43 protein-coding genes, 3 tRNA genes and 1 pseudogene (2 of these 47 only partly in view) are annotated in these 57,671 nt (G+C 67.1%); 23 read left to right on the plus strand and 24 right to left on the minus strand.

Features of this window, described 5'->3' with window-relative positions:
• The 4 genes from ASG64_RS09155 to ASG64_RS09170 all read left to right on the plus strand — a co-directional run.
• A protein-coding gene (locus tag ASG64_RS09155) for an SDR family NAD(P)-dependent oxidoreductase (protein WP_056073011.1) crosses the window boundary here: on the plus strand, positions 1 to 555 show its 3' portion. Its footprint begins 237 nt before the window's first position; 555 of the gene's 792 nt are visible here — the last part of the coding sequence; its start codon lies beyond the left edge, outside the window; the stop codon is at positions 553 to 555.
• A 79-nt stretch (positions 556 to 634) separates the two neighbouring features.
• Positions 635 to 1,267, plus strand: a complete 633-nt coding sequence (locus ASG64_RS09160) for a dihydrofolate reductase family protein (RefSeq protein WP_056072258.1) — start codon at positions 635 to 637, stop codon at positions 1,265 to 1,267.
• A 41-nt stretch (positions 1,268 to 1,308) separates the two neighbouring features.
• The gene (locus ASG64_RS09165; protein ID WP_056072261.1) at positions 1,309 to 1,962 is read left to right on the plus strand and encodes a TetR/AcrR family transcriptional regulator; all 654 of its coding nucleotides are present in this window, start codon (positions 1,309 to 1,311) and stop codon (positions 1,960 to 1,962) included.
• Entirely contained in the window at positions 1,959 to 2,615 is a 657-nt protein-coding gene (locus ASG64_RS09170) for an enoyl-CoA hydratase/isomerase family protein (protein WP_056072264.1), read from the plus strand. The genes ASG64_RS09165 and ASG64_RS09170 overlap by 4 nt, the downstream gene beginning before the upstream one ends.
• 12 nt (positions 2,616 to 2,627) lie before the next feature.
• On the opposite strand, the gene ASG64_RS09175 is transcribed toward ASG64_RS09170, so the two are convergent.
• The 5 genes from ASG64_RS09175 to ASG64_RS09195 all read right to left on the minus strand — a co-directional run bounded on the left by ASG64_RS09175 (position 2,628) and on the right by ASG64_RS09195 (position 4,933).
• On the minus strand, positions 2,628 to 2,966 hold the full coding sequence (locus ASG64_RS09175) for a DUF2834 domain-containing protein (RefSeq protein ID WP_056073014.1): 339 nt from the start codon (positions 2,964 to 2,966) through the stop codon (positions 2,628 to 2,630).
• A gap of 31 nt (positions 2,967 to 2,997) precedes the next feature.
• The gene (locus tag ASG64_RS09180; RefSeq protein ID WP_042575072.1) at positions 2,998 to 3,786 is read right to left on the minus strand and encodes a crotonase/enoyl-CoA hydratase family protein; all 789 of its coding nucleotides are present in this window, start codon (positions 3,784 to 3,786) and stop codon (positions 2,998 to 3,000) included.
• A 121-nt stretch (positions 3,787 to 3,907) separates the two neighbouring features.
• Positions 3,908 to 3,983 (minus strand) — tRNA-Arg (locus ASG64_RS09185).
• A 43-nt stretch (positions 3,984 to 4,026) separates the two neighbouring features.
• Positions 4,027 to 4,116 (minus strand) — tRNA-Ser (locus ASG64_RS09190).
• Between the two features lie 94 nt (positions 4,117 to 4,210).
• Complete coding sequence (locus ASG64_RS09195; protein WP_056072267.1) at positions 4,211 to 4,933, minus strand: dienelactone hydrolase family protein; 723 nt, start codon at positions 4,931 to 4,933, stop codon at positions 4,211 to 4,213.
• Positions 4,934 to 5,025: 92 nt separating this feature from the next.
• Here ASG64_RS09195 and hisC point away from each other — a divergent pair, with 92 nt between their 5' ends.
• Positions 5,026 to 6,093, plus strand: coding sequence for a histidinol-phosphate transaminase (gene hisC, locus ASG64_RS09200; protein WP_056072270.1), 1,068 nt, complete (start codon positions 5,026 to 5,028; stop codon positions 6,091 to 6,093).
• Positions 6,094 to 6,389: 296 nt separating this feature from the next.
• Here the strand turns inward: hisC and ASG64_RS09205 are convergent, their stop codons facing one another.
• The gene (locus ASG64_RS09205; protein ID WP_056072273.1) at positions 6,390 to 7,418 is read right to left on the minus strand and encodes an alpha/beta hydrolase; all 1,029 of its coding nucleotides are present in this window, start codon (positions 7,416 to 7,418) and stop codon (positions 6,390 to 6,392) included.
• Between the two features lie 541 nt (positions 7,419 to 7,959).
• Between ASG64_RS09205 and ASG64_RS09210 the strand changes: the two genes are divergently transcribed.
• Entirely contained in the window at positions 7,960 to 9,213 is a 1,254-nt protein-coding gene (locus ASG64_RS09210; protein WP_042575117.1) for a PucR family transcriptional regulator, read from the plus strand.
• 58 nt (positions 9,214 to 9,271) lie between these two features.
• On the opposite strand, the gene ASG64_RS09215 is transcribed toward ASG64_RS09210, so the two are convergent.
• Positions 9,272 to 9,361: transfer RNA gene (locus ASG64_RS09215), tRNA-Ser, on the minus strand.
• A gap of 64 nt (positions 9,362 to 9,425) precedes the next feature.
• Positions 9,426 to 10,601 carry an alpha-hydroxy-acid oxidizing protein gene (locus ASG64_RS09220; protein ID WP_042575076.1) on the minus strand — a complete coding sequence of 392 codons (1,176 nt, stop codon included), beginning with the start codon at positions 10,599 to 10,601 and terminating at the stop codon, positions 9,426 to 9,428.
• Between the two features lie 79 nt (positions 10,602 to 10,680).
• On the opposite strand from ASG64_RS09220, the gene mgrA reads away from it, so the two are divergent.
• From mgrA to ASG64_RS09235, 3 genes and pseudogenes are all read left to right on the plus strand, one after another.
• Positions 10,681 to 11,712, plus strand: a complete 1,032-nt coding sequence (gene mgrA / locus ASG64_RS09225; RefSeq protein WP_056072277.1) for an L-glyceraldehyde 3-phosphate reductase — start codon at positions 10,681 to 10,683, stop codon at positions 11,710 to 11,712.
• A gap of 117 nt (positions 11,713 to 11,829) precedes the next feature.
• Positions 11,830 to 12,744 (plus strand): annotated as a pseudogene (locus ASG64_RS09230) (ATP-binding cassette domain-containing protein); the annotation flags it as partial.
• A complete protein-coding gene (locus ASG64_RS09235; RefSeq protein WP_056072280.1) occupies positions 12,741 to 13,568 on the plus strand; it encodes an ABC transporter permease in 828 nt (275 codons plus the stop codon). The pseudogene ASG64_RS09230 and the gene ASG64_RS09235, both read left to right, overlap by 4 nt.
• Here ASG64_RS09235 and ASG64_RS09240 read toward each other — a convergent pair.
• Positions 13,550 to 16,798: a BTAD domain-containing putative transcriptional regulator gene (locus tag ASG64_RS09240; protein WP_162245381.1), complete on the minus strand. Its 3,249-nt coding sequence runs from the start codon at positions 16,796 to 16,798 to the stop codon at positions 13,550 to 13,552. The two genes, ASG64_RS09235 and ASG64_RS09240, sit on opposite strands and share 19 nt — an antisense overlap.
• A 57-nt stretch (positions 16,799 to 16,855) precedes the next feature.
• Here ASG64_RS09240 and ASG64_RS09245 point away from each other — a divergent pair, with 57 nt between their 5' ends.
• The gene (locus tag ASG64_RS09245) at positions 16,856 to 17,845 is read left to right on the plus strand and encodes an NAD(P)H-quinone oxidoreductase (RefSeq protein WP_056072285.1); all 990 of its coding nucleotides are present in this window, start codon (positions 16,856 to 16,858) and stop codon (positions 17,843 to 17,845) included.
• Position 17,846: 1 nt separating this feature from the next.
• Here ASG64_RS09245 and ASG64_RS09250 read toward each other — a convergent pair whose 3' ends face one another.
• The gene (locus ASG64_RS09250; RefSeq protein WP_056073018.1) at positions 17,847 to 19,049 is read right to left on the minus strand and encodes a cysteine desulfurase-like protein; all 1,203 of its coding nucleotides are present in this window, start codon (positions 19,047 to 19,049) and stop codon (positions 17,847 to 17,849) included.
• Between the two features lie 94 nt (positions 19,050 to 19,143).
• Between ASG64_RS09250 and ASG64_RS09255 the strand changes: the two genes are divergently transcribed.
• From ASG64_RS09255 to ASG64_RS09275, 5 genes are read left to right on the plus strand one after another with little or no spacing between them, the layout of a single operon-like run.
• Positions 19,144 to 19,737, plus strand: coding sequence for a bacterial proteasome activator family protein (locus tag ASG64_RS09255; protein WP_056073020.1), 594 nt, complete (start codon positions 19,144 to 19,146; stop codon positions 19,735 to 19,737).
• A gap of 27 nt (positions 19,738 to 19,764) precedes the next feature.
• Positions 19,765 to 20,640, plus strand: coding sequence for a galactan export ABC transporter permease subunit Wzm/RfbD (gene wzm / locus ASG64_RS09260; protein ID WP_056072288.1), 876 nt, complete (start codon positions 19,765 to 19,767; stop codon positions 20,638 to 20,640).
• Positions 20,641 to 20,655: 15 nt separating this feature from the next.
• Complete coding sequence (wzt, locus tag ASG64_RS09265; protein WP_042575082.1) at positions 20,656 to 21,465, plus strand: galactan export ABC transporter ATP-binding subunit Wzt/RfbE; 810 nt, start codon at positions 20,656 to 20,658, stop codon at positions 21,463 to 21,465.
• The gene (gene glfT1, locus ASG64_RS09270) at positions 21,458 to 22,345 is read left to right on the plus strand and encodes a galactofuranosyltransferase GlfT1 (RefSeq protein ID WP_056073023.1); all 888 of its coding nucleotides are present in this window, start codon (positions 21,458 to 21,460) and stop codon (positions 22,343 to 22,345) included. The genes wzt and glfT1 overlap by 8 nt, the downstream gene beginning before the upstream one ends.
• A gap of 39 nt (positions 22,346 to 22,384) precedes the next feature.
• On the plus strand, positions 22,385 to 23,191 hold the full coding sequence (locus ASG64_RS09275; protein ID WP_056072291.1) for a class I SAM-dependent methyltransferase: 807 nt from the start codon (positions 22,385 to 22,387) through the stop codon (positions 23,189 to 23,191).
• On the opposite strand, the gene ASG64_RS09280 is transcribed toward ASG64_RS09275, so the two are convergent.
• From ASG64_RS09280 to rfbB, 5 genes are all read right to left on the minus strand, one after another.
• The gene (locus tag ASG64_RS09280) at positions 23,184 to 25,082 is read right to left on the minus strand and encodes a glycosyltransferase (protein WP_056072294.1); all 1,899 of its coding nucleotides are present in this window, start codon (positions 25,080 to 25,082) and stop codon (positions 23,184 to 23,186) included. The two genes, ASG64_RS09275 and ASG64_RS09280, sit on opposite strands and share 8 nt — an antisense overlap.
• Positions 25,083 to 25,154: 72 nt before the next feature.
• Entirely contained in the window at positions 25,155 to 27,419 is a 2,265-nt protein-coding gene (locus ASG64_RS09285) for a hypothetical protein (protein ID WP_056072297.1), read from the minus strand.
• Entirely contained in the window at positions 27,416 to 27,862 is a 447-nt protein-coding gene (locus tag ASG64_RS09290; RefSeq protein WP_235579530.1) for a GtrA family protein, read from the minus strand. Before ASG64_RS09290 ends, ASG64_RS09285 begins: the two co-directional genes overlap by 4 nt.
• Complete coding sequence (locus ASG64_RS09295) at positions 27,859 to 28,845, minus strand: glycosyltransferase family 2 protein (protein WP_042575086.1); 987 nt, start codon at positions 28,843 to 28,845, stop codon at positions 27,859 to 27,861. Before ASG64_RS09295 ends, ASG64_RS09290 begins: the two co-directional genes overlap by 4 nt.
• A 113-nt stretch (positions 28,846 to 28,958) precedes the next feature.
• Positions 28,959 to 29,963, minus strand: coding sequence for a dTDP-glucose 4,6-dehydratase (gene rfbB, locus ASG64_RS09300; RefSeq protein WP_056072300.1), 1,005 nt, complete (start codon positions 29,961 to 29,963; stop codon positions 28,959 to 28,961).
• Between the two features lie 57 nt (positions 29,964 to 30,020).
• Here rfbB and rfbA point away from each other — a divergent pair, with 57 nt between their 5' ends.
• On the plus strand, positions 30,021 to 30,896 hold the full coding sequence (gene rfbA / locus ASG64_RS09305) for a glucose-1-phosphate thymidylyltransferase RfbA (protein WP_056072303.1): 876 nt from the start codon (positions 30,021 to 30,023) through the stop codon (positions 30,894 to 30,896).
• Positions 30,893 to 31,462, plus strand: a complete 570-nt coding sequence (locus tag ASG64_RS09310) for a dTDP-4-dehydrorhamnose 3,5-epimerase family protein (protein WP_056072305.1) — start codon at positions 30,893 to 30,895, stop codon at positions 31,460 to 31,462. The genes rfbA and ASG64_RS09310 overlap by 4 nt, the downstream gene beginning before the upstream one ends.
• On the opposite strand, the gene ASG64_RS09315 is transcribed toward ASG64_RS09310, so the two are convergent.
• On the minus strand, positions 31,449 to 31,910 hold the full coding sequence (locus tag ASG64_RS09315) for a GtrA family protein (protein ID WP_082043104.1): 462 nt from the start codon (positions 31,908 to 31,910) through the stop codon (positions 31,449 to 31,451). The two genes, ASG64_RS09310 and ASG64_RS09315, sit on opposite strands and share 14 nt — an antisense overlap.
• A 47-nt stretch (positions 31,911 to 31,957) precedes the next feature.
• Between ASG64_RS09315 and ASG64_RS09320 the strand changes: the two genes are divergently transcribed.
• The 6 genes from ASG64_RS09320 (at position 31,958) to ASG64_RS09345 (ending at position 44,440) form a co-directional block, all read left to right on the plus strand.
• Entirely contained in the window at positions 31,958 to 33,364 is a 1,407-nt protein-coding gene (locus tag ASG64_RS09320) for an FAD-binding oxidoreductase (RefSeq protein ID WP_156388307.1), read from the plus strand.
• A complete protein-coding gene (locus tag ASG64_RS09325) occupies positions 33,361 to 34,125 on the plus strand; it encodes a decaprenylphospho-beta-D-erythro-pentofuranosid-2-ulose 2-reductase (RefSeq protein WP_056072309.1) in 765 nt (254 codons plus the stop codon). The genes ASG64_RS09320 and ASG64_RS09325 overlap by 4 nt, the downstream gene beginning before the upstream one ends.
• 7 nt (positions 34,126 to 34,132) lie before the next feature.
• A complete protein-coding gene (locus ASG64_RS09330) occupies positions 34,133 to 36,025 on the plus strand; it encodes a galactan 5-O-arabinofuranosyltransferase (RefSeq protein WP_056072312.1) in 1,893 nt (630 codons plus the stop codon).
• The gene (locus ASG64_RS09335) at positions 36,022 to 37,773 is read left to right on the plus strand and encodes a 6-pyruvoyl-tetrahydropterin synthase-related protein (RefSeq protein ID WP_056072314.1); all 1,752 of its coding nucleotides are present in this window, start codon (positions 36,022 to 36,024) and stop codon (positions 37,771 to 37,773) included. The genes ASG64_RS09330 and ASG64_RS09335 overlap by 4 nt, the downstream gene beginning before the upstream one ends.
• 68 nt (positions 37,774 to 37,841) lie before the next feature.
• Positions 37,842 to 41,078: an arabinosyltransferase domain-containing protein gene (locus tag ASG64_RS09340; RefSeq protein ID WP_442971123.1), complete on the plus strand. Its 3,237-nt coding sequence runs from the start codon at positions 37,842 to 37,844 to the stop codon at positions 41,076 to 41,078.
• 50 nt (positions 41,079 to 41,128) lie between these two features.
• Positions 41,129 to 44,440 carry an arabinosyltransferase domain-containing protein gene (locus tag ASG64_RS09345; protein WP_056072318.1) on the plus strand — a complete coding sequence of 1,104 codons (3,312 nt, stop codon included), beginning with the start codon at positions 41,129 to 41,131 and terminating at the stop codon, positions 44,438 to 44,440.
• Here ASG64_RS09345 and ASG64_RS09350 read toward each other — a convergent pair.
• The 8 genes from ASG64_RS09350 to ASG64_RS09385 form a co-directional block, all read right to left on the minus strand.
• Positions 44,434 to 45,693, minus strand: a complete 1,260-nt coding sequence (locus ASG64_RS09350) for a lipase family protein (protein ID WP_056072321.1) — start codon at positions 45,691 to 45,693, stop codon at positions 44,434 to 44,436. The two genes, ASG64_RS09345 and ASG64_RS09350, sit on opposite strands and share 7 nt — an antisense overlap.
• Before the next feature lie 53 nt (positions 45,694 to 45,746).
• Complete coding sequence (locus ASG64_RS09355; protein WP_042575094.1) at positions 45,747 to 47,291, minus strand: acyl-CoA carboxylase subunit beta; 1,545 nt, start codon at positions 47,289 to 47,291, stop codon at positions 45,747 to 45,749.
• On the minus strand, positions 47,288 to 52,318 hold the full coding sequence (gene pks13 / locus ASG64_RS09360; RefSeq protein ID WP_056073035.1) for a polyketide synthase Pks13: 5,031 nt from the start codon (positions 52,316 to 52,318) through the stop codon (positions 47,288 to 47,290). The genes ASG64_RS09355 and pks13 overlap by 4 nt, the downstream gene beginning before the upstream one ends.
• Positions 52,319 to 52,438: 120 nt before the next feature.
• A complete protein-coding gene (gene fadD32 / locus ASG64_RS09365) occupies positions 52,439 to 54,334 on the minus strand; it encodes a long-chain-fatty-acid--AMP ligase FadD32 (protein ID WP_056073037.1) in 1,896 nt (631 codons plus the stop codon).
• Between the two features lie 186 nt (positions 54,335 to 54,520).
• Complete coding sequence (locus tag ASG64_RS09370; protein ID WP_042575127.1) at positions 54,521 to 55,525, minus strand: LLM class F420-dependent oxidoreductase; 1,005 nt, start codon at positions 55,523 to 55,525, stop codon at positions 54,521 to 54,523.
• A gap of 137 nt (positions 55,526 to 55,662) precedes the next feature.
• Positions 55,663 to 56,637, minus strand: a complete 975-nt coding sequence (locus ASG64_RS09375) for a cutinase family protein (RefSeq protein WP_056072323.1) — start codon at positions 56,635 to 56,637, stop codon at positions 55,663 to 55,665.
• Between the two features lie 12 nt (positions 56,638 to 56,649).
• Positions 56,650 to 57,201, minus strand: a complete 552-nt coding sequence (locus ASG64_RS09380; protein ID WP_082518255.1) for a DUF732 domain-containing protein — start codon at positions 57,199 to 57,201, stop codon at positions 56,650 to 56,652.
• A 142-nt stretch (positions 57,202 to 57,343) separates the two neighbouring features.
• A protein-coding gene (locus tag ASG64_RS09385; protein WP_156388308.1) for an alpha/beta hydrolase-fold protein crosses the window boundary here: on the minus strand, positions 57,344 to 57,671 show its 3' portion. The gene runs 1,541 nt beyond the window's last position; only the last 328 of its 1,869 coding nucleotides appear in the window; its start codon lies beyond the right edge, outside the window; the stop codon is at positions 57,344 to 57,346.

Consider the following 57,671-nt stretch of genomic DNA (forward strand, 5'->3'; position numbering starts at 1 on the left):
GTCGACGCCGCCGCACACTCCGTCGGACCGCCCACGATCCTGCACAACAACGTCGGGTCGGTGACCACCGGACAGGTCACCGACCTGAGCCTCGACCGGTGGAACGCCGCGCTGTCGCTCAATCTCACCGGGGTGTTCCTCACCTGCAAGTACACGATTCCGTGGATGCTCTCGGTGGGGCGCGGGGCGATTGTGAACGTCTCCTCGCTGGCGAGCATCCGGTACACCGGGTACTCCTATCCCGCCTATGCCGCCGGAAAGGCCGGAGTGAATCAGCTGACCGTGGCGCTGGCGCTGGAATACGCCGCGTTCGGTATCCGGGTGAACGCGATCCTGCCGGGGCTGATCGACACACCCCTGGTCTCGCACACCCTGGTGGACGACGCGTCTCGCGAGACCGCACTCGCCGCCCGCCACGCCTCCAGTCCGACCGGACGGATGGGCACGCCACAGGACGTGGCCAATGCGGCTGTCTTTCTCGCCTCGGACGATGCGGCGTACATCAACGGGGTCTGCCTTCCCGTCGACGGTGGCCTGGCGGCGAGGAGCGTGTGAACCTCGACAGCGTCCAGCGATGACTTCCTGACCGTGCGGTGGTCCATACCGTCACACACGTGACGCGAGGAGACACACCATGGGAACGATCACGATCGAGATGTTCGCGACGCTCGATCTCGTCGGACAGGCGCCGGGCGGGCCCGACGAGGACCCCGAAGGGTTCCCGTTCGGCGGCTGGCAGGCGCCCCTGATCGACGACGTCACCGGAGCACAGGTCGACGCGGCCTACCGAGGCACCGATGCGCTGCTGCTCGGGAGACGGACCTATGACATCTTCGCTGCGTACTGGCCTCACCAACAGGGCGGGCCGGACGACGGTATAGCGAAACTCTTCAACAGGATTCCCAAGTACGTCGCCTCGCGCGACCGGCGCACGCTCGACTGGGCCGGATCCTCGATACTGGGCCCTGATCTGCCGACCGCCGTGCGCGAGATCCGAGAGCGGCATCAGGACATCAAGGTCGTGGGAAGTCTCGATCTGGTGCAGACGCTGTTGCGGGAGCGGTTGTTCGACCGTCTCGATCTCTGGGTTCATCCGATCCTGCTGGGTGTCGGCAAGAAGGTGTTCGACGCGGGCACCGTGCCGTCGAATCTGACACTGACGGCGCCTCCGCAGGCGAGCCCCGGCGGCACTGTCCTGCTGCAGTACGCACTCACGGACGGTGCTCCGACCACCGGCAATATGAGCGCACCGCAGCGGGGGCTGTAGCTGAATCTCTACTAGAGCAAGCGCTCTGTTATGGTGACGACATGCCTCGTCCTCGCCAGCATGACCTCGACGCGGTGATGGATGCGGCCGAAGTACTGGCCGTCGAGTCCGGCGCCGCGTCCGTCACCGTTCGCGCGGTCTCCGAGAGGACCGCGATCTCCAACGGCGCTTTCTATCACGCCTTCGGCTCGCGGGCGGGGCTGCTCGGACGGGTGTGGGTGCGCGACGCTCGCAGGATGCTCGCCCTGCAACGTGCGGCTGTCGACGCGGCTCTGGACCGCACTCCCGGATACGACGCCGCGGTCGACGCAGTGGTCGCGGCAGCGGATGCCCCCGCCGTCTTCCTGCTCGACGCGCCGATGGCGGGCCGCTTCCTGTTGGCCGTCTCCCGCCGCGAGCTCCTGGGTAGCGACGACATCCCGGCGGACACGGCCGATGATCTCCGCACACTCGACGCCACCCTCCTCGACCTCTTCCTGCGATTGTCCGATGCGCTGTGGGAACGGGCCGACCGCGAGGCGGTCGCCGTGATCAAGGATTGCGTCGTAGAGCTCCCCACCGCACTCCTGTTGCGCGGCAACAGAACTCCGGACACAGCCGTTCGCGCGCGGCTCGCTGCCGCCGTTCGCGGCGTCCTGACTCTTCCACCACCTGCGGCCGACACCGGTCTCTCACGAGGAAAGGCTTCACCATGACCGCCACCCTGGACATTCGCGACGACATCGCCGTTCTCACTCTCGGCAACGACGAGAACCGCTTCTCGCCGGAGTGGCTCGACACCGTCGGCACCCACCTCGACCGCGTGGAGGCCGATGCCCGCGGGCTCGTCACCGTGGGAACGGGAAAGTTCTACTCCAACGGGCTCGACCTGGACTGGCTGATGGCCAACGGGACGCGCGCCGACTGGTACGTCGGACGAGTGCAGGATCTGTTCGCACGGATCCTGACGTTCCCGCTGCCCACCGTCGCCGCCGTCAACGGTCACACCTTCGGCGCCGGCGCGATGTTCGCTCTGGCCCACGACTTCCGCGTCATGCGCGAGGACCGGGGCTTCTACTGCTTCCCGGAGGTGGATATCAATATCCCCTTCACACCCGGCATGGCCGCGTTGATCCAGGCCAAGTTGTCTCCGCAGGATGCCATGGTGGCGATGACGACGGGCCGTCGCTACGGCGGCGCCGACGCCCTGTCCGCCCGACTCGTCGACGCCACCGCACCGGACGGCGAGGTGGTGTCGGACGCGATAGCTCGGATCGTTCCGATCGCCGGCAAGGATCGCGGCACTCTCGGCGCGATCAAGACCACCATGTTCGCGTCGGTCACCGCGGCACTGCAGGAGCGCGCGTAGTGCGCTGAGACGTCAGCCCGCGAGCCGGACCGTCCGAGCGCGTACGGCGAGGAAGAACGGGATGGCGGAGCCGATGCCCACCCCGAAGGTCAGGACCACGGTGAGCAGCCACCATCGGACGATGCCGAGTCGCCGCGCCTCCGGCAGCGCCCAGACGTGGAAAGCGATGACCACCAGGATCAGGTCGACCATCGCGAACCGTCCGGGCACGGTGGACCAGATCTTCCCGACGAAGAAGTCGGCGGCCGATCGTGTCCCGTGCTTCCGGACGTAGGGCAGGGCGATCGCGTTCTGCGCGATACCGGCCACTGCCGCGAGGGCCATGAGTCTGCGTTCGTCCGACATCGTCATCGGGGCTCCGTTCGTAGTGTGTGCGTGCATGTCAGCTGCCGGTGAAGGTCGCCCGCCGACGCTCGACGAACGATGCCATCCCTTCGGCCGCGTCGGACGTCGAGAACAGTGTGCGGATGCCCGGAAGCAGGTGCGCGGCCGCCGCGGCATCCCCTTCGATCAGGCTGCGGTGAGCGGACTCGAGCGTCGCCCGCACACCGAGTGGCGCGGCAGTCTCCGCGATGCGGTGTGCGAGCTCGATCGCGCGATCGATCGCCGCCGCGGGATCCGCGCAGACCTCCTGCACGAGCCCGATGCGACGGGCCTCCTCCGCGTCGAACTCGTCGCCGGTGAGCATCCACCGCATGGCATTTCCCCAGCCGGTCTCGCGAGGAAATCGTAGCGTCGCACCGCCGAACGGATAGATGCCACGCTGAACTTCCATCTGTGAGAAGCGGGTCCCCGCTGCAGCCACTCGGATATCCGACGCCAGCAGCAGTTCGATGCCCAGGGTCATGCACCACCCGTGCACCGCCGTCACCACCGGAGTGGTCCACGTCCCGTCGAGACGCCACGGATCCCGCCCACCCTCGGCTACCGGCAGACTGTTCCCCGTCAGATGCTGGGCGACGTCCACGAGATCGAGACCAGCGGTGAAATGGTCACCGTGGGCGAAGAGCACTCCGGCACGGAGGTCGTCGTCCCTCTCCAGAAGTCCGTAGGCCGTCGACAATTCTCGGATCATGTCGGTGGTGAAGGAGTTCCGCTTCGACGGCCTGTTCAGGCCGATGTGCAGGACGTGCTCGCGCTGCTCGACGGTGATGGTCCGGAAATCGGTCACGACGCACTCCCCACTGACGCGGGGCGGATCCCCGCTCTATGTTCTATCGCATAGTACATGGAACAGGTGGAGCCACACATGCAGAAAGCCGGCACCAGGTGATCCTGGTACCGGCTTTCTGTGGTGCGCCCGAAGGGATTCGAACCCCTAACCTCCTGATCCGTAGTCAGGTGCTCTATCCGTTGAGCTACGGGCGCATGCTGTAGAACTGTTCAGTTGTCTTCCGACCGAAGTCGAAAGTGGCGGAGGCGAGAGGATTTGAACCTCCGGACCCGGTGAAGGGTCAAGTCATTAGCAGTGACTCCCATTCGGCCGCTCTGGCACGCCTCCTGGACCTCTTTCGAGGGCACCGGTCCTTGCGAACCGCCGAGAAGGAAGATTACACACGCCCCGGTGTAGACGCAAAACAGCTGGTGGGGCGGCCTTATCGGAGGTGACTGTCGAACCAGTCGAAGATCCGTCGCTGAGCGTCGTCGATCGCGTCGTCACCCACTGAATTCCCTGAGCCGTCGTACGGCGCCGACTCCTCGTCTGCCCGGTGCTCGACGCCCGCATAGCTGACGACGAGTGTCGCCACCGAAGCCTTCCCTACAGCATCCTGGAGCCTCACGACATGGTCGACGGGTGTGCGGGCGTCGTCGCGGCCGTACAGAGCCAGCCACGGCGCCTTGAGAGAGGGAGCGGCGTCGATGAGGGCACGCGCATCCGCGGTCAACGGCTCCACGATTCCGGGGGCCGCGACGCTCACCGCGGCGCCCACCGTCCGGTCGGTGGCGACAAGAGCAGCTGCGGTGCCCGCATCGTCGAAACCGATGACCCCGATGCAGTCCGCGGGCACCTCACGCGCGAGCAGCCACGTGACGGTCGCATCGAAGTCCTCGAACAGCGGCGTGCCGAACACGTCGTCGTCCCCCGCCGCACGATGGAACAGGTGTGGTGCCGCCACGAGCCAACCGTCGGCGGCCAGGGCCTTCATGAACTCGACGAGCGCCGGCGGGAAGGTGCGGGCCTCGTGCAGGACGACGATGCCGCCTCGGGCCCTGGTGTCCGGCTCGAACGCGGTGAGCGGCACGCGATCGAGCGTCGTGGTGTCCGCCCCCTCGTCGCGCGAGCGGATGGGCGCAGTGTCCTCGATGAGACCCGACATGCGTAGAGGGTAATGGCAGACAATGGCTAAAGCGAGGGCCTTGCCGATGCCGACACCACACTGTGTCCGACCCCGGCGCATAATCGACTGTTGTGACCGCACGCACCCGCCTTGACCTCGACGCCATCCCCGGTTACATCCCCGGGCGCTCCTTTCCCGGCGCGATCAAACTGGCCAGCAACGAGACCACCGCGGGTCCCCTCCCGAGCGTGGTCGCCGCCATCGCGGAGGCCGCTGCCGGTGTGAACCGCTATCCCGACAACCAGTCGACTCAGCTGGTCGAGGCGCTCGCGGACTTCCTCGGTGTCGCGTCGACCTCGGTGGCTGCCGGATGCGGATCCGTAGCCCTGTGCCAGGAGCTGGTCCAGATCACCTGCAACGCCGGCGACGAAGTCGTGTTCGGATGGCGCTCCTTCGAGGCCTACCCCATCGTCACGCTCGTCGCGGGTGCGACCGCCGTCCGCGTGCCGTTGACAGACGATGACGTCCACGACCTCGACGCGATGGCTGCCGCCGTCACCGACCGCACGCGGTTGATGTTCGTCTGCAATCCCAACAACCCGACCGGCACCGTCGTCGATGCGGCCGCACTGGACCGATTCCTCGATGCCGTTCCGGACCACATTCTGGTCGTGCTGGACGAGGCGTACTTCGAGTACACCGACCGCACGATCGACGGGGTCGAGATCGGTCGAACCCGACCCAACGTCGTAGTGCTGCGGACGTTCTCGAAGGCCTATGGCCTCGCCGGACTACGGGTGGGGTATGCCGTCGGAGCACCGTCGATCATCACGTCGATGAAGAAGGTGCACACGGCCTTCAGTGTCAGCAGTGTCGCGCAAAGTGCTGCCATAGCCTCCCTGGCAGCATCGGACGAGTTGCTGGCGCGTACGGCAACGGTGACGTCCGAGCGTTCTCGACTGCGAGACACGCTGCGCGGGTTCGGGTTCCACGTTCCCGACTCGTCCGCGAACTTCGTATGGATACCGCTCGGCGCATCCTCCGGCGACTTCTCGGCTGCCTCGACCGAAGCCGGCGTCATCGTGCGCGCCTACGGTGACGACGGCGTGCGCATCACCGTCGGCGACCCGCACGAGAACGACGCGTTCCTCGAGTTCGCCTCGGCGGCCGCTGAGCAGTTCGCTCCGGTCACGTCGTAGCGCTGGGGTTCGCGGCTGCTGCTGGGGGTGTACACACCTCTAGTGGTGGGTTCACACCCTCAACGGCCGGCGGGTAAGGGTGTGCGGTCACCGGAAGGGGTGCACACACCCCGTACCGCACGGTCGGGTGCACCCAAACGGCCTGCCGACGTGGCACCTGCAACCGGTGTGCACACCCCCAGCGTTGGGCGCACACCCTCTACGGCCGGCGGGGAGAAGTGTGCGGCCACCAGAAGGGGTGCACACCCAGTGCCGCACGCTCGATGCGCCGCACACACCCCCAGCAGCGCGAGGAGCTAGAGCCCCAGGGCCCTGGAGACGACGGGCCAGGAGTTGTGCATCTCGTCCTGCCAGTATCTCCACGAGTGCGTGCCGTACGGCTTGAAAACGATGGTGGCGGGGACGCCTGCGGTGCGCAGCGTGTCCGCGAAGCCGGTGGTGCAGATGTTTGCTGCAGCTTCGAGCGGTCCGCCGACGGTGAGCGCTTCGATGACGCTCTCGCCGAACCCACCGGCCGCCTCGTAGGGGCCGGGGAACCCGTTACCCGTCGACAGGTAGATCTGCTTGCCGCGCAAGGCTTCGACATGGTTGCTGGGGTCGTTGTCCGCCCACGCGGGGTCGGAGTTGGGGCCCCACATATTGGTGGCGTCACCGCCGGTGGACCCCACGGTCGCTCGTACGGCGTTCTTGGTCTCGTTGGAGCGATTGTCGTAGCACCCGCTGAAGCCGGCTATTCCGGTGTACAGATCCGGATGCTTGGTCAGCAGGTTCATCGCACCCTGGGCGCCCATGGACAAGCCCATCAGCGAGTTGATGCCGTTGCCGTCGAAACGTGCATCGAGGAGAGGAGGGAGCTCGGACGTCAGGAACGTCTCCCACTTGTTGAGTCCCAGAATCGGATCGGACTGCTGCCAGTCCGCGTAGTAGCTGCCTCGGCCGCCGACGGGCAGGACCACGTTGACAGCCTTGTCGGCGAAGAAGGAGACGACGTCGGTCTTCTGCGTCCACGTGCTCTCGGTGTAGTTCGACTCCTCGCCGGCACTGACGCCGTCGAGCATGTACAGCGTCGGGCGGGGTGCGGACCGGTCCGCGGGCAGCAGCACCTGAACCTGGATCTCGCGACTCATCGCCGGGGAGAACACGGACAGGACGGCGCGACGATCGGTCTCCATCGTGACCGAGACGATGCGCGGTGCGGACGACGCTGCCGGCTGGCTCGGGAAGGACGACCCCGGAACGCTCGGCTCGGCGGTCGCGGTGGGTGCGGCACCCAGGACAGCCATCGCCGTGAGACAACCGGCGGCGAGCAGAGCGGGACGTCGCATCGACCGAACCTTTCGGGAAAGAACGTGGCCGAGGGCCACACGTGCTGAATATCGGTGCGTCGGACCGACCGTCCATGGAACGCAGCCCGTACCAACCTACTGGCTGGTAGGCAGAGCCGACTCCACGTCCAATCGACTGCTTGCGGTCTTGTCAGCGGTCACAACGCACGTGCAGCCGCTGCGTTCGGTCCGCAAGAACCCCTGAACCATACCGCGAGACTGTTTACAGCGCCGAAACACACTTCATTGATCGAAACCGGTGTTGTGATATTTCATGAATCAGTCGGTACTCAATTGTGTGGAAGCAAGACAATTGCGGACGAATCGGCAGGTGCGTTTGTCTCAACATCCATCATGCGCCGATGTCAGCGCAGGTCACGGTCGGTGCGCACGAGGTGGGCAACCTCACCGAACAATGTGCCGACTCATACCGGCACTCTCGGTTCGGTATCTCGAAACAATCTCGAATCCCGTTAATGATTGTTACGGTACCCCGAGAACATGCACGACTGACATGAACTACACAGTCATGGGGGGATCGATGACCACACCGAAGACAGCTCCGAGTCCGCTTCCGGGCCACGTGGAGGCCGGCCTGATCGCCGGTACCAAGGGCAACACGCTCGCGCTGAACGATCTCCGGGGAGTGGCTCGTCACCTGGTCGATCACTTCGCGGCCAACACCCCCTGCGGGACATTGCCGGGCGAACTGCTCCACGGCGACGTCACCGAGGTGACGGTCAAGTGCCTCGGACTGGCGGTGCGCATGCTCGAGTCGGGCAAGACTCCGTCCGACAAGGACCTGGCGAACGTCCACGACGCTGCAGCGCGCTGGGCTCGCGAGGGAGTGCCGCTCCGGTCGATCCTCCGCGCGTACCACGACGGTTTCCGATTCGGACTCACTCTTGTCAGCCGCGACGCCAAGACCCACAACTCGGAGAACCTGACCGAGAACTCCCTCGTGCTGGTGACCCTCCTGGAAGCCGTCACGACCGAGGTCTCGATCGCCTACGTCGAGGAGTACCGGTCGGTCGCCTCCGAACATCACACGGCGACACATACTTTGGTCACCACGCTGCTCAGCGGTGGTCAGAACGCCACGTCCACCGCGCAGCAGTGCGGGATCGACCTCGCCGACGAGTACCTGGTCATCGCCTTGCACTTCCCCCAGCATCCCGACGAGTCGAATCCCGTCGTCGACCGCACGGTCTCTGCGCGCCGCAAGCTCCGACGCATCCAGGCGGAGCTGGCCACCACATGCGGCAAGTCCCCGCTGGCTCTGCTCAGCACCGAGGGCGGCACGGTACTTCTGCCCGCGCCCCGTGAGCGGGAGTGGATCGACACCCTGATCGAGCGGCTCTCTCGCGCCGGCGAAATCCCCATCACCGCCACCGTGACGACGGCGGAGCGCGAGGACATCCCCGGCGCGGCGGAGCACGTCTACGAACTGCTTTCTCTCACACGGCAGTTGGGTCGGCCGTCCGGTATGTACCGGACCGAGGACCTTGTGCTGGAGTACCAGCTGACACGGCCCGGTCGTGGCAGGGAGCAACTGCTGCGCGCCCTCGGACCGTTGGACGACGCACCGGAACTGCTGGACACGCTCACCTCCTACATCGGCCACGAACTGAACAGGCAGCGCACCGCGCGTCACCTGTTCGTCCACGCCAACACCGTCGACTACCGCCTCAAGCGCATCGGGCAGCTCACCGGCATCGATCCGAGCGTCCCGTCGGGACTGCGGTATCTCCAGGCAGCCATCGTGGCGCGCGGACTCGCCGCGAAGCAGAAGTAGCAGTACCGGCAACACGTACGACTCGAGCCCCCCACCTGCAGGTGGGGGGCTCGTTCGTTGGCGGAAGCGGAGGGATTTGAACCCACGGACGCTTTTACACGTCTCTCGCTTTCAAGGCGAGTGCATTAGGCCGCTCTGCCACGCTTCCGCATCACATACTAATGGGCCGCCCGCTGCGGTCGACGTCGGCCGTCACGATCACGGGCCCGGCGTCAGGCGCGATGCAGGATGGACCGGTCGACGTCGGCGACGGACGCCAACCCGGCGAGACCCATCGTGATGTCCAGGTCGCCGAGGAGGCACCGCAGCGCGTGCACGACGCCGTCGCGGCCGGCCAGACCGAGGCCGTAGACCCAGGGCCTGCCGTAGAGAACGGCGTCGGCACCGAGCGCCAGGGCGACCAGAACATCGGCGCCCGATCGGATGCCCGAGTCCAGCAGCACCGTCGCCCTGTCCCCCACGGCGGCGGCGACGGGTTCGAGCGCGTCCAGTGCGGCGATCGAGTTGTCCACCTGTCGTCCACCGTGATTGGAGACGAGTACGCCGTCGGCACCGGAGTCGACGGCAGCGCGGGCGTCATCGGGGTGCAGCACTCCCTTGACGACGACGGGAAGATGCGTCCATTCCTTGACTCGCGCGATGTCCGCGAAGCGCAGAGTGTGATTGCCGAACATGCCGACCCACGTGAGGACGGCGATCTGCAGAGCTTCCGCACTCTCCTCGGGTGGGGCCGCCAGACGAGAGCGGAACACCGGATCGGACAGATAGTTTGCGATGCCCTCGGCGCGCAGGAACGGGAGGTGGCCCAGCGTCAGATCCCTAGGACGCCATCCGATTCCGGGGGTGTCCGCGGTGACGACGATGACCTTCGCTCCGGATGCCGTCGCCCGGCGGACCAGCGATTCGGCCACGCCCTCGTCGGACGGCCAGTACAGCTGGTACCACCAGTTGTCGCCGGACTCGGCCGCGACGTCCTCCATCGGTGTCGACGACGCTGTCGACAGGACCGACCCGATACCGAGTTCGGCTGCGGCAGAACCGACTGCAGGTTCCGCCGCTGGATGCACCATGCCGAGCACACCTACCGGTGCGGTGAGGATCGGCGCCGCCAGGGGGGTACCGAGCACCGTGACCGACAGGTCCCGGGCGTCGGGAGCGCTGGCTCCGCGCCACATCCGGGGAACGATCCTGTGCGCGGCGAACGCGTCGACATTGGCCCGAGCGGTGCGTTCGGTGGACGCACTTCCGGCGATGTAGGCGAAGGACGCCGCGGACAACGTCTCGCGGGCACGGTCCTCGAGACCGTCGGCCGTCATGGGGAGATCGGGCGAGAGGCCACCGAGCCCGGTCAGGTAGATCTCGTTCTGGAAGTTGCCGAAAGTGCTCACACGCAAACGCTAGCGAACGTGCACGCCCGGCTGCACGGTTTCGCGTTGGTGACCGTCACGCATCCGGCAGGATGGGGCGATGCCGGATCCCTATGTCGCCTCCGCTCATCGTTACGACACCATGCCGTACCGCCTCACCGGTGCGAGCGGGCTGAAGCTTCCCGCCATCTCACTCGGGCTCTGGCACAACTTCGGAGACGACGTGCCCCTGGCCACTCAGCGCGCCGTCCTGCGCCGCGCATTCGACCTGGGCATCACCCACTTCGACCTGGCCAACAACTACGGCCCGCCGTACGGCAGCGCAGAGATCAACTTCGGCCGCATCCTGCGGGAAGACTTCGGTCCGTACCGAGACGAACTGGTGATCTCCACCAAGGCGGGCTGGGACATGTGGCCCGGCCCGTACGGCTTCGGCGGGTCGCGGAAGTACCTGCTGAGTTCACTCGACCGTTCACTCGAACGGATGGGGCTCGACAGCGTCGACATCTTCTACAGTCACCGTCCCGACAAGGAGACTCCGGTCGAGGAGACCGCGGGCGCGCTGATCAGCGCCGTGCAGCAGGGCAAGGCCCGATACGTCGGCATCAGCTCGTATTCGGCCGCACGCACTCGTCAGATGGCCGCCCTGCTGTCCGACGCCGGGGTCCCGTTGCTCATCCATCAGCCCAGCTACTCCATGCTGAACCGCTGGATCGAGTCGGATCTGCTGCCCGCGGTCGACGAGTTGGGGGTCGGCATCATCGCGTTCTCGCCTCTCGCCCAGGGCATGTTGACGAGCAAGTACCTTGGAGGCATCCCCGACGAATCCCGAGCGGCGCAGGGCAAATCGCTCGACCCCGACTGGTTGACCGAGGACATGCGCGGACATCTGAACGCGCTGAACGACATCGCCTCGGCACGCGGACAGTCGCTGGCGCAGATGGCGCTGGCCTGGGCACTTCGAGACACACGCGTCACGACGGTGCTGATCGGCGCCTCGTCCGTCGAGCAGCTCGACGACAACGTCGGGGCGCTGGACACCCTGAGTTTCGACGACGATGAATTGGCCCGGATCGACGAGCACGCCAAGGAGTCCGGCATCAACCTGTGGGAAGAGCCGTCACGGATCTGATCCGACACCGGCACGACACCGGCACGACAGTGCCGTGACAGCGGGGCGGTGCACGCTGAGCGCATGCAACCAGCCATCGAAGCAGACAACCTCGTCAAGAATTTCGGCCGACAGCGCGCGGTGGACGGCGTCAGCCTGACAGTTCCCCGCGGCGCGGTCTACGGAGTTCTCGGACCCAACGGAGCGGGAAAGACCACCACGGTCCGCATGCTCGCCACCCTGCTGCGCCCGGACGGCGGCAGCGCACGGGTGTTCGGCCACGACGTCGTCGCGGAGCCCACGGCCGTGCGTTCCCTGGTGGGCGTGACGGGCCAGTACGCGTCGGTCGACGAAGACCTCACCGCGACGGAGAACCTCGTCGTGTTCTCCCGACTGCTCGGCCTCGGCCGTGCCGAGAGCCGACGACGTGCAAACGACCTTCTCGAGGAGTTCGCCCTCACCGAGGCCGCATCGAAGCCGTTGAAGAATTTCTCCGGAGGAATGCGGCGGCGACTCGACCTGGCCGCGAGCCTCATCTCGACACCTCCGCTGCTGTTCCTGGACGAACCCACCACCGGCCTCGACCCCCGCACGCGCGTACAGATGTGGGACACCATCCGCCGACTCGTGTCGGAGGGCACGACGGTCCTGCTGACCACCCAGTACCTCGACGAGGCCGATCAGCTGTGCGACCGCATCGCCGTCATCGACCGGGGACGCGTCATCGCCGACGGCACCGCCGACAGTTTGAAGGCGTCGGTGGGAACGTCCACGATGACTCTGGTGATCGCCGACCCCGGACGGACCGAGGAGGCACGTGTCCTGGTCAGCACCCGCCTCGGTCTCGACGCGTCCGCGGCCACCGGATCGGGCCGCGTCACGGCGCCCATGAAAGATGCGTCGGCGACACCGGACATTCTGATCTCGTTGCGAGACATCGGGATCGACGTCGCCGAGATCACCGTCGCCAAACCCAGTCTCGACGAGGTCTTCATGTCCATCACCGGTCGGCCCGACTCCGCGGCCGCCACATCCGAGGAGAACGCCGCATGACCACCACCCTGACCAGCCCCACCTCGGCGCCCAGCTTCGTCGACGCCCCGGTCGAGCGGATCTCCGTCTCGATGTCCGCTCGCCACACCGTCACGATGGCGTATCGAGGTCTGCTCAAGCTGAAGCACAACCCGGAGCAGCTGTTCGACGTCGTCTTCGTTCCGGTCGTCTTCACCTTGATGTTCACCTACATCTTCGGCGGCGCCATCTCCGGCGACATCGCGAGCTACCTGCCGGTCATCATCCCCGGAATCCTGGTCCAGACGGTCATCACCACGTCGATCGTCACCGGCACGCAACTTCGTGAGGACATGGACAAGGGCGTCTTCGACCGATTCAAAGCCCTTCCGATCGCACGTATCTCACCGCTGGCGGGCGCCTTGCTCGCCGACGTCGTCCGGTACGTCATCGCCACCGTCATCACGTTCTCCACAGGTTTCGCCATGGGCTACCGACCCGAGGGCGGTGCGGTAGGAGTTGCGCTCGCCGGCGGCCTGGTGATCGTGTGCGCATGGTCGATCAGCTGGATCTTCGCCTTGATGGGTGTCCTGATGAGCAAGGCGTCCGCCGTGCAGGGCGTGTCGATGTTGATCCTCTTCCCGTTGACCTTCCTGTCGAACGCCTTCGTCCCGGTGGACACCATGCCCGGATGGCTTCAGGCCTTCGTGAACGTGAACCCGGTTTCCCAGGTGGTCACCGCGGTGCGCGAACTCGCCGGAACCGGCCACGCCGGAATCCATGTGGTGTGGTCGCTGCTGGGCGCGGCGGTCATCGTTCTGGTCGTCGCTCCACTCACCGTGCGCACCTACATGCGTAAGGCCTGATCCGTCAGCGCGGCCAGGATCGACTCCGCTGCGGCGGCCCGGGTGCGGGGCCGCCGCAGCAGGGCCGTCTCCACCGCGTCGATGCCGAGCACTCCGCGCGCCAGACCCAGATGCAGGTCGATCGTCATCGACGGAAAGTCCTGTCGCGCCGCGACGGACGTCGCAGCGGCCAGAAGGATCGGTCCTTCGGGCGATCGCCCGCGGGCGATCAGATACGACCCCACGGCGCAGGCCACAGCACCGAGCTGAGGAAGATCCCCTCGCGCCAGAGCACTGCGGGGAGCACAGACGCGGGTGCGGATCCACCGAACGAGATCCTCCACCCTGTCGTGATCGCCGTGCAGCACATGCGCATCCACGCAGGCGCAGGCCAACATCACGGCGTACGGATCTCCGATGTCGTCCCACCCCGACCGGCACTGCTCGGCGGCGTCCCGATACAGCGCCAGACCGGTGGACACATCTCCTCCACGCAGCATCGCCTCGGCCCGAGCTCCGAGAACCGTGGCTCGCGTCTGATGCCTCATCGCCTCGTCGGACGCGACCACAGCAAGCCCCGTGGTGATGCGATCGCCGTGCCCGAACTCCGACAGCAGAGCCAACCCGTCACCGACACGGTCCGCGGCGACGAGAGACGCAGCGGCGAAGGTCCGCGTCTGGACACTCTCCTCGTACGCGTGGAGGCGCCAGAGCAACTGCGCCCCGTGGAGATAGAACTCGGCGGCCTGCTCGTGCCTCCCGGTCTGTCCGTGGATACTTCCCAGTGACTGAGCAGCCTGAGCCATGCCCCACAGATCGTCGGAATCGTGCGAGATGGACGCCGCGGCGCGAAGATCGCGTTCCGCGCCGTACAGGTCGCCGCGGTTCTCGCGCAGCGATCCGCGCAACATCAGCGCGGTACCTCGAATCTCCGGGTCGGCAGACCTCACCGCCTCCGCGAGCACCCTCGCCAGCCCCTTGCCGTCGGCCCGGTGCAGGAGCAAAACCGCCGGGAACCGCAGGGCCGGAGACGTTCCCGGCCTGGCCCGCAGAACGCGTCGCAACGCGGTGCGCGCGCGAGCCGCCTGTCGGGGCGAGCCTCCGTATCCCAGGTGCGACGCCATGAAGACGTAGGCGAACACGACGATGTCGTCGGGGACACCGCGGGGATCGACATCGGTCGCACCGAGAAGGCGCACCGACCAATTGACGACTTCCGAATGCGCACCCCGCACAGACCACAGGTAGGCGAGTGCGGGGAAGATCGTGAAGACGTCGGACCAGCGTTGTTCCACCGCCGCGACACGAAGCACTGCCAGCAGGTTGTCGTGCTCGGCGTCGATCGCCGGAACGACCGCGTTACGGTTGCCGTTCCGATGCAGTTCGAGCGCCTGTAATGCGACGGACGACGCCCACGCGACCATCGAGTCGGTGACCGCGTCACGCTCTGCGGGGTCGCGTGCCAGGTGCTCCTCGCCGAATTCACGGACGGTCTCGAGCATGTGGAACCTCAGCCCGTCCGACTCGTCCACCGTGAGCAACGAGTGCTCCACCAAACCGTCCACCGCATCGTCGATGCGGTCGCCCGGCTCGAATTCGGCCACCGCCCGCGCGGCATGCGAGGTGAAGCCGGCAGGAAAGCGGCACAACCGTCGGAGCGCACGACGCTGACCGTCGTCGAGCAGTTGCCAACTCCAGTCGATGACGGCATGCAGGGTCCGATGCCGCTCCGGTCGAGTCCGATCCTTGCTGCGCAACAACGAGAATCGATCGGCCAACGCGTTGTCGATCTCCTCGATGCTCATCGACCGAGCACGCGCCGCGGCCAATTCGATGGCCAACGGAAGACCGTCGAGACGGGTGCACAACCGTGCGATCCTGTCCGGGTCGATCACCACGGTCGGTCGTACCGCCCGCGCACGGGCGATGAACAGATCGGTGGCCGGTGACCCGCCCGCATCGACATTCAGCGGCGGAAGAGGATAGATCGACTCGGCAGCGACACCCAGCGGCGTTCGAGATGTGGTCAGGATGCGCACCAGATCGCTCGCGGCGATCAATTCGTCCACCACGCCGGCAACATCGGTCGACACGTGTTCGCAGTTGTCCAGGATCATCAGAAGAGGACGCGATGTCAGCGTGTCGCGAAGCCGGTCACGCGCGGAATGGACAGGACCGATGGGCAAGGACCCCATCACGACGTCCGCCTCGTTCAGTCCCAGGGTTCCACTGATGGCGGCGACCACGTCGTCTCCACTCCGCAGAGGTGCCAACTCGACGACGACAACCGGAACCCGTTGTGTCGCACGACGACCGATCTCGTGAGCCAGGCGCGTCTTGCCACTGCCGCCGGGACCGGTGACGGTCACCAGTCGCGCCCGGGACAGCAGGCTCTCCACCGCCGCGATGTCGTCCGTCCGGCCCACGAGCTCGGTGGAGGCGTGACGGACTCCCACCACCGGGTAGCCCGACAGCGCGACCGGCTCGACCGGAACTGTCGCGCCGAGCAGATCGGCATGCAGTGCCGCGACGACCGGCGACGGATCTATGCCCCACCGATCTGCCAGCAGCTCACGGAGTTCGGCGAACACGGCGATCGCATCGGCCGTGCGACCCGCGGCGTGCAGCGCGCTCATCATCGACGACGCCGCGGTCTCGTCGGCACGGTCGCGGTGCCAGCGTCGGCGTGCGATCTCGATCGCGGACGCGTGGTCACCGACATCCGACGACGCAGCCACAGCGATCGAGTCCAGCGTGTCGCGGATGTCTGCCGCAGCCTTCGCGACGTCGGCCGCCACGGTGCTGTCGCCCAGATCACCTCCGGGGTCGCCTCGCCACAGCGCGACCGCGTCGGCGACCGTGTCGAGTGCTTCCGCAGGTTCCAGGGACGATGCCGACGCGGCGAGCAGCTGGGCTCGCCACAGGTCGACGTCGTTCGGATCGAGTGAGAGGCGGTACCCGGCCGGTCCTGTCTCGATCATCGGTGCCACCGACCGCAGACGCGAGACCTGGGTCTGCACGGCGGACTTCGGCGACTCCGGTCCGCCGTCGGGCCAGAGTTCGTCGATGATCGTCGACACCGAGACGAACTTGCCGGGAGTCATCGCGAGAAGCGCCAGCAGTGTCCGCGCTCGCAGACCCGGCACACCCGAGAACTGCGTACCGACGCGGATGCGGACGTCACCCAGCAGGCCCACCACCGGTTGTCCGATGCCGGGCCGCACATCGTTCGCATCGTCTCGTCCGGTCACCGAGTCGAATGGTATGACCTCGTCGCAACTCACGCCCCGCGGCATACCATCGATCCTGTGCATGCGATCACACTGACCGAATACGGCGACCCCGATGTCATGGTCTGGAGCGAGGTACCCGATCCCGTACCGGGACCGGGAGAAGTCCTGATCTCCGTCGCGGCGTCCGCCGTCAACCGAGCGGACCTGCAGCAGCGGCAGGGCAACTATCCGCCGCCGCCCGGCGCCACCGACATCCTCGGGCTCGAATGCTCGGGTGTGATCGCGGAGGTCGGCGACGACGTCACCGCGTGGAAGGTCGGCGACCGGGTGTGTGCGCTGCTCGCGGGCGGTGGCTACGCCGAGCAGGTCGTGGTGCCGGCCGGACAGGTCATGCCGGTTCCGGAGGGTCTCGATCTGCACGTCGCCGCGTCGCTCCCCGAAGTCGCGTGCACGGTGTGGTCGAACGTCGTCATGTACGCCGGGCTGTCCGCCGGCGACACGCTGCTGATCCACGGCGGCGGCAGCGGCATCGGCACCCACGCGATCCAGGTGGCCAAGGCGCTCGGCGCACGCGTTGCCGTGACGGCAGGCTCGGCCGAGAAGCTCGAGACGTGCCGGTCCTTCGGCGCGGACATCCTCATCGACTACAAGACGACGGACTTCACCGAGGAGTTGCGGTCCGCGACGGACGGACACGGTGCCGACGTCATTCTCGACAACATGGGCGCGAAGTACTTGTCTCCCAACATCTCTGCACTCGCCATGGACGGCCGACTGGTCACGATCGGCATGCAGGGCGGACGGGTCGCGGAGTTCGACTTCTCGGCGCTGATGAAGGTTCGTGGAAGCGTGCACTGCGCCGGACTGCGCGCACGACCGCTGACCGGACCCGGCGGGAAGGCCGACATCGTCCGACAGGTGCGCGAGCGCGTGTGGCCGATGATCACCGACGGCTCGGTCGTTCCTGTCGTCCATGCCGAGGTACCGATCGCGGATGCCGCGAAGGCTCACCGCATGCTCGACGACCATTCCACCGTCGGCAAGGTCATCCTGCGGGTCAGGTGAGTCAGGTCAGGGTCTCGAGAACCGAGATCAGCTGATCGATCTCGTGCCGTGTCGTGTACGGCGCGAGACCGATGCTGACGGCGCCGCCGGCGTCCGCCACGCCCAACGACTCGAGCAACCGGCTACCGCCGTGCATTCCGCTGATGACGTCGATGCGGTTGTCGGCGAGACGTGCCGAGACCTTGTCCGAATCGACGCCGTCGACGCTGATGCTCAGGCACGGGATGCGACTCGACGACTGCCCGATGGCCATGACGTGATCGAGAGGCGCCAAGCGGGTCTGCAGGTAGTCGAACAGCCCGTCCTGGTAGTTCTGCAGCGACCCGATGGACAACTCGAGACGCTGTCGCCTCGTTCCGTGCGCGGTCTCGTCGAGGCCGGCCAGGTACTCGACGGAGGCGGTCAACCCGGCCAGCATCGCGTAGTGCAGCCCGCCGACCTCCAGGCGCGCGGCACCCTTCGCGTCGGTGTCCAACGATTGCGACGGCAGCCTGTCCAGCAACTCCGGGTCGCGGAAGACCAGGGCACCGACACGCGGACCGCCCCACGCGGACGCGTTGACCGCCACCACGTCGGCGCGCAGTTCCTCGATGTCGAGGACTGCGTACGGCGCGGCACCCACGGCGTCGACGACGAGGAGTCCGCCTGCCTCGTGCACCAGATCCGCGGCGACGCGGACGTCGGGCGCCGACCCGACGACGGTCGATGCGGCCGTCATGGCGACCAGGCGGGTGTTGGCCGCGATGAGCTCACCGAACTGCCAACTGGGCAGCTCGCAGGTCTCGATGTCCACCTCCGCCCACTGCACCTGGGCGCCGTATCGGTTGGCGATGCGCAACCACGGGGCGACATTGGCCTCGTCGTCCAGACGGGACAGCACGATGCCCGTCCCCAGCCCGAGACGGGTGCTCAGAGATTCTGCGAGTGCGGTGAGGAGGATGCCGTGGTCCGGACCGAGGACGACGCCCTCCGGTGAACCACCGACCAGATCTGCGACGGCCTGCCGGGCGTCGTCGGCCACCTGCGCGCTGCGGAGCGCGTACGGGTGCCGACCTCTGTGTGTCGACGCGGTCCCGCGGAACGTGGTGGACACCGCGGTGGCCACCCGGTCGGGGATCTGCATACCCAGCTGCGGATCGAGATGGATCCAGCCGTCGCCGAGCGAGGGAAAGAGCCCTCGTACGCGGGCGACGTCGTAGCTCATGCCGCACACTCTAGGCGCCGCCGCGGACATGGAGGTCATGCACGTGAACTCCCCTCGCTACGACCCGGTCGCCGTCCCGGGTGAAGATGGAGACATGACGTCTTCCTACGAAGCGAACTCGGACGACAACACCGCCGATCACGTCGTCGTCGTCGGACCCGACGGCCGACCCATCGCGATGAGCCCCAGCGAGGCCGCTGCGGCCGCAGCCAGAGCCGACGTGACGGGCGCGAACGACCGCGACGGTGACGAGGAGACTCTGGCCGACATGGTCGAGCAACCCGCGAAGGTCATGCGGATCGGCACCATGATCAAGCAGCTGCTCGAGGAAGTGCGCGCCGCGCCGCTCGACGACGCGAGCCGCACGCGGCTCAAGGAGATCCACACGTCGTCGATCCGCGAACTCGAGCAGGGGCTCGCGCCGGAGCTGCGCGAGGAGTTGCAGCGCCTCGCCCTCCCGTTCGGTGAGGACGCCATCCCGTCCGACGCGGAACTGCGCATCGCACAGGCCCAGCTCGTCGGGTGGCTCGAGGGCTTGTTCCACGGAATCCAGACGGCACTGTTCGCGCAACAGATGGCGGCGCGCGCCCAGCTCGAGCAGATGCGCCAGGGCGCTCTGCCGCCCGGCGTGTCCATCGGCGGCGGGCCGCCGAGTCAGCACGGCCAGGGCACCGGCCAGTACCTCTGACGGAGTCCGACGGTAGGGTCGTCGGTCGTGGCAGCACCAGCGATCGACTCGGACACCGGGGATTCGAACTCCGGGCAGGCTCCCGCGTCCGATTCGCAGACGTTCGGCCGAGCCGTGCGCGATCTCCGGCAGGGATACGCCCAGCGTGAGCTGTGGCTGAGTCTCGGCTGGCAGGACATCAAGCAGCGCTATCGCCGGTCGGTCATCGGCCCCTTCTGGATCACCATCGCCACCGGCGTCCAGGCCGTCGCCATGGGTTTGCTCTACTCGGTCCTTCTCGACATCGACCTGAAGTCGTTCCTCCCGCACGTCACCGTCGGGCTCATCATCTGGAACCTCATCAGCGCCTCGATCCTCGAGGGCGCGGACGTGTTCGTCGCGAACGAGGGCCTGATCAAACAGCTGCCGTCCGCGCTCAGCGTGCACATCTACCGGCTGGTGTGGCGGCAGGTGCTGCTGCTGGGTCACAACATGCTGATCTACCTGATCATGCTGGCTGTCTTCCGACCGGAACTGCACTGGACCATCGTCATGGCGATACCGGCGTTCTTCCTGATCGTCGTCAACATGGTGTGGGTGTCGTTGCTCTTCGGCATCATCGCCACGCGCTACCGCGACCTGGCGCCGATCCTCGGCAGTGTCGTCACCTTGCTGTTCTTCATGACGCCCATCGTGTGGACCACGGCGAACCTGCAGAAGATGGGCGGAGCCGCAGCCGAACGCGCCCGGCTGGTCGAGATCAACCCTCTGTTCCACTACCTCGACATTCTCCGCGCCCCGCTGATCGGCGAGGACCAGCAGGCGTACCACTGGTACATCGTGCTGGCGTTCACCGTGGTCGGCTTGGCCGTCACCATGGTGGCGATGCGTACGTTCCGGGCCCGCGTGCCCTACTGGGTCTGATCGGACGAGACACACATGACAGTCAGCATCGAGACGCACGGCGCGTGCGTCGACTTCCCGATCTTCGACGCCAAGACGCGGTCGCTGAAGAAGGCATTCCTGGGCAAGGCCGGCGGCACGATCGGGCGTAACGGCAGCGACGTCGTCGTGGTGGAAGCACTGCGGGACATCACGCTGTCGCTGAAGGAAGGCGACCGCGTCGGGCTCGTCGGGCACAACGGCGCCGGGAAGTCGACACTTCTGAGGCTGCTCGCGGGCATCTACGAACCGACGCGTGGCAGCGCCGTCGTCAAGGGACGCGTCGCGCCGGTGTTCGACCTCGGCGTCGGAATGGACCCGGAGATCTCCGGATACGAGAACATCATCATCCGCGGGCTGTTCCTGGGCCAGACGCGCAAACAGATGATGTCCAAGGTGGACGAGATCGCCGACTTCACCGAACTCGGCGAGTATCTCGACATGCCGCTGCGTACCTACTCGACCGGCATGCGCGTCCGCATCGCGATGGGCGTCGTCACCAGCATCGACCCGGAGATCCTGCTTCTCGACGAGGGTATCGGCGCCGTCGATGCCGAATTCATGAAGAAGGCTCGCATCCGGTTGCAGCAACTGGTCGCACGGTCGGGCATCCTCGTGTTCGCTTCCCACTCCAACGAGTTCCTGGCCCAGCTGTGCGATTCGGCGATGTGGATCGACCACGGACATGTGCGCGAGAGCGGCGGCATCGAGGATGTGGTGCGCTCGTACGAGGGCGACGACGCCGGTGACCACGTCCGGCGAGTCATCGACGAGCTCGAGGCTGCCGATCGCGACGACCGTGCCTGAACGCATCGTCGGTGTAGTCGTCACGCACCGACGCCGGGAACTGCTCGCCCAGTCCCTGAAGGTGTTGACGGCGCAGTCGCGTCCACTGGACCACCTGATCGTCGTCGACAACGCGGACGAACCGGCGGTGCGTGAGCTCGTCGAGAACGCGTCCGTGCAGACCACCTACATCGGCAGCAAGCACAACCTCGGCGGTGCCGGAGGATTCGCGCTGGGGATGCTCCACGCACTCGCCCTGGGCGCGGACCGCGTGTGGCTGGCGGACGACGACGGTCGCCCCGAGGGACCGGACGTTCTCGCGACTCTGCTCGACTGCGCCGAGCGGTACGGCCTCGACGAGGTGTCTCCGGTCGTGTGCGACATCGAGGAACCCGATCGCCTCGCCTTTCCTCTGCGGCGCGGCACCGCGTGGAGGCGGTGGCGATCCGAGCTGGGCGAGGAGCAACTGCTGCCGTCGTACGCGTCGCTGTTCAACGGAGCGCTGTTCACAGCCGCGGCGATCGAGGCCGTCGGAGTGCCCGATCTGCGGCTGTTCGTCCGAGGTGACGAGGTGGAGATCCACCGCCGTCTCACGCGCTCGGGGCTCGCTTTCGGCACCTGCCTGCAGACCGCCTATCTCCACCCCAACGGATCGGACGAGTTCAAGCCGATCCTGGGTGGCCGCATGCACACCCAGTACCCGGACGACGCGACGAAGCGGCATTTCACCTACCGCAACCGCGGGTATCTGATGTCGCAGCCGGGCATGCGCAAGCTGCTGCCGCAGGAATGGGTGCGCTTCGGGTGGTACTTCGTCGTCACCACGCGCGACCCGAAGGGGCTACGCGAATGGTTGCGTCTGCGCAAGCTCGGCCGGGATGAGTACTTCCGCAAACCCTGAACTACGGTATGTCCCCATGACGAGTGGACGGTGCGGGTAATGCGGTGGAGCCGACGCGTCAGAGCCTCCGCGCGGGGCAAGGTCGTGCAGGCCGTCCAGGACGCCGTGGCGCCCGAGGCCGACCGTCGACACAGTGAGCTCGTCGACATCCTGAGAGGGCAGGCTAAGACCATCGCCGACCTGCAGGAGTCGATCTCGACACTCGAGTTCCGGATGCGCCGGGACATCCCCTTCGCGTCGGACATCGAAGCCACGGCATCCAGCGCGGATTTCGTCGAGCAGCACATGCCGCGGACGCGCGCGTTCACGCATCCGAACCTCACACTGCGGCACGCCCTGAACGCCGTCTCGATCGACGGTATGGCGCTCGAGTTCGGCGTCGCGTCGGGAAGCACCTTGACGACGATCGTCGACGAATGGACGCGGGCCTCGAACGTCGGAGTCGTCGTCGGATTCGACACTTTCACCGGCCTGCCGGAGACCTGGCGTACCGGATTCGAGGCCGGCACGTTCGCGCAGGACGCGCTTCCCGATGTTCCCGGCGCCCATCTGGTCAAGGGCACGTTCCAGCAGACCCTCGGGCCGTTCCTGTCGAAGAATCGCGGCCCTGTCGCGTTCCTTCATCTCGACGCGGACCTGTACTCGTCGACGGACTTCGTACTGCGCCGACTCGAGTCACGGCTGGCTCCCGGCACCGTCATCGTGTTCGACGAGTTCTTCAACTTCCCCGGCTGGGCAGCACACGAATATCAGGCGTGGACGGAATTCGTCGCACGCACCGGGGTGACGTTCGAGTACCTCGCCTACACGTCCAACGGCGAGCAGGTCGCGGTCAAACTCACGTAGTGGGGCCGTCGAGCCCGTAGAGGCGCGCCCAGTTCTCGCGGCTCGTCAGAGCGGGAAGGGCAGCACGGAACTGGCGCTGCGCTTCCGGGCCTTCGGCACGGAAGCGTGTCATGACGTCCTTGAGACGCTTGGCCACCACCTTGGCCTCGGCCACGTCACGACGGCGCACCCGCACGCCGGACTGCGAGGCGTCCGCCACCACGGCCCGATCGAACAGCGACACGTGCCACCAATGCGCGTCCGCAGCAGGGATGTACGCGAACTCGCCGCGAACGCCGCCTCGGAACTGATCCCGGACGCGTTTCAGGAGAACAAGATCGAGCATCTTGTTGTTGGGGGTGTACCCCGCAGGACTGGTGACCAGATCGGACGACACGACGCCGGGGATCGCACTGGCGGGATGCTTCACCGTCTCCGCATGTTCGTTGCGCATCGCCCGTACCGATTTCAGCACCGACTGTCCACCGTCGTCGAGTATCGACGGACCCGCGAGGAAGTCCTCGATCGCCTGCAACGACGTGTGAGCGAGGCCGTACTGCATCGAGACCGCGAACTGCGAGATCTCCCGTGTGAGCAGCTTGCTCAGCGACTTCACGTCGAAATCGCTGTGCAGGGCCGCGGCGATCAGTGAGTTCCGCGCACTGAAGTACTTCGCCCAGTCGTCGCGGTCCTTCCAATGGAAATCGGCATGCCAGACACCTGCGTTGGGAAGTGTCGCCGTTGCGAAACCATGTGCCCTGGCGCGGATTCCGAACTCGATGTCGTCCCATTGGAAGAACATGGGCAGCGGCAGGCCGATCTCCGACACCACCTCGGCGGGGATCAGACACGACCACCACGCGTTGTACCCGGCATCGACACGCTTGTTCTGACGCTTCTCGGTCAGATCCGCATCGTGCAGCGAATTAGCCGACCAGCGACCGGCTTTCAGCTTCGGCAGATCCGCCTCCTCGCCACTGACGTGAAGGTTGAGCGGGTTCATGAGGTAGAGCATCTGGGCGCCGACGAGGGTCGGCGTCACCGTCACGTTCGCGAAGGCATTCATCCGCAGGATGCTTTCCGGCTCGCACAGGATGTCGTCGTCCATCAGGATGACGTTGGCGTGCTCGTTGATCGCGGTGATCTCGAACATTCCTCGCGTGAACCCGCCCGCCCCACCGAGATTGGGTTGCTGGATGTAGACGAGCTTGTCGCCGAGGATCTCCCGGACCTCCGCGAAGAGCGGACGGTCGGCCACGACGTCGGTGCCCTGGTCGACCACGAACACCGCATCCAATCCCGCGACCAGTTGCTCGTCCGCAGCGAGCGCGGCAAGGGTTTCGGCGCAGTCGGCGGCGCGATTGAACGTGCAGATGGCAATAGCGGCCGGCCGAACGACCGTGGGAGCAGCCACCGTCCATTCGACGGCGGACAGTCGGAGTCGGTCCTCGACCGCCGCGATCTCGATCCACAGATATCCACCGTCGAGGAAGCTGTCGACCGGCGAGGTCAGTGACTGCCGTCCGGTGCCGCTGACACGCACCGTGGTCACCGTGCGATCGTTTCCCCCGGAATCCGATGCTCTCAATCGGATCTCGCCGGCGCCCTCGTGATCGAAAGACACGGTGACCTCGGTGACCGTCGTCCACCGCTGGAAGTAGCTCGCGGCGAAGCGTCCGAAGTAGGTGTCGGTGTCGACGGACGCGCCCTGCTCGACCGTGACGTCGAACCTGCGGCGGTGGACGTCACCGACCGTGATCGACGCGTACAGGTCGTCGGAGACCCGGCTGGACGGGCCCGCGAACGTTCCGCGCTGCACGAGAAGACGAGTCGGAGCCTCGTGCTCGACCATGGTCCGTCGCACCGCGGCGAGGTTGTTGGATCGCGCATCGACATTCACGGAATTGCTCATCACACTCTCCTATGGATCTGCGGTGTGAGCCACCACTGTGCCGAACCACGTCGAACGACGAATCCGACGATATCAACCGATCGGGCTGTCTTCGCCCCGGCGTGAACGGGCGCGCCGCCGCCCGACCAGGCCCACTCCGATCGACATGATCACGACCACTGCGGTGGCCAGCGCTGCCGCCACTCGTCCCACCGCGAGCCCCGGTGACGAATACGTCACCTGCAACAGTCCGCTTCCGGCGGGCACGTCGACGGCGAGAAGTCCCGCCGGACCCTCCCTCACGGCGACAGGCGATCCGTCGAGTGTGGCGTCGTACCCGGGCCAGGCGAGCCGGGAGAAGACGACGGTCCCGGCCGCCCGAGCATCGATCCGAAGAGTCTCCTCGGACGGAGCACTCGACACCGTGCGGTACGTGACCTGCGACGACGACCAGGTCGCCGGTCCGGCTCCGGTGACATCCACGTCATCGCGCGTCCAGACCACCCGTGCGCCGTCGGACGCCGCGACACGCCACCCCGGCGGCGGGGGGCCGGACGTCGCCTCCGGGAGCAGCGTTCGTTGCAGGACGAGTGTGGACACCCCCATGACGTCGACGAGGGGTGCGTCGACCGTCTGCGACGCCGGCGCGAACACGCGATCGAACGCGTCGGCACAGACAGCTCCGCGGTAGTCCATGCAGAGCGTCTCCGCGAACGTGTCGAAGCCCATACCGGTGTAACTCGCCACTGTCTGCGCACCGGTAGCGCGGCCGAGGTTTCCGAACAGCAGCCTGCCGGCGTCGCTGTCCTCGGTGGTCACGGTCGATCGGTCTGCCAATTGGAGCACGGTGCCCCGGTAGAACTGCGAGCCGGCACGCATCCGGTCCAGCGAGATCGCCGCGGAACCTCCCTCGGGAGGCTCCTCGGGTTCCGGCTCCGACGACGGAAGCGGTTGTGCGGCGGACGGGAACGACGAGGTCTGCACAGCCAGCACGGCCGTCGTTCCCACGGTCGCTATCACCACCATCAGCACCGTCGCCCCACGTCGACCGGCGACGACCATGGCCGACACGAACACGGCAACCACCACGAGCCCGACGAGGTGCGTCGGTGACAGGTCCGGTCGGACAGCCCAGGACAGATAGCCGCCGAGGAGGATCGCCGCACCGGTGAGGCCCGCACGCCGCCGGACGTGGTCGCGCGCGAGGCCGGCGGACAGCGCGACGGCAACGACGATCGCCACCACCAGATAAAGGTATTCGACCAGCCGGAAGGGCCACCGGAAGAGCCAGACGTTGGACGGGGCCAGACTGGCAAGGAAATAGAAGCCGCCGACGACGGCAAGACCTGCCGATCCGGAGAAGCGTTTCCGAAGCGAAGGCCAGCGGAGCCATGGGAGGAGCGGCAGGAAGAACCAGGCGAAGTAGGTCGACGGGACTCCCTCGAGTCGTTCCCCTCCCCAGTTCGAGATGGACGGTAGGTAGGTCGGCGAGCTGCCGGCCACCAGATCACCGATGTCGGGGACGAGGAACGTGTCGTTGGCGATCGTGGCCAGAGACTGCCTACTGGTCACGGCGCTGGACCCGAGCAGCGGCAGGAAGACCATCAAGGCGACGGCCCCCACACATGCCCCCGTGATCGTGAGCATGGCGAGGCGTGCACGGTCGCCTCGGACCAGCAGCTCCACACCGACCGCCACGAGCACCACGACGAGCCCGAGGGGCGCGTACGGGTTGCCTGCCGTCATCGCCAGGAATCCGAACACGAAGGGCACGAGTGCGGGCACTCGGCCGAGCGAGAACATCCGGCAGGACCACCAGAAGTGGACGACCCAGGTGAAGGCCGCGAGTCCGGCAGGCCATCCGGCAGCTTCGTACCAGAGCGTGAGGCCCGAGACCGGCAGTGCGATCGCGACGAGGTACGCCGGTGAGCACCGTGCGCCGTAGGACCGCGCCAGCAGGTAGACGCCGACACCCAGAATTGCTGTCATCTCGGCCGCGACGACGAACGCGGCCAGCGCGAGATCGTCGAAATAGGACACGATCACGAAGTTGACCAGGTTCACCGGGTTCCAGATGCCGGTCAGCGCCTCGGCCGCGTAATTGCCACCCATCCATCCGGACGGGTCCATCGTGATCCACGTGCCACTGCGCAACTGGGATCCGAATACGTGCCACAACGGCGCGAATTGCTCGTACATGTCGCCGACGTAGAAGAACAACGTGCCGCGCCACTGCGCCAGAGACGCGAGAAGGCCTACCGTCACGGCCACCAGGACGACGCCGAGGACATCCGGCGCGCGCCGCCCGTGGCGTGGATCCGCCCGGGGTTCGTCGACGGTTTCGACCCCTGCCGTCATCGCAACCCGGCCTGCGCAGATGACGGCTCGTGGCTGCGCGTCAGGATCCTCTTGGACAGCACGAAGGTGAACGGGATGGCGACGATCGCCGCGACGAGCGGGGCGATGCGCTCGTCCATCCCCACGCCGTCGACCAGGGCGATCACGCCCACCGTCGTCACGACGTAGTTGACCACGTTGCCGAGCGGAAAGAGGGCGAACTTACGCCAGGTCGGCGGCGTGCGAAAAGTCCAGTAGCAGTTCAGGAAGAAGGATCCCACCATCGCCACGACGATGGCCATCAGGTGTGCGGCGATGTACGGGACGACGAGTCGCAGAAGCAGGTAACTGCCGTAGTAGACCGTGGTGTTGACGACGCCCACGACGGCGAATCGCACCGCGCCGGGAACCGCCGCTGCGATCGACTCGCGGCGACCGGAGGGGTGGGGCACGTCGGCCGTCACTCCGTATCGTCCGCACTGTCCCGAGCGACCCGGCGGCGGCGGACCGCCCTGCTCGGAGCGTCGCCGCTCTCGGTTTCCGCCACGAGAAAGTGCGGCCGTTGCTTCGTCTCGTAATAGATCCGACCGACGTATTCGCCGATCACGCCGAGGAACATCAGCTGAAGCCCTCCCAGCCCGATGATTGCGGCCACCAGCGTGACGTACCCCGGAACCGATACACCCGCGACGATCGCCGCGATGACGAGAAAGAGAACGTATGCCAGCCCCAGCGCCATCACCGACGCGCCGATGTAGATCGCCAGTCGGACGGGCGCGTTGTTGAACGACATGATGCCGTCGATGCCGTAGTTGACCAACCGCCGGAAGGACCATTTGCTGACACCGCCGCCCTGACGAGCGACGTTCTTGTAATCGACTGTGGCCGTAGGGAAACCGATCCAGGAGAACAGGCCCTTGGAAAACCTGTTGTATTCACCCATTTGCAGCAGCGCATCCACGGCGCGCCTGCTGAGCAGTCGGAAGTCGCCGGCTCCGTCCTGCATGTCCACGTCCACGAGTCGATTGACGGCGCGGTAGTACAACCGGGCGAAGGCGGTACGCCCGAAGGAATCACCGTCTCTGGTGCGACGAGCGACCACCTGGTCGTAGCCCTCTGCGTGAAGCCGCAGCATGTCGATGATCAGCTCGGGCGGATGCTGCAGGTCTGCATCCATGATGACGACGGCATCGCCCTTGGCGTAGACGAGACCGGCCAACATGGCCGATTCCTTGCCGAAATTGCGGCTCAGCGAGATGTAGCGGATGCGCGAGTCCTCGAGATTGAGACGACGCATGATGGCGACGGTGTCGTCCTTACTACCGTCGTCCACGAGGATGACCTCGACGTCCGGATCCGTCGGTGCGAGCTGCTCGAGCAGGCGCTCTGCGAGGTCGAGTAGAACGTCTTCCTCGTTGTGACACGGGACGACCACCGACAGCAACACGACAACTCCAACACGGGCGCGGAAAGCCGCCGATGGGCGGCCCGAACCCGGTCAGTGTGGCACAGGGTCACAGCGACGTAACAATGGACACTCGGTCCCGAAACCGCCCCCGGTCAGGTGATGCGCTCCCCTCCTGCCGCGTAAGCGGCCTCGGTGGTCTGTTTCCGAGCCTGCCACCAGGCGGGATTGCTCCGGTACCAGTCGATGGTGGCGGTGAGGCCGGCGCGGAAGTCGGTGTAGGTGGGTGTCCAGCCGAGTTCGGTGCGCAGGCGGGTGCTGTCGATGGCGTAGCGCAGGTCGTGGCCGGGGCGGTCGGTGACGTGGTCGTAGTCGTTGGTGTCGTGGCCGCAGAGTTCGAGGATGGTTTCGACGACGGTGCGGTTGTCGGTTTCGCCGTCGGCGCCGATGAGGTAGGTCTGCCCGAGGGTGCCGTTGTCGATGATGGTCCAGACGGCGGTGTTGTGGTCGTCGACGTGGATCCAGTCGCGGACGTTGAGGCCGGCGCCGTAGAGCTTGGGGCGGGCGCCGGTGAGGACGTTGGTGATCTGGCGGGGGATGAACTTCTCGACGTGCTGGTAGGGCCCGTAGTTGTTGGAGCAGTTCGAGATCGTCGCGCGGACGCCGAAGGAGCGGGTCCACGCGCGCACCAGCAGGTCGCTGGAGGCTTTGGTGGAGGAGTACGGCGACGACGGGTTGTAGGGGGTGGTCTCGGTGAACCGGGCTGGGTCGTCGAGTTCGAGATCGCCGTAGACCTCGTCGGTGCTGATGTGGTGGTAGCGCACGTCGTGGGTGCGGACTGCCTGGAGGAGGGTGGTGGTGCCGATGATGTTGGTGTGGACGAACGGCCAGGGGTCGCCGAGGGAGTTGTCGTTGTGTGATTCGGCGGCGAAGTGGACGACGAGGTCGGTGTCGGCGACGAGGCGGTTCACGAGTGCGGTGTCGGTGATGTCGCCGTGGACGAAGGTGATGCGGTCGGCGACGGGGTCGAGGGAGGCCTTGTTGCCGGCGTAGGTGAGGGCGTCGAGGACGGTGATCTCGATGTCGGGGCGGGTGCGGGCGGTCAGGTGCACGAAGTTCGCGCCGATGAACCCGGCGCCGCCGGTCACGAGCATTCTCATGGGCGGCACTTTACGTCGAGCGACGCCGACCAGCGCGGTCTGAAAGACTTCACGATCATGCGGGGAATCATTCTGGCCGGGGGAACCGGCTCACGGCTGCACCCGATCACACGAGGTATCAGCAAACAACTGGTTCCCGTCTACGACAAGCCGATGATCTACTACCCGCTCTCGACGCTGATGCTGGCCGGGATCAGCGACATCCTGATCATCACCACCGCTCAGGACGCCGACCAGTTCCGACGGTTGCTCGGCGACGGGTCGCACTTCGGGATCTCGTTGACCTACACCGTGCAACACGAGCCGAACGGCTTGGCGCAGGCCTTCGTCCTCGGTGCCGAGCACATCGGAACCGACGACACCGCGCTGGTGTTGGGCGACAACATCTTCTACGGCCCCGGTCTGGGCTCACAGCTGTCCCGGTTCGACAACCTCACCGGCGGTGCAGTATTCGCCTACGAGGTGTCCGATCCGTCGGCGTACGGCGTGATCGAGTTCGACCGCGCCGGACGGGCAATCTCGATGGAGGAGAAACCCACCGAGCCGCGGTCCAACTTCGCGGTACCGGGGCTGTACTTCTACGACAACGACGTCGTCTCCATCGCCCGCGATCTGCAACCCTCGCCCCGCGGTGAGTACGAGATCACGGACATCAACCGGCACTACCTCGACGCGGGCACTCTCCAGGTGGAGGTGTTGCCGCGCGGAACCGCCTGGCTCGACACCGGCACGTTCGACTCGCTTCTCGACGCGTCGAACTACGTGCGCACCATCGAACAACGCCAGGGCCTCAAGATCGGCGCCCCGGAGGAAGTGGCGTGGCGCCGCGGGTTCATCACCGACGACCAGTTGGCCGAGCAGGCGAAAGCCTTGGTGAAATCCGGATACGGGACCTATCTGCTCAACCTTCTGGAGCGAGGACGACACACGTGAACATCCGGGAGCTGTCCATCGCCGGGGCGTACGAATTCACCCCGCGTCAGTTCGGGGACGACCGTGGTGTGTTCTTCGAGTGGTTCAAGTCCTCCGAGTTCACCGCGGCGACCGGCCGCCCGCTCGAGCTGCTGCAAGCGAACTGCTCGGTGTCCGCGGCCGGGGTGCTCCGTGGAATCCACGTGACGCTGAACCCACCCGGGCAGGCGAAGTACGTCACCTGCGTACGCGGAGCGTTCCTGGACGTGATCGTCGATCTGCGGGTGGACTCACCGACCTACGGCACCTGGGACAGCGTCCTGATCGACGACGTCGACCGCCGCGCGGTGTACCTCAGCGAGGGACTCGGGCACGCGATCCTCTCGCTCGAGGACCAGTCCACGGTGATGTACCTGTGCTCGCTCGAATACGCACCCGAGCTGGACCGCGACATCAACCCACTCGACCCGGACCTCGCCATCGACTGGCCCACCCACGGCCGCGACGGCTCACCGCTGGCCTACCAACTCTCCGACAAGGACGCCGCAGCACCCGCCTTCGCGGACTGGCGCGTCAGCGGAGCTTGAAGATCACCGCACGCTGGACCACGAAGTTGATCACCGTCGCAGTCCCCTGCGCGATGACGAACGCGGCAGCGCTGTAGACGATCGTCTCGGGCCACAGGTGGCCGAACAATGTGTAGAGAAGGTTCTGGACTCCGAAGGTCGCCAGGTAGAGCACCACGACGGCGATGAAGCGTGCTCGCGACGGCGCTGCGGCGAACGTCCACCGCCTGTTGATCAGGTAGGCCACGGTCGTGCCGACGACGAAACCGGCCGCCTTGGCCAGGGAGAGCTGGACGTCGAGCCCGTACTGGAGCGCGATCGTGATGCTGAAATCGACGATGGCCGACAGCACGCCCGTCGCCAGGAATCGCAGGATCTGCGTCTTCAGGTCGAGTGCGTCGTCGGCAGTGTTCTCCGTGACGGGGATCTCGACGGGGAGAGGAACGTGCTGGTGATCGTCTGATGACACAGAGCGTCAGCGTACTGGGCCTGCCACTGCCTGTAACCTGACGAACGATGTCCATCACCGAAATGCCACCCACCAGTGCGCGCACCCTCACCGGGTGGGCACGTACCGCGCCCACCACGGCGCAGGTGCTGACCACGTCCGATCCCAAAGTCGTGGTCGCTGCGATCACCCGGGTCGCGGAGCAGAACGAGAGCAAGCCGTCGCATCTGCGGCGCGGCGTCATCGCCCGCGGCCTCGGTCGTTCCTACGGCGACAACGCTCAGAACGGCGGCGGTCTGGTCGTCGACATGAGCCAGCTGAACCGCATCCACTCGATGAACGCCGAGACCCACATCGTCGACGTCGACGGTGGCGTCAACCTCGACCAGCTGATGCGCGCCGCGTTGCCCCTGGGCCTGTGGGTGCCGGTGCTGCCGGGCACGCGCCAGGTCACCATCGGTGGAGCCATCGGTTGCGACATCCACGGCAAGAACCATCACAGCGCCGGCAGCTTCGGCAACCACGTGCGCTCGATGGAACTGCTGCTTGCCGACGGCACCGTCCGGCACATCACGCCCACCGGTCCCGACGCTCCCCTGTTCTGGGCCACCGTCGGCGGTAACGGCCTCACCGGCATCATCCTGCGCGCCACCATCGAGATGACGCCGACGGAGACCGCGTACTTCATCGCCGACGGTGACGTCACGGCGAGCCTCGACGAGACCATCGCGATCCACAGCGACGGCAGCGAGAGCAAGTACGACTACTCGAGCGCCTGGTTCGACGCCATCTCCGGGCCGCCGAAGCTCGGTCGCGCCGCCCTGTCCCGCGGTTCGCTGGCCACGCTCGATCAGCTCCCGGCCAAGCTGCAGAAGGATCCGCTGCGCTTCAGCGCAAAGCCGCTGTTCACGTTCCCGGACGTCTTCCCCAACGGTCTGGCGAACAAGTACACGTTCGGGCCGATCGGCGAGCTCTGGTACCGCAAGTCGGGTACCTACCGCGGCAAGGTCCAGAATCTGACGCAGTTCTACCACCCGCTCGACATGTTCGGAGAGTGGAACCGTGCGTACGGATCTGCCGGTTTCCTGCAGTACCAGTTCGTGGTGCCGCCGACCGCCGTCGAGGAGTTCACGAAGATCATCCGCGACATCCAGCGCTCGGGTCACTACTCGTTCCTCAACGTGTTCAAGCTGTTCGGCGCCGGCAACGACGCGCCGCTGAGCTTCCCCATCGAGGGATGGAACGTCTGCGTCGACTTCCCCATCAAGGCGGGCCTCGGCGAATTCGTCGCCGAGCTGGACAAGCGCGTCCTCGAATTCGGTGGTCGTCTCTACACGGCCAAGGATTCGCGGACGTCCGCCGAGACGTTCCACGCGATGTACCCGCGCATCGACGAGTGGATCGCGATCCGCCGATCCGTCGACCCCACGGGCGTTTTCGCCTCCGATATGGCCAGAAGGTTGGAACTGCTGTGACGATCGACGCTGTGGGTAACCCGCAGACAATTCTCGTACTGGGCGGAACGAGCGAGATCGGTCTCGCCATCACCGAGGAGTACCTGTCCTCGTCCCCGGCGCGCGTCATCCTCGCGGCACTGCCGAACGATCCCCTGCGTGACGACGCCGTCGCGCAGCTCACCGCCAAGGGTGCAAAGTCCGTGGAGGTCATCGACTTCGACGCACTGGACACCGCATCGCACCCGAAAGTCGTCGACGCAGCATGGTCGAAGGGCGACGTCGACGTCGCGATCGTCGCGTTCGCGGTGGACTTCGATCCCGAGCTGCTGTGGCAGGACCAGCGCAAGGCCGTCCTGACGGCGAACATCAACTACACGGCGTCCGTGTCGGTGGGCGTCCTCCTCGGCGAGAAGATGAAGGCGCAGGCCTTCGGTCGGATCATCGTCATGTCGTCGGTGGCCGGCGAGCGTGTGCGACGCTCCAACTTCGTCTACGGCTCCACCAAGGCCGGACTCGACGGCTTCTACCTCGGTCTCGGAGAAGCGTTGCGCGAGTTCGGGCCTCGTGTGACCGTCATCCGTCCGGGCATGGTGCGCACCAAGTTCAGCGCCCATGTGAAGGAAGCGCCGCTGACTGTCGACAAGGAAGACATCGCCAAGCTGGCCGTCTCCGCGTCCCGCAAGGGCAAGGATCTGGTGTGGGCACCGGGACCGTTCCGCTTCGTCATGATGGCGCTGCGCCACGTGCCGCGTCCGATCTTCCGCAAACTCCCCATCTGAGTCGGCGGTGCAGACCACAGCACCGGCGCGAACGTCACTGACGACTCTCGCCGAGGCGGTTCTCGGCGCCGTGGTCGCAGTCCTGGTGTCGGCTGTAGGTCTCGTCGCGTTCTCGCTGGTGCAGTGGCCGGCGTTCAACTCCTCCAACGTCACACGCGCCGTGGCAACCGTGGGGCAGGTCGCTACTCTCGCCGTGCTCGCTGCGTCGGTGCTGATGATCCGCGCGCAGCGCGCACCTCGGGTGGCGACGCTTCTCTCGTGGGTCGGGTTGTCGGGATTCGTCACCGTCACCCTGGGCATGCCTCTCGCGGCGACCAAGCTCTACCTCTTCGGCATCTCGGTCGATCAGGAGTTCCGCACCGAGTACCTGACGCGGTTGACCGACTCCCCCGCGTTGGCGGACATGACCTACGCGGATCTGCCGCCGTACTACCCGGCCGGGTGGTTCTGGGTCGGCGGCCGTGTTGCCGACGCCCTGGGCATGGCCGGATGGGAGGCGTACAAGCCGTACGCGATCGCGTCGCTCGCCGTGGCCGCAGTGGTCTCACTCGTGCTGTGGCGCAGCCTCGTTCGCGCTGATATTGCCGTGCTGGTCGCTCTGGGTGTGACCGCTCTGGCCGTCGCCTACGCCTCACCCGAGGCGTACGGCGCCGTCATCGCCATCATGATCCCGCCCGTGCTGATCCTGGCGTGGGGTGCGCTGCATCGTCCCGGGTCGACGCGCTGGGCAGGGTGGGGCGCGGTCGTCGGCACCGGCCTCTTCCTGGGTGTCGCCGCCACCGTGTACACGCTCTATCTCGGCATCGCCGCGTTCACCGTCGTGGTGATGGCCGTGGTCTCCGCCGGGATGCGGTACCGCGAACGGCGGTCGTTCACCGCGCTCGTCGATCCCGCTCTGCGGCTGGCCGTCATCGCCGGTATCGCCGGGCTTCTCGCCCTGGTGGTGTGGGCGCCGTACCTACGGGCTTCGCTGACCGGGACCACGGCCGAGAGCGGTACGGCGCTGCACTACCTGCCCGACTCCGGCGCCGAACTGCCGTTCCCCATGGCGCGCTTCACCCTCCTCGGCGCGCTGTGCCTGGTGGGCACGATCTGGATCGTGGTGCGAGCCAAGGACTCCCGTCGTGCTCAGGCCCTGGGACTGGGTGTCGTCTCGGTCTACGGATGGTCGCTCCTGTCGATGCTCGCCACCGTTGCGGGCACGACACTTCTCGGCTTCCGGTTGGAATCAGTCCTCATCCTTCTTCTCGGGGCTGCGGGTGTGTTCGGCGTCGTCGACGGATCGCGCGCGCTGTATCTGATCGCGAGCGAGTCACCGAGGGTGCGCACCGTGTCCGTCGCCGTCGGTGTGGTGGGAGCCGTCGCATTCGCGCAGGACATTCCCCACGTCCTGCAGAACGAGATCACCGTCGCCTACACGGATACGGACGGTGACGGCGTCCGCGCGGATCAGCGTCCCCCCAGCGCCGTGTCGTACTACGCCGAGATCGATGCGGCCCTGACGTCGATACGCCCCGAGCCGCGGTCGGGCACCGTCCTGCTGACCTCGGACACCACGTTCCTGGCCTACTACCCGTACTTCGGTTTCCAGGGTCTCACCTCGCACTACGCCAACCCGTTGGCCGAGTTCCAGGCACGCGCCGCAGCCGTCGAGTCGTGGGCCGACCTGGGCAGCAGCGACGACCTGATCGGCGCACTGGACGATCTGCCGTGGCGCGCACCGGACGCCTTCCTGTTCCGCCGCGGAGCCGACGGGTACACCTTGCGCCTCGCGGAGGACGTCTACCCGAACGACCCCAACGTGCGCCGCTACACCGTGTCCTACCCCGAGTCCCTGTTCGACGATCCACGCTTCCAGATCCGCGAGATCGGGCCCTTCGTTCTCGTGGTGCGCACATGACGAGCGGTACGACCGTCGACACCGAGCCGGAGAGCTCGCCCAGTCCGAAGACTTCCCGGCGCCCCGATGTCGTCGCCGCGGCGGTCTACACGGCGCTGTCCGTCCTGATCCTCCACAACCAGTGGCAGCACCTGCGGTCGGAGTACCTGCGGTTCAGCGGCCAGGACCAGACCATGTGGGAATGGTTCTTCGCCGTCACCGCGCGGTCGGTCACCCACCTCGAGAACCCGTTCTTCACGGATCTGCAGAACGCCCCCGACGGGGTGAACATGATGGCCAATACCGCGATGCTCGGGTTGTCCGTCCCGCTGACCCCGATCACGCTGGCATTCGGAGCGTCCACGACGTTCGCCCTGGCCCTCACGCTCGGCCTCGCCACTACCGCTTTCGGGTGGTACTTCCTGTTCTCCCGCACCGTCGTCCGATCCAGGGCAGCGGCCGGGCTCGGCGGCCTGATCTGCGGGTTCGCGCCCGGCATGATCTCCCACGCCAACGCGCACCCCAACTTCGTCGTGCTGGGGGTGCTCCCCTTCATCCTCTACGTGGTGCTCCGCATCGCCGACGGAGAGCGGCCGCGTCGGAACGCGGTGGTGTTGGGATTGCTGGTCGCCTGGCAGGTCCTCCTCGGCGAGGAACCACTGCTCATCTTCGCCGTGGCCGTACTCCTGCTGCTGGTTCTGTACGGGGTGCAGCGACCTCGTGAAGTGGGGGCCATGGTCGCGCGCTCGGCGCTCCCCGTCCTCGGAGCAGCAGTCCTCACGGCCGTGCTCGTCGCGGTGCCTCTCTGGTGGCAGTTCCTGGGCGCCCAGAGCTACACGCACCTGGACCACAACCTTCCGGGCAACGACCTCGTCTCGCTGATCCAGTTCCCTCCGCAGTCACTGTGGGGAGCGGCGTTCCCCATGGAGGACGTCGCGCTGAACCCGACCGAACAGAACGCCTACTTCGGCATCCCTCTGCTTCTCGTCGTCGTCGCCGCGGCCGTCGTTCTGCGCCGTCGCCCCGTGGCCGTCGCCGCGTTCGTCTCCGTGCTCGTCCTGATGGTCATGTCGCTGGGTGTGCAACTGGTCGTCGACGAGACGGAGACCGGTATCACGCTGCCCGGGGAGTACCTCGACCGTCTTCCGCTGCTGCAGTCGGTCCTCGAGACGCGGTTCGTACTCGCCGCGGTACCGGCGATGGCGCTGTTGCTCGCGATGGTCACCGACGAACTCCTGACGCGGCCCGGATCGCGTCGTCACGCGGTGGTGTGGACCGGAGCGCTCTCCCTCGCGCTCGTCCCGCTGGCACCGACCCCTCTGCCGACGGCCGATCGCGGTGAGACCCCCGCCTTCCTCGCCGACGGAACGTGGCGCGAGTACGTCGATCAGGGCTCCATCCTCACCGTCCCGGTCCCGAACCCCGGAACTGCCGCGGCGCTGCGGTGGCAAGTGGCCACCGGGCTCGAGTACCGCATCGCCGGCGGCTACTTCGTCGGACCCAGCGGCATGGCCGACGGGGAGGCGAAGTACGGCGCGATCGACCGTCCCACGGCCAAGCTGTTGGGCACCGTCGGGCGCACGGGCATCGTCCCCACCCTCTCGGACCAGCAGCGCGCCACGGCACGCGAGGACCTGAGCTTCTGGGATGCGGACGTCGTCATGGTTCCGCCGACGGACCACCAGGACGAGCTGCGCGACACCGTCGACGACCTTCTGGGCCAGGGCGCCACGGACATCGACGGGACCTACGTGTGGGACGTCCGATGACGGCGCGTTACATCCGCGCTCCGTCAGCGGATTCTGGTCTCGTCCGCCTCGTCGCCTAGCATCGGAGCGTGCCGAAGACCCTCGCCGACTCGACCATCGAACCACCGGCCGCCTCGGTACCCGGACGCTCCGCCTTCGCCCGGATCACAATCGTCGCCGTCGTCACCGGACTGCTCGGCGCACTTCTAGCAGTCCTCGCCCCGTTCCTCCCCGTCGAGCAGGACGCCGCGTCGCTCACGTGGCCGCAGGACGGGTCCTTCACCAGCGTGGAAGCGCCCCTGGTGTCGTACAACCCCCTCGCCCTCTCCGCCGCGGTGCCGTGCCGGGTCCTGGCCGATGCACCCGCCGACACGGTCGTCCTGTCCACCGTCGCACCGCAGGCACCGGACGCCCGCCGCGTCGGCCTCGTGATCGGCACCGACGACGCGGGCGCCGTTTCCGTCGTCCTGCGGGATCAGTTGCTGCTGTCCGTCCCTGCCGAGACGGTGCGATCGTGCGACGAGTTGACCGTGTCCTCGACACCGGAGGGCACCACGGCCACCGCCGGTGAGCTGACCGGCACCGTCCCGGGCGACCAGCGGCCGCAGACCGTCGGAATCTTCAGCGGGCTCACCGGCGCGGCCCCCGCCGACCTGTCGGTACGTGTCGACGTCGACTCCCGATTCTCGTCGTCACCCTCCACGCTCAAACTGCTGGCGATCGTCCTCGGCGGGCTTCTGGCCGTCGTCTCACTGGTCGCCCTGCACCGTCTCGACGATGCGGACGGACGACGCGCCCGCCGGTTCTTCCCCCGGCACTGGCTGCGTCTCACCGGTATCGATGTCGTGGTGCTGGGAACGCTGCTTCTCTGGCACTTCATCGGTGCGAACACCTCGGACGACGGCTATCTGCTCAACATGGCGAGGGTGTCCGAGCACTCCGGGTACATGGCCAACTACTACCGCTGGTTCGGTGTCCCCGAGGCGCCGTTCGGCATGCCGTACTACGACGCGCTCGCAGCGCTGGCCAAGGTGTCCACCGCCAGCCCGTGGATGAGGCTGCCCGCGCTGATCGCCGCGATTCTGTGCTGGCTGATCATCAGCCGGGAGGTCATTCCGCGCCTGGGCCGTGCGGTGCGGACGCGCCCGGTCGCCGTGTGGACGGCGGGTCTGGTGTTCCTGGCGTTCTGGTTGCCCTACGACAACGGCCTGCGTCCCGAGCCGGTCATCGCGCTCGGCGCGCTGCTGACGTGGTGCTCGATCGAGCGCGCCATCTCGACAGGTCGACTGCTTCCGGCCGCGGTCGCGGTCGTCATCGCGGCGTTCTCGTTGGCCGCCGGGCCGACCGGACTGATCGCTATCGCCGCTTTGCTGGCGGGGTCGAGGCCCGTCCTGCAGATCATCGTGCGTCGCCGCAAGGCCGTGGGCCTGCCCGCGCTGCTCGCACCGATCCTGGCCGCCGGAACGGTGGTGCTGTTCGCCGTCTTCGCCGATCAGACCGTCGCCTCGGTGCTCGAGGCGACCCGCGTGCGGTCTGCCGTGGGACCCAACGTCAAGTGGTTCGACGAGCGCTACCGCTGGGACGCGCTGCTGAACATCTCGCCGGACGGATCACTGGCCAGGCGCTTCGCGGTGTTCGCGATGCTCCTCTGCCTGGTGACCTGCCTGGTCGTCATGCTGCGCCGCGGGGGCCGCATCCCGGGAACGTCACTGGGTCCGTCCCGGCGCATCCTCGGCATCGTCGCCGGCGCTCTCGCCCTCATGATGTTCACCCCGACCAAGTGGACCCACCACTTCGGTGTGTACGCGGGCCTGGCCGGTTCGCTGGCTGCCCTTGCCGCAGTCGCGGTGATCTCTGCGACCGAACGGTCCCCACGCAACCGCACGCTGTTCACGGCGGCGGTCCTGTTCCTCACCTCGCTCGCCTTCACCGGGTCGAACGGGTGGTGGTACGTCTCGAGCTACGGCGTGCCGTGGTTCGACAAGCCGCCGTCCATCGCCGGCAAGGGGTTCGCGACGCTGCTGCTGGGCCTGACGGTCCTGACGCTCGCCTACGCCGCCTGGCAGCACTTCCGAGCGCCCTTCGTCGCCGCCGAGACCCGACGGACCAGAAAGTTCAGCGGATCGTCCCTGACGGTCGTCGCCGGCCTGGTCGTGCTCTTCGAGGTGCTGTCCCTGCTCAAGGGTGCGGTGGCCCAGTACCCCGCGTACTCCGTCGCGCGGTCCAACGTGAATTCCGTTCTCGGTGAGTCGTGCGGACTCGCGCGCGACGTCCTGGTCGAGACCGATCCGAACGCGTCGATGCTGCAGCCGCTGCCGAACCAGGGTGACGACCCGCTCGCCGGTACCGACAGCGTCGGGTTCACCCCCGACGGTGTCGCGCGCGACCTCAGCGCCGACCGCGAGGACTCCGCGACCACGGGCGGCGCCAACTCGGTCGACCCGTCGGACACCAGTCAGAGCGCGACCACCAGTTCCGCCGGAACCGGAGGCGGCACCACGGCCGGAGCCGGCGTCAACGGATCCCGCATAGCGTTGCCCTTCGGCCTGGACCCCGCCACCACCCCGGTGCTCGGCTCCTTCGGTTCGGGCGATGCTGCGCCGGCCCGTCTCACGTCGGGCTGGTACTCGCTGCCCGAGGCCGACCAGCGAGACTTCCTGGCTGTCACCGCCGCCGGCCGCATCCGCTCCGTGGACGCCGACGGCATCGTGACGCCCGGACAGACCCTCGACGTCGAGTACGCCACCGTCGCCGCGGACGGAACCGAGCAGGTTCTGGGCCGGGTCTCCCCCATCGACATCGGACCGCAGCCGTCGTGGCGCAACCTGCGAGTCCCGCTGGACGGCGTTCCCGCCGAGGCGAACGCCGTGCGGCTCGTGGCCTCCGACGACGATCTCGCCGGAGACCAGTGGCTCGCCGTCACTCCGCCTCGTGCGCCACGGACGACGGTGCTGAACGACGTCGTCGGGTCCACCGCTCCGGTGCTGTTGGACTGGTCCGTCGGCCTCGCCTTCCCGTGTCAACGTCCGTTCGACCACCGGTACGGCGTGGCCGAGCTGCCCGAATGGCGGATCCTCCCCGACCGCAACGGTGCGGAATCCACCAACGCGTGGCAGGACGACGTCGGCGGCGGGCCGTTGGGATGGACCGGTCTCGTTCTCGGCGCCGAAACCCTGCCGACGTATCTCTCGGGAGATCTGCGCCGGGACTGGGGATCACTCGAGCGGTACACCCCGCTCGATCCCGGCGCGGTCGAGGTCCAGCCCGACGTGACCACGTCGTCCCGTTCGGGCATCTGGTCGCCCGGGCACATCAAGTACCAGTAAGTAACCAGCGAGTGCAGCGCCGGGATCACGGTCGCATAACATCGGGAGCCGTGCCCGACGCCCTCACCTCACAGCCGACCGCTCCGACGCCTGCCGGCTCGGAGCGCTCGGTGGACGTCCGACAGCAGTACCGCACCACGCGCCTCGTCGCCGTGGTGACGGGAGTTCTCGGTGTTCTGTTCGCGATCATCACGCCGTTCCTGCCGGTGACCCAGGACGACGCCGTCATCTCGTGGCCACAGAACGGAACCGTCGACAGCGTCGATGCGCCCCTGATGTCCCAGGTGCCGGTGTCCATCACCGTCTCGATCCCGTGCGAGGCCGTCGCGGCCGTTCCCGAGGCCGGCGGCATCCTGCTGTCCACCGCGCCCCCACAGGGCGACGGAGCCGCGCTGAACGCCATGTTCGTACGGGTCGGCGCCGACTCGGTGGACGTGCTGGACCGCAACGTCGTCATCGCGTCGGCACCTCGGTCGGAGTTCCGGTCCAGCGCGTGCCAGGCCATCACGTTCTCCTCCACCATCGACGCGACGTCCGCGTCGTTCGACGGCCTGGTGGATCCGCAGGGCAATCCGCGCGCCGGCGAGCTCCCCGGAGATCTGCGGCCGCAGGTCGTCGGTGTCTTCTCGGACCTGTCGGGCTCGGCGTCGCAGTACCCGGGCCTCGAGGTGTCGATCGCCGTCGACTCACGCTTCTCGTCGTCCCCGACGATTCTCAAGCTCCTCGCCATGATCGGTGCGATCGCGTGCACGGCACTCGCGCTCGGCGCACTCGCCCGACTCGACGGCACCGACGGACGCACGCACCGTCGCTTCTTCCCCGCGCACTGGTGGAAGGTCACCGGCATCGACGCCGTCGTCGTCGGCGCACTCGCGGGCTGGCACTTCTTCGGCGCGAACACCGCGGACGACGGCTACCTGCTGACCATGGCCAGGGTGTCGGAGAACGCCGGGTACATGGCCAACTACTTCCGGTGGTTCGGCGTCCCCGAGGCTCCCTTCGGCTGGTACTACGACGTGCTCGCCGCCTTCGCGAAGATCTCCACGGCGAGTCCGTGGATGCGCCTACCCGCGCTGATCGCCGGCATCCTGTGCTGGTTGGTCATCAGCCGCGAGGTCGTTCCCCGCCTCGGTCGCGCGGTACGCATCAACTCGGTCGCCGTCTGGACCGGCGGCCTGGTCTTCCTCGCGTTCTGGCTCCCGTACAACAACGGACTCCGCCCCGAACCCGTCGTCGCCCTCGGCGCCCTGCTCACCTGGTGCTCCGTCGAGCGGGCCATCGCGACCGGACGACTGCTCCCCGCTGCCATGGCCGCGTTGATCGGCGCGTTCACACTCGCTGCGGCCCCGACGGGCCTGATGTGTGTCGCGGCCATCCTGACCGGCATCCGGCCGCTGGTGCGCATCGTCGTCAAGCGCCACCGCATGGTGGGAACGCTTCCGCTGCTCGCACCGTTGGCCAGCGCCGGAGTCCTGGTGCTCATCGTGGTCTACGGAGACCAGACGTTCGCGGCCGTGCAGGAATCGACCCGCGTGCGCACGCTGATCGGTCCGAACCTGCCCTGGTACAACGACTTCCTGCGGTACTACTACCTGTTCGTCCAGACCGTGGACGGATCGGTCGCACGACGCTTCGCATTCCTGACGATGCTCCTGTGCCTCTTCACCACCGTGTTCGTCCTGCTGCGCCGCAAGCGCATTCCCGGCGTTCCGTCCGGACCTGCGTGGCGACTCATCGGCGTCGTGTTCGGCACCATCTTCTTCATGATGTTCAACCCCACCAAGTGGACTCACCACTTCGGGGTCTACGCGGGCATCGCCGGATCCCTCGCGGCGCTGACGGCGGTCGCCGTCTCGGCCAGCGCCCTGCGGTCCCGGCGCAACCGGACCGTCTTCGTCGTCGGCCTCGCCTTCGTTCTCGCTCTGTCCTTCTCGGGCATCAACGGATACTGGTACGTCTCGAGCTACGGCGTGCCGTGGTTCGACAAGGTGGTGTCGATCAAGGGCATCCAGTCGAACACCGTGCTCCTCGTCCTGTTCTTCTGCGCCGTCGCTCTCGCGGCGTGGCACTACCTCCGCGAAGGTTTCGCAGCACCGCAGCCACGGGCGGGAAGTGAACGCGGACGTCGCATCCGCAAGTTCGCGGCCGCACCGCTGACCGTCGTCGCCGGACTGCTGGTGCTGTTCGAGATCCTCTCGCTCCTCAAGGGCGCCGTCTCCCAGTACCCCGCGTACTCGTTGGGGCGCTCCAACGTTCAGGCACTGGCCGGCAACAGCTGCGGGCTCGCCCGGGACGTCCTGGTCGAATCGGACCCCAACGCCGGTGTCCTCACGGCGCTGCCGGGTCCCGTCGACACCGCGACCGGTCCCCTGGGCGGAGCGGAGCCGGTCGGCTTCACTCCCAACGGCATCCCCACCGACCTCAGTGCCGATGCGGTGGAAGTCAAACCGGGACAGGGCAATACGGATCAACAGTCCGTCGGTGCAGCGTTCGAGGAAGGTCAGTCCTCCGGCACCGCCGGAGGCGTCGGCGCCGCGGGTGTCAACGGCTCCACCGCCAAATTGCCGTTCGGTCTCGACCCCGCGACGACACCCGTCCTCGGCTCCTACCAGGCCGGCGTGCAGACACCGGCCTACGCCACCTCGAGCTGGTACGGACTTCCCGCACGCAGTGACGACGCACCACTGGTCGTCGTCACCGCCGCGGGCCGCATCTGGTCCGAGAACATCGAGACCGGCGAGACCACGTACGGGCAGTCCTTGCGCGTCGAGTACGGCAAGCGCCAGCCGGACGGCACCGTGCAGGTTCAGGGTGACTACCTCCCCAAGGACATCGGCCCCGCACCGTCGTGGCGGAACCTGCGCATCCCACTGGACGAGCTCTCGCCCGACGCCGATGCCGTGCGAGTCGTCGCCAACGATCCCAACCTGACCGGTGACCAGTGGCTGGCGTTCACCCCACCGCGTGTTCCCGTCGTCAAGTCCCTGCAGGACGAGATCGGGACGACGCAACCGGTTCTGCTCGACTGGGCCGTGGGCCTGCAGTTCCCGTGCCAGCGCCCGTTCGACCATCTGGACGGTGTCGCCGAGGTCCCGAACTTCCGCATCCTCCCGGACCGCGGGCTGGCCGTGTCGTCCACGGACACGTGGCAGGCCGCCGAGAACGGTGGGCCGCTGGGCTTCACCGAGATGCTGGCGTCACCCACCACCGTCCCGACCTACCTGAACCACGACTGGGGCCGGGACTGGGGCTCGCTCGAGCGTTACGACAAGTTCGACCGCAGTGCGAGCGCGGCGTCGGTGGACGTCAGGAAGCAGACGCGCAGCGGGCTGTGGTCGCCGGGGACTCTGCGGGTCTACTGACCCGGATCGGCCGGTGCGATCGGGAGCGGGTGCGCGCACGAGTTCGGCGCCGGCACAGCGTCGAACCGGTCCTGGATCCAGTCGACCGCCAGCAGACCGCCGACCTTGGCGGTGTCCTGGTGCGTCGTCTGTCCCAGCCAGGACATGTCGTACGTCGGTGACGCTGCCGCGCAGAACTCGTCCGACAGCAGGGCTGTGGTGTTCGGCAGCACGATGACGTCCGACAGGCTCTGGACGACGAAGGTGGGCACACCGATCCGGTTCACGTCGATCGTCTGGTCGGCCACCGCCGCCACCCACTGCGGATTCGTCATCGGGTCGGACGCGAAGAACTGCTGACCCTCCGCGCGTTCGAGCAGCAGCTTCCCCAACTCCTGCGTGATGCAGCCCTGGCCGAGGTCGGCGTACCGGGACATCGCCGACGAGCTCAGCACGCCGTCCAGGGGCAGATCGGGGTAGACGACGGGCCACGAGACCGCGACACTCGGCCCGATACCCCAGGCGACGAACTGGTCGTACTGCTCGGTGAACAACGGACCCAACAGGGCGGCGGGAGCAGCAGCCGCGGCGCCGACCAGCCGGAGTTCGGGCGCCAGGTCGGCGTACATGGCCGCGGACATCGACGCATGGCCACCCTGCGAGTGGCCGAACGTCACGTACGTCGAGCTCGCCTCCGCATCCGGGTAGTTCCGCGCGGCCCGAACCGAGTCGATGACGTCCTGCGCTTCGCTCTTCGCGATCAGGTAGTACGGATCTCCTGCGGTGCCGATGCCGGTGTAATCCGTCGCAGCCACCACCCAGCCTCGGTCCATGACGGACGGCAGCCAACTACCGAAGTCGAGGTCGTCGAGCGTCGGTCGATAGCGACGGGACGGTGTGCACTCGTCGCCGAACCCCAGAGTGCCGTGCGCCCAGGCGAGTACGGGCCGGCCACCGGGAGGAGCGGGGGCGTCGGGAACGATGAGCATCCCCGAGGACACCGCGGCCGCGCCATCGGGGGCGTTCGTGCCGTACAGCATCCGGTACGCCGTGCCACCGGGAACGTCGAGGTCCGAGATCGGCTCCACCCGGACCAGCTCACCCGGCGCCGGAGCGTCGTCGGGTGTCTCGTAGAACGAGGAGAGGGAGTTCTGGAACGACTCGTCGTCCCGCGATTCGGTGGTGGACCGCACCCCCAGGACCACGGCAGTCGCCGCGACGCCCACCAGGACGACGCCGCCGATGACGGCGAGAACGGTGACCGTCCGTGTCATGGGTGCACCATAACGGACCGGACGGTCACCGTGACCGGATCGGACGGGGTCGGCTAGATCGGGAAGAGGTGCTGCTTACGGGGGCGACGTTCCTTCGTCTTGTCCCGCAGGATGTGCAGCGCCTTGCGGATCTCGAGGCGGGTGCTCGACGGCTCGATGACGGCGTCGATGTACCCACGCTCGGCGGCGATCCACGGCGTGGCGACGTGTTCGTTGTAGAAGTCGATGAAGCCCTGACGGATGGCCGGCGCGTTGTCCCCCGCCTCGGCGAGCTGCTTGCGGGCCATGATGCTGACCGCGCCCTCGGCGCCCATCACCGCGATGCGGGCCGTGGGCCACGCGAAGTTGATGTCGGCACCGAGTTGCTTGGATCCCATCACCGCGTATCCACCGCCGTAGGACTTGCGGATCACGACGGTGACCTTCGGGACCGTCGCGCACACGTACGAGAAGATGAACCGGCCGCCGCGCTTGATGACGCCGATCTTCTCCTGCTCGAGGCCGGGCATGAAACCCGGTGTGTCCGTGACCAGGACGAGCGGGATCTCGAACGCGTTGCAGATGTTGATGAAGTGCGACGCCTTGTCGCTGCTCGCCGCATCCAAGGCGCCACTGAGGTGCATGGGCTGATTCGCCACGACACCCACCGGACGACCGTCGACACGCGAGAAGCCGACAATGATGTTGGACGCCGTCTGCGCGGTGAGCTCGTGGAAGTCGCCGTCGTCGAAGATGCGCAGCAGGATCTCGTGCATGTCGTAGCCGGCGTTGTCCGAGTCCGGCATGAACACGTCGAGCGAACGATCGTCGTCGGTGATCGTCGGCTCGAGGCCGGGGTTGATCACCGGCGGCTGCTCGTGGCAGTTCGACGGGAGGTAGGACAGGTACTTCCGCACCCACTCGAAAGCGGCCTTCTCGTCGGCGGCCACGTGGTGGACATTTCCGTACTCGGCCTGCTTCCGTGCACTGCCCAGGTCGTGCAGGCTGACTTCCTCGCCGGTGACGGATTTGATGACGTCCGGTCCGGTGACGAACATGTAGGCCTCTTCGGTGGCCACGATGATGTCGGTGTTGATGGGTGCGTAGACGGCGCCGCCGGCGCACTTGCCCAGGATCACCGAGATCTGCGGGCACATTCCCGACAGCGGTTCCTGGCGGCGACCGAGCTCCGCGTACCAGGCGAGCGAGGTCACCGCGTCCTGCACGCGGGCGCCGCCCGAGTCGTTGATGCCCACACACGGGCAGCCGATGTCGGCTGCGAACTCCATGATGTGGGCGACCTTGCGGCCGAACATCTCTCCGACGGTGCCGCCGAACACGGTCTGATCGTGCGAGAACACCGCGATCGGACGTCCGTCGACGGTCCCGTGACCGGTCACGACTCCGTCGCCGTACAGCGAGTCCTGGTTACCGGGCGCACGGACGAGCGCGCCGATCTCCACGAAGGAACCCGGATCGAGCAGCATGTCGATGCGCTCGCGAGCGCTGGGGATCCCCTTCTTGGCACGCTTGGCGACGGCGACGTCACCCGCGGGTTCGCGGGCGACCTCGAGCTTCTCGCGGAGCTCGGCCAGTTTGGCGGCAGTCGTGGATGTCACGTGTGCGACTCGCTTCCCTTCGGCGTGATCGACGCCGAAATCTTCTCCATCTTGCTCTGGAGATCCGCACCGATCGCCGAGATGTACGGCTCGTCGATCACTGCGAGGTGGTCACCGCCGATGTGGACGATGTCCAGGTTCGGAGCGTACGGGCCCCACCCACCGTGCGGCTCACGCTTGCCCAGTCGGGGCTCGAGTGCGATGGCGTCGTCGTGGTACTTGTCGGCCATGTAGAGCGTGACGTCGCCCTCGTAGTGCTGAGGCTGCGCGGTCTGGATGGCCCGGTTGTCCAACCACGACGTGCGCTGGTGCTCGATGATGCCGCTCGGGATCTTCGCGCTGCTCATCTTGACCATGTCCATGATGATCTTGATCTGACCGTCGTCGTCCGCCGCCGCCAACTTCTCGTAGGGCAGCGGGTAGTCGACGTTGTACAGCTTCTTTCCGACCTGCGCGTACCGCTTCCAGCGCAGCTGGATCTCCTCGGGTGTGTCCGGGATCGGCTCGAACGGCATGACCGTGTCGATGAGGCCGACGTACCGGACGTCCGCACCTTCCTCGCGCAGCAGCGACGCCACCGCGTAAGACAGCACGCCGCCCAGCGACCAGCCGATGAGGACGTAGGGACCGTCGCCCTGGATCTCCCGCAGGAGCGGAAGATACGCGCGCGCCCGGTCCTCGATCGGACCCTCGGTGCGCTCGAGGCCGTACATCGGGGTGTCCGCGGACAGCCTCTTGAGCAGCGGTTCGTAGACGACGCAGGAGCTGCCGGCCGGGTGGAACACGAAGACCGGCACGGCCGTCGACCCTTCCGGGCGGGCCCGCAGCGTGCGCACCAGTCCGGTCACGTCACCGGACTCGAGGAAGGGACGGACCACGTCGGCGAGCTGCTCGATGGTCTCCGAGTCGAGGATGTCGTCGAACGTTATCTCACCCTTCGACCGTTCGCTGAGCCGCGCCGCGAGCTTCTCGGCCGTCGGATCGTCGAGCACCGGAAGGGTGTTGAAGATGCCCTTCGCCGACTGTCCGGTCACGACGGCCCAGGTGGCGAACGTCAGGCGCTCGGCGGCGTCACGCGGGGCGACGTCGGTTCCGGTGGCCTCGGCGAACGACTGGGCGTCGCTCACATCGGTCGGTGCCTCGAACGCTGCCGCGGCCGTCGGAGCAGGCTGCTCGACTGCCTCCGGCTCGGGCTCTGCCACGACCGGGTCGGGCTGTGCGACAGGCTCTTCCGCGTCCACCGTGGCGGTCTGCTCGGCGAGTCGATCGCGTTCCTGCGCCTCGGCGAGGGCGGCGACCTCCTCACGGTTCTCGAGCGCGTAGCGCAGGTACTTCTCCACCTCACGCAAGCTCGCGTCCCGCACGGCCTGCAACTGCACCTGCGGAATGTCGAACTCGAATTCGACGCGATTCTTGATGCGGACAGCCATCAACGAATCGAGACCGAGCTCGATGAGCGGGATCTCCGCGGGGAGATCCTCCGGCGAGTAGCCCATGGATTCCGCGACGACGATCGCCAGGCGGTCCTCCATCGTCTGCGTACCGTTCGGATCCCAGCGGTCACCGAAGTCGTCGACGACCTCCGGCTCCTCCTCGACGAACGGTTCCTCGACTCGATCCGCCGACAAGCTCTCGGCCGCAGCGGATCCCGTGACACCCGACCCCGTGACGACAGCGTCGGCGACAGCGTGGAACGTGCTGCCGTCGTTCCAGTGCACCTGCAGAGATGCACCACCGGGGTGCGGGGTGAGCGTGGTGGTGAGTGTTCCCGTGGCCGGCACGGCGCGCTGCGCCACGACGGCACCGACGGTGACGTCACCGAGGACGTCTCCCGCGAGCACGGACACCAGGTCGCCGATGCTGGAGATACCGGACACCGGTGTCTCCCAGACGAACCGGCCGTCGGGAAGGGCGACCCGGGTACCGGCCGAGCCGGATCCACCGAGATGCACGGCCGTGTCGATCCAGTGATGCTTGCGTACGAAGGACGTCCGCGGGATCTCGGCGTACTCACCGTCGTCGAACAGAGAGGCCAACGACACGGCGTGGCCGTGGACGTACAGCTCCGCGAGTGCAGCGAGGAACGTTGCCGCCTCGCTCTCCTTGCGCTTGAGTGTGGCGACCAGCGTGGCGTCGGGAACTCCTGTCGCCCAGGCGGTCGCTGCGATCGACATGAGGGCCACGGGATTCGGCGACAGCTCGACGAACGTGGTGTAGCCGGCGTCGACCGCCTGCTTGACGGCCTGGGTGAACCACACCGGGTGGCGCATCCCCTTCGTCCAGTAGTCGACGCCGTGCACGGCCTCGTGGCCGGCGCGGTAGAACGCGTCCTTGTCCACCGACGAGAACACCGACACCGCGAGCGGATGCGGTTCGATGCCCATCAGTTCCGCGGCGAGCTCTCCGAGGAGAGGATCGACCGCGGAGGTGTGGCCTGCACCCTTGACGTCCAGGACGCGGCCCATCTTGCCGAGGGACTCCGCGTACTCGACCAACTTCTGCACCGGTTCCGCCGGTCCGCCGACGGTCGTGTGTGTCGGGGCGGCGTACACACTGGGCTCGACGCCGGGGAATCTGTCGGCCAGCTCTGCGACCTCGGCGGCGGAGAACTCGACCAGCGCCATCGCGCCGGCTGCCGCGTCACCGAGACCTTCCTGACCTTCGCCCAGCAGACGAGAGCGGGCGACGATGATGCGCACGGCATCCTCGAGGCCGAGACCGCTCGCGGCGTACGCGGCGGCGACCTCTCCCATCGAATGTCCCACCACTGCCGTCGGTGTCGCACCGTAGGCGCGCAGGGTCTCCACCAGCGCCACCTGGATGGCGAAGATCCCGACCTGCGAGTTCTCGAAGTCGTACGTCAGCGCGTCGTCCTCGACGATCGCGCGGATGGAGTATCCGGACTCGTCCTCGATCAGCGTGTCGACGCGGTCCAACGCCTCGGCGAAGATCGGCTCGGCCGCGTAGAACTCCTTCGCCATCTTGCGATGCTGCGCACCGAACCCGGAAAACACCCACACAGGTCCGTTGGATGCGGGGGAATCCGAGCTGAACACGCCGGGTCCCGGCTTGCCGTTGGCAACGGCGCGCAGTCCGGTGACGGCCTCCGCACGCGTCGTGGCGATCACGACCGCGCGGGAGCGACCGTGATTGCGGCGAGACAACGAGCGACCGACGGCGTCGAGGGGCGTCGTGCTGCCGACTTCGGATTCGAGCCAATCGGCCAGATCGGCTGCCGCGCGACGACGCCGTGACGGCATGCTCGCGGAGACGGCCAGCAGCACCGGAGCGGCGGGTTCGGGATCGACGTCGTGGTCCGGGATGCTCGCCAGTACCTGCTCGATCTCGGCCTCTGTCTCCTCCGGCACACCGACGGGCTCGCCGACCAGTGCCTCGGGGTCGACGGACGAGGCGTCGAATTCGGGCTCGGTACCCGCATCCGCGACCGCACCCGGTACGTACTCGCGCACGACGACGTGGGCGTTGGTACCGCCGAAGCCGAAGCCCGAGATACCGGCGATGGCGGCACCCGAGTAGCGGGGCCACTCCGTCGCGGTGTCGACGACGCGTAGACGCGCGGCGTCGAACGGGATGTACGGGTTGGGGCCCACGTAGTTCAGTGAGGGCGGCACCTGGTTCTCGCGCAGCGCGAGAACCACCTTGATCAGACCGGCCGCGCCCGCAGCGCTCTCGAGGTGGCCGAAGTTGGTCTTCGCGGAACCGAGAAGTGCCGGCTTGTCCGCGTCGCGTCCACGCCCGACCACGCGACCGAGGGCGTCCGCCTCGATGGGGTCGCCGAGGATGGTTCCGGTGCCGTGCGCCTCGATGTAGTCGACCGTCGAGGGAACGATTCCCGCGTCGCGATACGCGGTCCGCAGGACGTCCGCCTGGGCGTCGGGGTTGGGGGCTGCGAGACCGTTGGATCGGCCGTCCTGGTTGACCGCGCTGCCGGCGATGACGGCGAGCACGGTGTCCCCGTCACGCTCCGCGTCCTCGAGGCGCTTGAGGACGACCAGTCCACCGCCCTCGGATCGGATCATGCCGTCGGCGTCGGACGAGAAGGCCTTGATCTTGCCGTTCGGGGCGAGCACACCGGTCTGACCGAAGCCTAGTGTCGCTGCGGGCGAGAGGATCATGTTGACGCCGCCCGCCAGCGCGAGCGTGGACTCTCCACTGCGGAGGCTTCGCACAGCCTGGTGCACGGCGACGAGCGACGACGAGCACGCGGTGTCGAGGGCGACGGACGGACCACGGAAGTCGTAGTAGTACGACACGCGGCCGGCGACGACGGCAGTCGACGTTCCGGTGAGTGCGTACGGATGCGGGTCGGGATCGCTGACGGCGATCATCTGGTAGTCGTTGGTCGACGTTCCGATGAAGACACCGACCTGCGTGCCCTTGAGCTCGTTCGCGGGGATACGAGCGTCCTCGAGCGCTTCCCACGTCAGTTCGAGCGCCAGGCGCTGCTGCGGGTCGACGTTGGCAGCTTCGCGCGGCGACATCGCGAAGAACTCGGCATCGAAGGATTTGACGTCGTCGAGGTACCCGCCCTTGGTCACGGTCTCCTCGACGGCCTCCGCGATGCGGCGGTCGCCGAGAAACTCCGACCACCGGCCCTCGGGGAGATCGGTGATGCCGTCTCGACCGGCCGAGAGCATGTCCCACATCTCGTCCGGCGTGTGTCCCGCTCCGGGGAACCGCGTCGAGACGCCGACGATCGCGATGTCGTGGGAATCGCCCGCCGGTGCCGACAGGTAGAACGAGTCGTCGGTGGTGCCGCTCTCGGACTCGGGCTCACCCTCGATGATGCGCGTGGCGAGCGACGCGATCGTCGGATGCTGATACGCGACCGTCGCCGTCAGCGTGACGCCGACCAGTTCCTCGATCTCTCCGCTCAACGCGACGGCGTCGCGCGAGGACAGACCGAATTCCTCCATCGGACGATCGTCGGAGATCTGCGCGACGGGCTGACCGGTGGCGTCGGCCACCCACTGCCGCAGCCAATCCCTGAGCTGCGCGACCGTCATCTCTCCCGCGGGCTGATTCGCTGCGGAACCGCCGCTCTCGGGGAGGGTGGTCGGCTCCGGTACGGACGTCGTTGTCTCTTCTTCAGCCATCAAACTCGCCAAACTACCCGCGTCGGGTGATCAGTCTTCGGGATTGTCGGGGAACGCGGTCTGCTGGTATCCACCACGCAGCGTTCCCTCGATGTACGCGGCCTTGCACGCGCGACGTGCGATCTTCCCGCTGGACGTACGCGGAATAGACCCGGCCGGGACCAGCAGGATGTCGCGTGCGGTGACGCCGTGGCGCTGCGAGATGGCCGCTCGGACCGTGTCGGCGATCGGCTGCGGATCGGCCTTGCCGGCGCCCGGTGCGCGCTCGGCGACCAGGACCAGCTGCTCGGACGAATCGCCTGCGTCGCGGGTCAGACCGGCTCCGCCGTGCTCGAACACGAAGTCGGGAAGCTGGTTCGCCGGAACGGCGAAGGCCGCCACGAAACCGGGACGCAGAGCGCTGCTCGCATCCTGTGCCGACGCCTCGAGATCCTGCGGGTAGTGGTTGCGGCCGTCGACGATCACCAGGTCCTTCACGCGACCGGTGATGTAGAGCTCGCCGTCCACGTAGACGCCGTAGTCGCCGGTGCGCATCCAGTTCGCACCCTCGGGGGCACCGTCCGCGTGACTGTTCTCGCTCAGGTGCGAGACCAGCGTGTTGTGGAACGTCTCCGACGTCTCCTTCTCGCGGCCCCAGTAGCCCTTGCCGATGTTCTGACCGTGCAGCCAGATCTCGCCGACGTGGTTGTCGGGGACCTCCGCCGCGGCATCTGCGTCGACGATCGCCGCCCACTGGCTGCGCGCGACGTACCCGCACGAGACCTGCGGGATCGAGTTCGGCGTTCCTTCCTCGACCTTGACGATGCGTCCGGCGTTGAGCTCCGTGCGATCGACGTGGATGACGCGGGCCTCGTCGGAATGCTTGGTCGAGGAGACGAACAACGTGGCCTCGGCCATGCCGTAGGACGGCTTGATCGCGGTCTTCGGCAATCCGTACGGCATGAAGGCGTCGTTGAACTTCTTCATCGACGTGGTGGTGACGGGCTCGCTACCGTTGATCAGACCGATGACGTTCGACAGGTCGAGCGTCTCGCCGTTCTTGGGCAGACCGCGCTGCGCGGCGTGCTCGAAGGCGAAGTTCGGAGCGGCGGCGAACGTACCGGCGCCGTCCGAGACGGCCGCGAGTTCCTTGATCCAGCGCCACGGGCGCTGCACGAAGGCACGCGGACTCATGATCGTGATGTATTTGCCGCCGAGCGCGGGGAGGATCACCGTCAGCAGGCCCATGTCGTGGAACAGGGGCAACCACGTCACTCCACGCGAATCGTGGTTGAGCTCGATGGCGTCGACCATCTGGAGTGCATTGACGCCCACGGCGCGGTGCGTGATCTCGACGCCGGCCGGGACACGCGTCGAACCGGACGTGTACTGCAGGTACGCGATCTCGTCGATGTCGGCGGGCGGCTCCACCCAGGTCGAACCGACACTGTCCGGGATGGCGTCGACGGCGATGATGCGGGGTCGCTTCGCGGCCGGAAGCGACCGGAAGAACTGGCGGACGCCGGCAGCGGAGTTGGTGGCCGTCAGGATCGCGGACGGCTCGCAGTCGCTGAGAACGGCGTGCAGCCGGTCACTGTGACCGGGCTCGTCGGGGTCGAACAACGGCACGGCGATCGTGCCGGCGTAGACCGCACCGAAGAACGCGACGACGTAGTCGAGGCCCTGGGGCGCGAGGATCGCGACGCGGTCACCGGGCGTGGTCACCTGCTGCAACCGTGCAGCCACGGCGCGAAGGCGGGCGCCGAACTGCGACCAGGTCAGCTCGTGTACTTCGCCGTCCCGCTCACGCGAGTAGTCGACGTACCGGTACGCCAGGTCGTCACCGTTGTCGGCGACGTTCTGCTCGACGTGGCGAACGAGCGTGAGATCCTCGCGGATCACGATATTGCCACTGTCGTCGACGAAATCGTCGAACGAGTTACTCATCATCATCTCCTCCGAACCGCCGCGGTGTCGCCAGTGCGACACCCCCCGATCCTGACGTAGGCAGCGCCTTCGGACGCGAACAGCTCGAACGCGAGCGAGGTCATCCTACTCACCGGTAAGTCTCAGCGGACCTGTCACCACTGAGTGGTGAACTCGGTCGAAAGTATGGTACCGACCCATTCAGCGTCATTCGCCCGCCAACAGTTGGACAACGGGAGCGAATGCATCCATCTGGGTGGGGAACACCCCGACGTACGACATGGTGGTGGCAGCCCTGACCTGGCGTATCTGCTCTGCGATCTCCTCGAACGAGCCGATCGCGATGTAGGGAGACTGCAGGATCTGCTCCACCGACAAACGCGTGTCGGCTTCCATGTTCGGCGGGAATCCGTTGTCGAGCGCACCGATCACCATCTCGGCCGTCTGTTCGCGGTCGTCCGAGATCAGGATCGTCGTGATGGTCCAGTTCAGTTCGATCGAGTCGAACCGGTCACCCGCCGCCGCGCGAATGGTCTCGACCCGCTCGATGCTCTTCTCGAGAGTGATCTCCGACAGCTTGAGCTTGCCCTCCGCAGTCGTGCTGGGAACGAGCGAGATGATGTCCGCGTGCTTCGCCGCCATGGTGAGCAATTTCGGGCCGCCGCCGCCGACAGCGATCGGAGGACGCGGGCCCTGACGGGGACGCGGGCTGCCCTGCAGTCCGTTCACCGAGTAGTGCTTGCCCTGGAAATTGCATTCCTGGCCACGCAACAACGTATCGAGAATGGTCAGCGACTCGTCCAGCTTCTCGATGCGGACGGCGGGACTCTCGTAGGCGATCCCGGACTTGTCGTACTCCTCTTTCAGCCAGCCCGCGCCGATACCGAGTTCGAGCCGACCGCCGGAGATCTGATCGATCGTCGTCGCATCCTTCGCCAGGACCGCGGGATGACGGAAGTTGTTCGCGAGAACGGCAGTCCCGATGCGGATCTTGTCCGTTGCCACTGCCAGCGCTCCGAGCGCAGCGATGGGTCCGACCTGATTGCCCAGGTGGTCGGGGATCATGAAGCTGTCGAAACCGAGTTCCTCGGCCTTCTGCGCGAGCTTGACGAAGCGACGAGCACCGCCCTCGTCCGGGTTGCCCTCACCGCCGGCCGCGAATCGGAACTTCCGCAATGGCGCAGACGTACCCGCGGCGTCGGCAGAACTCATGGACTCTCTCTCCTGCAGCATCAAGTGTGTCGGCACGGCGCCGGTGGTCGGTACCCGGATCGAGCCGACTCGCCACTCTAGCCGTTACCGGCCCGAGACCAAAAGTCGCCTGTGACGACGTACGAACCGCGCAGAAATCAGCTGTGCGCGGGGGTGGGCGCGGACGCGACAAGCCCCGCCGCCCAGTTCGCCGTCCACTGCGTCGCGGTGGTTCCGGCCTCGTCGACGACGTAGCGCGCGTAGTTGCCGTGCACCGGGTTGCCGGCTGCACCGGCGAGCGCGGTGATCGAGGAGGGGATGTTGCGCAGCGACATCGCTTCCGGCGGTGCGGCGCAGATCAGGTCGCCCGGGGCACAGATCGAGAACGTGCGGTCCGCGAGAGTTCCGAAGCCGCCCTGACGTGCGCCGGTCATCGTGATCCCGGGGACGTCCAGACCGCCCAGCGCCACCTCGGCACCGACTCCGTCGACCGGGGGTCCGATCTGCTGAGCGGACGTACCGTCGCGGCGACCGTCGGCGATGACGGTCACGCCGAGCACGCGATCGGCCGGCACCGGGCCGGTTCCGGCTCCGATGGCGGACGCGAGATCGCCCACGATCACAGCCCCCTGGGAGAAGCCCGCCAGGACGTAGGACGTCAGTGGGCACTCCGAATAGCGCTGCGCAAGAATGTCGTTCGCCTTCGCCGCACCTTCGGAGCGACTGACGTTGTACGACGCCTGGCCGTCCGGCGGGAAGGCGATGGGGTTCGAGAACTGGGCGACGTACGGAACGGTGTAGACCTCCGCGCGCTCCGGACCGAACTGTTGCTGCAGAGGTTGCGTGACGCCCAGCATGAGCGAGATGGGGTTGGCCGTCGGCGCGTACGGGTCGTCGGCCGCGTTCGACTCCCAGGTGCCGGGGACGGACAGCACGAACACGTCGGGGCAGGACGCCGGTTGGGAGGTCGGAGCCTCGGCGCCCGGTGTCTGCGGTCCGCCGCTACCCGGCGTCGTCAGTCGTCCTGCCAGCAGGTACCAGAGAAGAAGGATGACGAGCAGGACGACGACGATCACCGCGACGGCGACGAGAAGAAGCCGGAGCGGTGACCGCCGGCGAGTGGATCGAGCCACGAGGTCTCCGATCTATCCGCAGTACGTCGACCGTGCGACGTCGACGTAGACCTGGGCGGTCTTCGCCGCGTCCTCGGCGGTGATCTGCGTGCCGGACGCCGACGCCTCGGCGCCGACGTTCGCGGTGACGAAGGTGAGCACCTGGTCGTCCGCGACGCCCTCGGACTGGGCGGCGCAGATGTACTCCGCGGTGCCGACGGCGATGTCTCCGGTGCCGGCCACGGTCACGCCGCGACCCTTCAACGCGTCGAGGAACGCGGTTCCGCGCGGGCTGATCGGCACAGACGTCGGGCCGGGGAAGCCACTGGGGACGGGGTCGGACTCGTCGGGCGCCGTCGCAGCGGCACCGGGACTGGTCGACGCGGACGCCGACGTGGTCGTCGATCCGGATGGTGCCGCCGACGTGGAGGTGGCCGTGGTGGTGGTCGCCGCCGCCGTCGCACTGGACGTCAACGACGGGGTGCTGCTGGCAGACGAGTCGTCACCGCCGCAGGCGGTGAGCAGTCCGCCGACAGCCACGGCGAGCATCACCGGGGCGAGAGTGGTCGCGAACCTCGTTGTCACGTGGTCATCCTTCGTCTCTGGGGGTCGAGCGTGTCCGGCGGAACGAGGGGAGGAACGAGTGCACTCCCCGACCAGCGCACGGTACCGGCGCGGTCTGAGAGGACTCTGTGCGAGTCCGACCGCGCCGGTACCGTCACCGCTGTCAGGGAACGATCTGCACGGCCCCGTTCTTCACGGTCACGAAACCGTTCTGGAAATTCTGTTGAACGCCACCGGGAATGTCGAACTGGTCGCTGGTGACGTATCCGAGCCGGCCGTTCTCGTACCCGACGCTCTTCCAGGCATCGAAGATCTGACCGTTCAGGATCGACCAGGCACCGGTCGCCGGTGACCAGTAGATGTTGCCGCCCTGGAACTCGGTGAAGCGGCCGCCGTCGCGGACCGTCACCTCGTTGGTCTTGGCGAATCCCAGAGCGCCGTTCTCCCAGCCGGTCTGGCCGTACTTCTCCATGATCTTGCCCATGACGGCG

The organism is Rhodococcus sp. Leaf247, from assembly GCF_001426185.1.
Taxonomy (GTDB): Bacteria; Actinomycetota; Actinomycetes; order Mycobacteriales; family Mycobacteriaceae; genus Rhodococcoides.

Coding starts and splice junctions, on each gene's coding strand:
- ASG64_RS09160 (WP_056072258.1), top strand. CDS start 635: ATGGGAACGATCACGATCGAGATGTTCGCGACGCTCGATCTCGTCGGA.
- ASG64_RS09165 (WP_056072261.1), top strand. CDS start 1,309: ATGCCTCGTCCTCGCCAGCATGACCTCGACGCGGTGATGGATGCGGCC.
- ASG64_RS09170 (WP_056072264.1), top strand. CDS start 1,959: ATGACCGCCACCCTGGACATTCGCGACGACATCGCCGTTCTCACTCTC.
- ASG64_RS09175 (WP_056073014.1), bottom strand. CDS start 2,966: ATGACGATGTCGGACGAACGCAGACTCATGGCCCTCGCGGCAGTGGCC.
- ASG64_RS09195 (WP_056072267.1), bottom strand. CDS start 4,933: ATGTCGGGTCTCATCGAGGACACTGCGCCCATCCGCTCGCGCGACGAG.
- ASG64_RS09205 (WP_056072273.1), bottom strand. CDS start 7,418: ATGCGACGTCCCGCTCTGCTCGCCGCCGGTTGTCTCACGGCGATGGCT.
- ASG64_RS09210 (WP_042575117.1), top strand. CDS start 7,960: ATGACCACACCGAAGACAGCTCCGAGTCCGCTTCCGGGCCACGTGGAG.
- mgrA (WP_056072277.1), top strand. CDS start 10,681: ATGCCGGATCCCTATGTCGCCTCCGCTCATCGTTACGACACCATGCCG.
- ASG64_RS09235 (WP_056072280.1), top strand. CDS start 12,741: ATGACCACCACCCTGACCAGCCCCACCTCGGCGCCCAGCTTCGTCGAC.
- ASG64_RS09250 (WP_056073018.1), bottom strand. CDS start 19,049: ATGAGCTACGACGTCGCCCGCGTACGAGGGCTCTTTCCCTCGCTCGGC.
- ASG64_RS09255 (WP_056073020.1), top strand. CDS start 19,144: ATGACGTCTTCCTACGAAGCGAACTCGGACGACAACACCGCCGATCAC.
- wzt (WP_042575082.1), top strand. CDS start 20,656: ATGACAGTCAGCATCGAGACGCACGGCGCGTGCGTCGACTTCCCGATC.
- ASG64_RS09275 (WP_056072291.1), top strand. CDS start 22,385: ATGCGGTGGAGCCGACGCGTCAGAGCCTCCGCGCGGGGCAAGGTCGTG.
- ASG64_RS09280 (WP_056072294.1), bottom strand. CDS start 25,082: ATGAGCAATTCCGTGAATGTCGATGCGCGATCCAACAACCTCGCCGCG.
- ASG64_RS09285 (WP_056072297.1), bottom strand. CDS start 27,419: ATGACGGCAGGGGTCGAAACCGTCGACGAACCCCGGGCGGATCCACGC.
- rfbB (WP_056072300.1), bottom strand. CDS start 29,963: ATGAGAATGCTCGTGACCGGCGGCGCCGGGTTCATCGGCGCGAACTTC.
- rfbA (WP_056072303.1), top strand. CDS start 30,021: ATGCGGGGAATCATTCTGGCCGGGGGAACCGGCTCACGGCTGCACCCG.
- ASG64_RS09320 (WP_156388307.1), top strand. CDS start 31,958: ATGTCCATCACCGAAATGCCACCCACCAGTGCGCGCACCCTCACCGGG.
- ASG64_RS09335 (WP_056072314.1), top strand. CDS start 36,022: ATGACGAGCGGTACGACCGTCGACACCGAGCCGGAGAGCTCGCCCAGT.
- ASG64_RS09350 (WP_056072321.1), bottom strand. CDS start 45,693: ATGACACGGACGGTCACCGTTCTCGCCGTCATCGGCGGCGTCGTCCTG.
- pks13 (WP_056073035.1), bottom strand. CDS start 52,318: ATGACGGTCGCGCAGCTCAGGGATTGGCTGCGGCAGTGGGTGGCCGAC.
- fadD32 (WP_056073037.1), bottom strand. CDS start 54,334: ATGAGTAACTCGTTCGACGATTTCGTCGACGACAGTGGCAATATCGTG.
- ASG64_RS09370 (WP_042575127.1), bottom strand. CDS start 55,525: ATGAGTTCTGCCGACGCCGCGGGTACGTCTGCGCCATTGCGGAAGTTC.